This window comes from Paenibacillus sp. 203, assembly GCF_037027525.1.
Taxonomy (GTDB): domain Bacteria; phylum Bacillota; class Bacilli; order Paenibacillales; family Paenibacillaceae; genus Paenibacillus; species Paenibacillus polymyxa_B.
Window position 1 is genome coordinate 1 of the sequence record NZ_JAXCHD010000004.1, and the last position, 57671, is coordinate 57671.

General features: G+C 49.6%; 42 protein-coding genes, 14 tRNA genes, 1 rRNA gene and 2 pseudogenes (1 of these 59 running past the window's edge). 50 read left to right on the top strand and 9 right to left on the bottom strand.

Going from position 1 to position 57671, the window contains the following annotated elements; translation table 11 throughout:
* Nucleotides 1-10 precede the first annotated feature (10 nt).
* The 16 genes from rrf to WA407_RS09405 all read left to right on the top strand — a co-directional run bounded on the left by rrf (nucleotide 11) and on the right by WA407_RS09405 (nucleotide 2409).
* Nucleotides 11-127: ribosomal RNA gene (gene rrf / locus WA407_RS09330) — 5S ribosomal RNA — on the top strand.
* A gap of 70 nt (nucleotides 128-197) precedes the next feature.
* Nucleotides 198-273, top strand: a tRNA-Ala gene (locus WA407_RS09335).
* A 4-nt stretch (nucleotides 274-277) separates the two neighbouring features.
* Nucleotides 278-353, top strand: a tRNA-Asn gene (locus WA407_RS09340).
* A 3-nt stretch (nucleotides 354-356) separates the two neighbouring features.
* Nucleotides 357-448: transfer RNA gene (locus tag WA407_RS09345), tRNA-Ser, on the top strand.
* 20 nt (nucleotides 449-468) lie between these two features.
* A tRNA-Glu gene (locus tag WA407_RS09350) sits at nucleotides 469-540 on the top strand.
* A gap of 9 nt (nucleotides 541-549) precedes the next feature.
* A tRNA-Val gene (locus WA407_RS09355) sits at nucleotides 550-625 on the top strand.
* A 26-nt stretch (nucleotides 626-651) separates the two neighbouring features.
* Nucleotides 652-725: transfer RNA gene (locus tag WA407_RS09360), tRNA-Met, on the top strand.
* A 27-nt stretch (nucleotides 726-752) separates the two neighbouring features.
* Nucleotides 753-829: transfer RNA gene (locus tag WA407_RS09365), tRNA-Asp, on the top strand.
* Between the two features lie 13 nt (nucleotides 830-842).
* Nucleotides 843-918, top strand: a tRNA-Thr gene (locus WA407_RS09370).
* A 4-nt stretch (nucleotides 919-922) separates the two neighbouring features.
* Nucleotides 923-1008, top strand: a tRNA-Tyr gene (locus WA407_RS09375).
* A gap of 7 nt (nucleotides 1009-1015) precedes the next feature.
* Nucleotides 1016-1091 (top strand) — tRNA-Lys (locus WA407_RS09380).
* 11 nt (nucleotides 1092-1102) lie between these two features.
* A tRNA-Leu gene (locus WA407_RS09385) sits at nucleotides 1103-1183 on the top strand.
* Between the two features lie 11 nt (nucleotides 1184-1194).
* Nucleotides 1195-1269: transfer RNA gene (locus WA407_RS09390), tRNA-Gly, on the top strand.
* A 7-nt stretch (nucleotides 1270-1276) separates the two neighbouring features.
* Nucleotides 1277-1353 (top strand) — tRNA-Arg (locus tag WA407_RS09395).
* A gap of 12 nt (nucleotides 1354-1365) precedes the next feature.
* A tRNA-Leu gene (locus WA407_RS09400) sits at nucleotides 1366-1445 on the top strand.
* A 757-nt stretch (nucleotides 1446-2202) separates the two neighbouring features.
* Nucleotides 2203-2409, top strand: a complete 207-nt coding sequence (locus tag WA407_RS09405; protein WP_336077222.1) for a hypothetical protein — start codon at nucleotides 2203-2205, stop codon at nucleotides 2407-2409.
* 252 nt (nucleotides 2410-2661) lie between these two features.
* On the opposite strand, the gene WA407_RS09410 is transcribed toward WA407_RS09405, so the two are convergent.
* The 3 genes and pseudogenes from WA407_RS09410 to WA407_RS09420 all read right to left on the bottom strand — a co-directional run bounded on the left by WA407_RS09410 (nucleotide 2662) and on the right by WA407_RS09420 (nucleotide 3857).
* Nucleotides 2662-2838, bottom strand: coding sequence for a hypothetical protein (locus WA407_RS09410; RefSeq protein ID WP_196765492.1), 177 nt, complete (start codon nucleotides 2836-2838; stop codon nucleotides 2662-2664).
* Between the two features lie 290 nt (nucleotides 2839-3128).
* Nucleotides 3129-3360, bottom strand: a pseudogene (locus WA407_RS09415) (IS110 family transposase); the annotation flags it as partial.
* Between the two features lie 38 nt (nucleotides 3361-3398).
* On the bottom strand, nucleotides 3399-3857 hold the full coding sequence (locus WA407_RS09420) for a hypothetical protein (protein ID WP_336077223.1): 459 nt from the start codon (nucleotides 3855-3857) through the stop codon (nucleotides 3399-3401).
* 433 nt (nucleotides 3858-4290) lie between these two features.
* Here WA407_RS09420 and WA407_RS09425 point away from each other — a divergent pair, with 433 nt between their 5' ends.
* Nucleotides 4291-4755 carry a hypothetical protein gene (locus WA407_RS09425; RefSeq protein ID WP_061832045.1) on the top strand — a complete coding sequence of 155 codons (465 nt, stop codon included), beginning with the start codon at nucleotides 4291-4293 and terminating at the stop codon, nucleotides 4753-4755.
* A gap of 455 nt (nucleotides 4756-5210) precedes the next feature.
* On the opposite strand, the gene WA407_RS09430 is transcribed toward WA407_RS09425, so the two are convergent.
* Complete coding sequence (locus WA407_RS09430) at nucleotides 5211-6041, bottom strand: SDR family oxidoreductase (RefSeq protein ID WP_336077224.1); 831 nt, start codon at nucleotides 6039-6041, stop codon at nucleotides 5211-5213.
* Nucleotides 6042-6087: 46 nt separating this feature from the next.
* Complete coding sequence (locus tag WA407_RS09435; protein ID WP_336077225.1) at nucleotides 6088-6873, bottom strand: SDR family oxidoreductase; 786 nt, start codon at nucleotides 6871-6873, stop codon at nucleotides 6088-6090.
* Nucleotides 6874-7007: 134 nt separating this feature from the next.
* Here WA407_RS09435 and WA407_RS09440 point away from each other — a divergent pair, with 134 nt between their 5' ends.
* Entirely contained in the window at nucleotides 7008-7664 is a 657-nt protein-coding gene (locus WA407_RS09440; protein ID WP_061832052.1) for a TetR/AcrR family transcriptional regulator, read from the top strand.
* Nucleotides 7665-7808: 144 nt separating this feature from the next.
* Here WA407_RS09440 and WA407_RS09445 read toward each other — a convergent pair whose 3' ends face one another.
* Nucleotides 7809-8660, bottom strand: coding sequence for an aldo/keto reductase (locus WA407_RS09445; protein ID WP_336077226.1), 852 nt, complete (start codon nucleotides 8658-8660; stop codon nucleotides 7809-7811).
* 720 nt (nucleotides 8661-9380) lie between these two features.
* Between WA407_RS09445 and WA407_RS09450 the strand changes: the two genes are divergently transcribed.
* The 20 genes from WA407_RS09450 to WA407_RS09545 all read left to right on the top strand — a co-directional run bounded on the left by WA407_RS09450 (nucleotide 9381) and on the right by WA407_RS09545 (nucleotide 41009).
* Nucleotides 9381-13409 carry a DUF5695 domain-containing protein gene (locus WA407_RS09450; protein WP_336077227.1) on the top strand — a complete coding sequence of 1343 codons (4029 nt, stop codon included), beginning with the start codon at nucleotides 9381-9383 and terminating at the stop codon, nucleotides 13407-13409.
* 135 nt (nucleotides 13410-13544) lie between these two features.
* The gene (locus tag WA407_RS09455) at nucleotides 13545-14843 is read left to right on the top strand and encodes an alpha-glucosidase/alpha-galactosidase (protein WP_336077228.1); all 1299 of its coding nucleotides are present in this window, start codon (nucleotides 13545-13547) and stop codon (nucleotides 14841-14843) included.
* A gap of 13 nt (nucleotides 14844-14856) precedes the next feature.
* A complete protein-coding gene (locus WA407_RS09460; protein WP_336077229.1) occupies nucleotides 14857-16683 on the top strand; it encodes a cache domain-containing sensor histidine kinase in 1827 nt (608 codons plus the stop codon).
* A 15-nt stretch (nucleotides 16684-16698) separates the two neighbouring features.
* Nucleotides 16699-18291 (top strand): response regulator, encoded by a 1593-nt coding sequence (locus WA407_RS09465; RefSeq protein WP_336077230.1) that lies wholly within the window; start codon nucleotides 16699-16701, stop codon nucleotides 18289-18291.
* Nucleotides 18292-18414: 123 nt separating this feature from the next.
* Entirely contained in the window at nucleotides 18415-19770 is a 1356-nt protein-coding gene (locus WA407_RS09470; protein ID WP_336077231.1) for an ABC transporter substrate-binding protein, read from the top strand.
* Between the two features lie 33 nt (nucleotides 19771-19803).
* Nucleotides 19804-20709, top strand: a complete 906-nt coding sequence (locus WA407_RS09475) for a carbohydrate ABC transporter permease (RefSeq protein WP_235307454.1) — start codon at nucleotides 19804-19806, stop codon at nucleotides 20707-20709.
* Nucleotides 20706-21632 (top strand): carbohydrate ABC transporter permease, encoded by a 927-nt coding sequence (locus WA407_RS09480; RefSeq protein WP_336077232.1) that lies wholly within the window; start codon nucleotides 20706-20708, stop codon nucleotides 21630-21632. The genes WA407_RS09475 and WA407_RS09480 overlap by 4 nt, the downstream gene beginning before the upstream one ends.
* A 167-nt stretch (nucleotides 21633-21799) precedes the next feature.
* Entirely contained in the window at nucleotides 21800-22909 is a 1110-nt protein-coding gene (locus WA407_RS09485; RefSeq protein ID WP_442952029.1) for a M24 family metallopeptidase, read from the top strand.
* A gap of 68 nt (nucleotides 22910-22977) precedes the next feature.
* The gene (locus tag WA407_RS09490; RefSeq protein WP_336077233.1) at nucleotides 22978-24504 is read left to right on the top strand and encodes an Ig domain-containing protein; all 1527 of its coding nucleotides are present in this window, start codon (nucleotides 22978-22980) and stop codon (nucleotides 24502-24504) included.
* 47 nt (nucleotides 24505-24551) lie between these two features.
* Complete coding sequence (locus WA407_RS09495) at nucleotides 24552-25760, top strand: NAD(P)/FAD-dependent oxidoreductase (protein ID WP_336077234.1); 1209 nt, start codon at nucleotides 24552-24554, stop codon at nucleotides 25758-25760.
* Nucleotides 25757-26758, top strand: coding sequence for a proline racemase family protein (locus WA407_RS09500; RefSeq protein WP_336077235.1), 1002 nt, complete (start codon nucleotides 25757-25759; stop codon nucleotides 26756-26758). The genes WA407_RS09495 and WA407_RS09500 overlap by 4 nt, the downstream gene beginning before the upstream one ends.
* A 63-nt stretch (nucleotides 26759-26821) precedes the next feature.
* A complete protein-coding gene (locus WA407_RS09505; protein WP_336077236.1) occupies nucleotides 26822-27709 on the top strand; it encodes a dihydrodipicolinate synthase family protein in 888 nt (295 codons plus the stop codon).
* 15 nt (nucleotides 27710-27724) lie between these two features.
* Entirely contained in the window at nucleotides 27725-29161 is a 1437-nt protein-coding gene (locus WA407_RS09510) for an aldehyde dehydrogenase family protein (protein ID WP_336077237.1), read from the top strand.
* On the top strand, nucleotides 29154-29468 hold the full coding sequence (locus WA407_RS09515) for a (2Fe-2S)-binding protein (RefSeq protein WP_336077238.1): 315 nt from the start codon (nucleotides 29154-29156) through the stop codon (nucleotides 29466-29468). The genes WA407_RS09510 and WA407_RS09515 overlap by 8 nt, the downstream gene beginning before the upstream one ends.
* Nucleotides 29465-29800, top strand: coding sequence for a (2Fe-2S)-binding protein (locus WA407_RS09520; protein ID WP_336077239.1), 336 nt, complete (start codon nucleotides 29465-29467; stop codon nucleotides 29798-29800). Before WA407_RS09515 ends, WA407_RS09520 begins: the two co-directional genes overlap by 4 nt.
* Nucleotides 29797-31020, top strand: coding sequence for an NAD(P)/FAD-dependent oxidoreductase (locus tag WA407_RS09525; RefSeq protein ID WP_336077240.1), 1224 nt, complete (start codon nucleotides 29797-29799; stop codon nucleotides 31018-31020). The genes WA407_RS09520 and WA407_RS09525 overlap by 4 nt, the downstream gene beginning before the upstream one ends.
* Nucleotides 31021-31106: 86 nt before the next feature.
* Nucleotides 31107-33407 carry a glycoside hydrolase family 127 protein gene (locus WA407_RS09530; RefSeq protein ID WP_336077462.1) on the top strand — a complete coding sequence of 767 codons (2301 nt, stop codon included), beginning with the start codon at nucleotides 31107-31109 and terminating at the stop codon, nucleotides 33405-33407.
* Between the two features lie 439 nt (nucleotides 33408-33846).
* On the top strand, nucleotides 33847-34791 hold the full coding sequence (locus tag WA407_RS09535) for a copper amine oxidase N-terminal domain-containing protein (protein ID WP_336077241.1): 945 nt from the start codon (nucleotides 33847-33849) through the stop codon (nucleotides 34789-34791).
* 4 nt (nucleotides 34792-34795) lie between these two features.
* A complete protein-coding gene (locus tag WA407_RS09540; RefSeq protein WP_336077242.1) occupies nucleotides 34796-38068 on the top strand; it encodes a DUF5704 domain-containing protein in 3273 nt (1090 codons plus the stop codon).
* A 445-nt stretch (nucleotides 38069-38513) separates the two neighbouring features.
* Nucleotides 38514-41009 carry a rhamnogalacturonan lyase gene (locus tag WA407_RS09545; protein WP_336077243.1) on the top strand — a complete coding sequence of 832 codons (2496 nt, stop codon included), beginning with the start codon at nucleotides 38514-38516 and terminating at the stop codon, nucleotides 41007-41009.
* Between the two features lie 390 nt (nucleotides 41010-41399).
* Here the strand turns inward: WA407_RS09545 and WA407_RS09550 are convergent, their stop codons facing one another.
* The 3 genes from WA407_RS09550 to WA407_RS09560 all read right to left on the bottom strand — a co-directional run bounded on the left by WA407_RS09550 (nucleotide 41400) and on the right by WA407_RS09560 (nucleotide 43030).
* Nucleotides 41400-41930, bottom strand: a complete 531-nt coding sequence (locus WA407_RS09550; RefSeq protein ID WP_336077244.1) for a hypothetical protein — start codon at nucleotides 41928-41930, stop codon at nucleotides 41400-41402.
* Nucleotides 41881-42273, bottom strand: coding sequence for a hypothetical protein (locus WA407_RS09555; RefSeq protein ID WP_336077245.1), 393 nt, complete (start codon nucleotides 42271-42273; stop codon nucleotides 41881-41883). Before WA407_RS09555 ends, WA407_RS09550 begins: the two co-directional genes overlap by 50 nt.
* A 256-nt stretch (nucleotides 42274-42529) precedes the next feature.
* Nucleotides 42530-43030: a hypothetical protein gene (locus WA407_RS09560; protein ID WP_061831006.1), complete on the bottom strand. Its 501-nt coding sequence runs from the start codon at nucleotides 43028-43030 to the stop codon at nucleotides 42530-42532.
* Between the two features lie 667 nt (nucleotides 43031-43697).
* Here WA407_RS09560 and WA407_RS09565 point away from each other — a divergent pair.
* The 12 genes and pseudogenes from WA407_RS09565 to WA407_RS09620 all read left to right on the top strand — a co-directional run.
* Nucleotides 43698-44147: pseudogene (locus WA407_RS09565) on the top strand (GH32 C-terminal domain-containing protein); the annotation flags it as partial.
* A 271-nt stretch (nucleotides 44148-44418) separates the two neighbouring features.
* Nucleotides 44419-45918, top strand: coding sequence for a nitrogenase cofactor biosynthesis protein NifB (nifB, locus tag WA407_RS09570; RefSeq protein WP_336077247.1), 1500 nt, complete (start codon nucleotides 44419-44421; stop codon nucleotides 45916-45918).
* A 6-nt stretch (nucleotides 45919-45924) separates the two neighbouring features.
* Nucleotides 45925-46791: a nitrogenase iron protein gene (gene nifH, locus WA407_RS09575; protein WP_061831012.1), complete on the top strand. Its 867-nt coding sequence runs from the start codon at nucleotides 45925-45927 to the stop codon at nucleotides 46789-46791.
* Nucleotides 46792-46879: 88 nt separating this feature from the next.
* Nucleotides 46880-48328: a nitrogenase molybdenum-iron protein alpha chain gene (gene nifD, locus WA407_RS09580; RefSeq protein WP_254329408.1), complete on the top strand. Its 1449-nt coding sequence runs from the start codon at nucleotides 46880-46882 to the stop codon at nucleotides 48326-48328.
* Nucleotides 48325-49854, top strand: a complete 1530-nt coding sequence (nifK, locus tag WA407_RS09585) for a nitrogenase molybdenum-iron protein subunit beta (protein ID WP_250267580.1) — start codon at nucleotides 48325-48327, stop codon at nucleotides 49852-49854. Before nifD ends, nifK begins: the two co-directional genes overlap by 4 nt.
* A 79-nt stretch (nucleotides 49855-49933) precedes the next feature.
* Nucleotides 49934-51295, top strand: coding sequence for a nitrogenase iron-molybdenum cofactor biosynthesis protein NifE (gene nifE / locus WA407_RS09590; RefSeq protein ID WP_235307478.1), 1362 nt, complete (start codon nucleotides 49934-49936; stop codon nucleotides 51293-51295).
* On the top strand, nucleotides 51285-52592 hold the full coding sequence (nifN, locus tag WA407_RS09595) for a nitrogenase iron-molybdenum cofactor biosynthesis protein NifN (protein WP_336077248.1): 1308 nt from the start codon (nucleotides 51285-51287) through the stop codon (nucleotides 52590-52592). Before nifE ends, nifN begins: the two co-directional genes overlap by 11 nt.
* The gene (locus WA407_RS09600; RefSeq protein ID WP_061831022.1) at nucleotides 52589-52978 is read left to right on the top strand and encodes a NifB/NifX family molybdenum-iron cluster-binding protein; all 390 of its coding nucleotides are present in this window, start codon (nucleotides 52589-52591) and stop codon (nucleotides 52976-52978) included. Before nifN ends, WA407_RS09600 begins: the two co-directional genes overlap by 4 nt.
* Before the next feature lie 103 nt (nucleotides 52979-53081).
* Nucleotides 53082-53846 (top strand): HesA/MoeB/ThiF family protein, encoded by a 765-nt coding sequence (locus WA407_RS09605; RefSeq protein WP_336077249.1) that lies wholly within the window; start codon nucleotides 53082-53084, stop codon nucleotides 53844-53846.
* Nucleotides 53824-54960 carry a homocitrate synthase/isopropylmalate synthase family protein gene (locus WA407_RS09610; RefSeq protein WP_336077250.1) on the top strand — a complete coding sequence of 379 codons (1137 nt, stop codon included), beginning with the start codon at nucleotides 53824-53826 and terminating at the stop codon, nucleotides 54958-54960. Before WA407_RS09605 ends, WA407_RS09610 begins: the two co-directional genes overlap by 23 nt.
* A 241-nt stretch (nucleotides 54961-55201) precedes the next feature.
* Nucleotides 55202-56926 carry an ABC transporter ATP-binding protein gene (locus WA407_RS09615; protein ID WP_336077463.1) on the top strand — a complete coding sequence of 575 codons (1725 nt, stop codon included), beginning with the start codon at nucleotides 55202-55204 and terminating at the stop codon, nucleotides 56924-56926.
* On the top strand, nucleotides 56919-57671 hold the beginning of the coding sequence (locus WA407_RS09620; RefSeq protein WP_336077252.1) for an ABC transporter ATP-binding protein. It continues 1086 nt past the right edge of the window; 753 of the gene's 1839 nt are visible here — the first part of the coding sequence; it begins with the start codon at nucleotides 56919-56921; its stop codon lies off the right edge, out of view. The genes WA407_RS09615 and WA407_RS09620 overlap by 8 nt, the downstream gene beginning before the upstream one ends.

Consider the following 57671-nt stretch of genomic DNA (forward strand, 5'->3'; position numbering starts at 1 on the left):
CAAATTCATGTTTGGTGGCGATAGCGGAGGGGTTCCACACGTACCCATCCCGAACACGACCGTTAAGCCCTCCAGCGCCGATGGTACTTGGACCGCAGGGTCCTGGGAGAGTAGGACGTCGCCAAGCAACCCCATAATGGGGATTTTTTTTCGCCTATCATGCTATTGATTATACATACAAAATTGATTTTTTAGATGGGGCTATAGCTCAGCTGGGAGAGCGCCTGCCTTGCACGCAGGAGGTCAGGGGTTCGATCCCCCTTGGCTCCACCAATATTCCCTGATAGCTCAGTTGGTAGAGCACTCGACTGTTAATCGAGTTGTCACAGGTTCGAGTCCTGTTCGGGGAGCCATGTGGAGAGGTGTCCGAGTTGGCCGAAGGAGCACGATTGGAAATCGTGTAGGCGCCAAAAGCGTCTCGAGGGTTCGAATCCCTCTCTCTCCGCCAGCTCTTAATAATAGATATATGGCCCGTTGGTCAAGGGGTTAAGACACCTCCCTTTCACGGAGGTAACAGGGGTTCGAATCCCCTACGGGTCATAGTAATTCGGAGGCTTAGCTCAGCTGGGAGAGCATCTGCCTTACAAGCAGAGGGTCGGGGGTTCGAGCCCCTCAGCCTCCACCACTTGAAAAATAAACATTTATTACTGTCGCGGGGTGGAGCAGTTCGGTAGCTCGTCGGGCTCATAACCCGAAGGTCGCAGGTTCAAATCCTGCCTCCGCAATTACTTTCAACTAAGAGAGTTGTCTCTGGAACCGTGGTGTAGAGGCCCAACATGCCTGCCTGTCACGCAGGAGATCGCGGGTTCGAATCCCGTCGGTTCCGCCATTTAACTTAATATGCCGGTGTAGCTCAACTGGTAGAGCAACTGACTTGTAATCAGTAGGTTGGGGGTTCAAGTCCTCTCGCCGGCACCATTTTGGAGGATTAGCGAAGTGGCCAAACGCATCAGACTGTAAATCTGCTCCCTTACGGGTTCGGTGGTTCGAATCCATCATCCTCCACCAGTTTTACGAGCCATTAGCTCAGTTGGTAGAGCACCTGACTTTTAATCAGGGTGTCGAAGGTTCGAGTCCTTCATGGCTCACCATTGTATTACATGCGCGTGTGGCGGAATTGGCAGACGCACTAGACTTAGGATCTAGCGTCTTTGACGTGGGGGTTCAAGTCCCTCCACGCGCATCTTGTTTTTTGCGGACGTGGCTCAGCGGTAGAGCATCGCCTTGCCAAGGCGAGGGTCGCGGGTTCGATTCCCGTCGTCCGCTCCATTTATTAGTCCCCTTAGCTCAGCTGGATAGAGCGTTTGACTACGAATCAAAAGGTCGGGAGTTCGAATCTCTCAGGGGACGCCATTAACTTCATAAGCCGGTGTGGCGGAATTGGCAGACGCGCGCGACTCAAAATCGTGAGGGAAACCGTGGAGGTTCGAGTCCTCTCACCGGCATCTATTTCGGATGTAGCTCAATGGTAAAACTCAGCCTTCCAAGCTGGTAGCGTGGGTCCGATTCCCATTACCCGCTTTATATAAATGAAAAAGGAGAGATGGCTTATTTTTATGCCATCTCTCCTTTTTTACTTTTAAACAATTCCTATCGACATGACAATCAGTAGAAACCTCAAGGCAATCTCCTCCGTTCCTTTGCGTTATTAACATACACAGGCAACTTCCAGAATTTTTATTTTCTGATCTTCTTCATATACTTAAGTTTCAGCTCGTAGTTCAGTTCTTGAAGGCAATATCAGCATGCAGACAGAAAATCTCATCAGAAATTGCCCCGCAACCTAACTCTGGTATCGGCGAGAGAAGCAACCGCTCCAGATCCAGAGTTTCAATCTGCTTAACTATCGGTTAATGGGCTTTGAGCGAAGCACTGACCGGAGTCATCTTTGTCTGAGAAGCAACTGGACCTGGTGACCATGGATATCACGATGCCAGATATGACAGGTACACACGAGGCTTTCTATGGATAGGGCGTAAAACTAACGAGGAACGATAGTTAAATAACACACAATGTTGAGCAGGCGCTTCAAGTCTGCTCTTTTTATTAAACTAACGGCCAGGATAGTTATAAATATGTTAAAATAAGGGAGAATAAAATCAGAGGTGAGCTAATGTTCAATCCGAAGATCTTCTTCTATTAGTTGTGTCTAAGGTCATGGCTTCAAATGCCAAAATCTAACCCGGCACAACGGGGATGAAGATGTTTACACGGGAAGAGATTCAATTCTGGGAAGATGAGAAACAGCAAAGTCTGGAGATCAATAATAAGCCCAAAGATCCAAGAAAAGAGAAGCTTAAGGATTTCCGTAAAGGAATCAAGAGTGTTCATTACAACAAAGAATGTAAAATAGCAAGAAAAGATGATTATCGTCTGTATAAGAACAAAAATGAAACGACTGATGCGTAGTGAAGAATACGAGCTCCTACACAGTTACAAACGAACGAGTGGTTGGATTACTTGGTAAATGAGGTAGCCTTTGAATGAACTCATCCTATTGTTGAAGTGAGTAGCAGTAGGGCAGTTCATGAGGGGCTGCTTTTTTTCATTGAGCTAACGGGCAGTTTAGTTGAACAAGATAAGTGGAGGTTTTATGTCGCATTTGACGCAAACTGTGAAGGAGGAAGCTGGGAAAATGATAGCTAAGTGTAAAGTGTTGAGTTAACTATCCAGCTTGTTTGTTGATGTCTTTAATGTTTGTGCAGCCTCATCGAGATAGATATCTAAATAAGTACCATCAGTAAATTTAATAACCACAGCATTAGTAGTGATGGCGACATCTTCAATCGTCCTACCTTTAAGTTTTTCAGGTATAACTTTGAAATTAGTCGATTCCACATTCATCAAATCCTTTCATTGATTACACATCTTAGTAATCGGTAATAAGTATATAAAACCTATATTAGTCTAACACTTCTCATTATAAAAGTAAAAGATGAATGATAGAAATACTGAACAGTACGAAGATATTGTGTAATAAAAGAAAGCGTGCTTATTCAACTAACGAGGAACGTTAGTTAAATAAAGAACAGCGGTAGTCTAGGACTTTCTCCTTTTTTAGTCCAAGGCTGCCGCTATTACTATATTCAATTCAGTCTAATACTATATTTTTATCAGACACCGGCTTTCAGAACGGCATCAGAGGTGGGGAACTCCAATAAGGTTTTCAACGACACCGCAGAATGAAGATCCCCGATAAACACCCTTGTATTCAGGAGACATCTGATCCAATGCGGTTTGGACTGCAGCTTAATTTGAATATATAGACCGGTAAACGCGTCATGCTGTCGCGTTAAGTTTCGGAGATTCAAGCAACTGAACGCCCCTTGTTTTATAATGATCAAAGTCTTCTTTGTAGAAATAGAATCATCTTCGGTTGATTACTCCTCGGGTAAAAGTTATGAACGGTTGACCTTGGCTTCAAAACGCTTTTCCAACACGTCCCAGTTGGGTGTAGGGACCCGGGACCGTTCCTTCCAAAGGTGAAACACGCGGCTCAAAGCTACGATTTCCCCTACGAATCCGTCAACCAGCCGGCGGATCGGCATCCTATGATAAATTTTTATAAAAAGGCGCATCAACGCCGGTCGTTTGCGGATTAGTGAAGCTTGCGCGGCCGGCGTTAGTGGATACCCTAAGGCCTCTAACACGCGAAAGCCTTCGTCCATAGCCGCGATCATCTGCCGCAACAACTTGTCGTCGCCGGCGTTTTTTTTCATTTGACGCTCGTGTATAACCGTTACAAAGTTTAGCGCAATTACAGGCACGATATAATTCTTGAACCGTGCCTCTATATTTTCATGATAGATAGGTATCGTACTTATTTGGTTTACATATGCGGGTACGCCCCCTTCCATGCAGAGGGTCTTTCCCAAACAAACATGGCCTAACGGCCACCATCATGAATGAAAATGTCTTGGCTTGTGAATCTGAACCTCCTTAATGGAGTAGAGGGCACAGGCCGAGAGTTTTTTGTTAGGACATACTCTGAGTCCTTAATTTCCCGACCTAGAGGAACTATAGGCAGCATCGTATTATCTCGCTGGTCGAATATTTAAAGCGGTGTTTGTGAATACCAGTCTATGTGAACACTATTTAACAAACTAACAAATTCGCCATTGAAAATCTTCTCTTGAACCAATTTTGGTATACTATGTGGTAGATAAGAGAATTGAGAATTATTTTGAAGTCTGGCTATAAGTGTGTTTCTACAACAACTTGAAAAATAAAATCGATTTTGGTGAAATGCGGAAGCTGTTAGGGCGTAAAGAGAGAAGAGGAGGAATGGAAATGTCGTATCTCGTTGATTTTAAAGATGTATCTACGGTTGGTTTAGAGTCTTCACCTGTAGCAGAAGCGCTTGCTGGTTTACGTGCCAATGAAGCCCGTTATTTTATGAACAAATACAAGCATGAGTTTACGGTTGTACCAGCTAGCGAAAGCCAGGAGAGCCTTGATTATGTGAACCGAATTTTGAGAGAAGAACGTGATATTGCGTTTGCGGCTAAACCTTTAGAAACGTCGCGTTTTCAAGTGGAAAATATCCAATTTACCTACGTTTTTTATGAGGATGGTCTTGCAATCAATGTCATGTATACGGTGGATGACCCTAAGAAGCGGGCCGTTGGTTTTAAGCTTTCTGAGGGGATGGAGGTACCAAAGGAGCTAGAAGGGAAGTTTAAGTTTGCTAGGCAGAAGTCTAAACTAGCTGGAACAATTCGGGGTTCGTTTTTTGTAATTAAAGGACAATATTAAAGTAAGCAAAAGCGCAAATGGAGGAATCCAGCCCCTTATTCTCTTTGCAAAAAAATGTGAAATTAAAGCAAGGGCTATCCCGCAAAAGGATGGCCCTTTTTGAAAGAATGATGAAAAGCTACCGCTTATCGTATGATTACAAACAGGAAGATGGTGGGTAGTCTCTGATAAGGAGACTATTTTTTTGAAAACTTGCCCCTTCAGCCAACGCGGTGAACCATACCATAAGTGAAGATGAAAAATTTCCTTGTGGGAAGTGAGCTAACAATACGATTAGCCAGAATAGTTTGCTGCGAATGAAGATAACAACATTTAGTGTGGTATGCACTCGTGTTGATCTCGTTTTAATATCCAAACTTTTATTTCATACATGTTGTTGTTAGTCCATGTCTTGCTTCGCTTTTCTCAAGTGCTTTATTAAGCGGCCCATGATCGATTCTCGGTCTCGCCTCCAATCAGTTGTTGAAGTAGTGAGACTGTTCGAGGTCGTGGATCAGTGCAGGTTGCACAGGCCGCCATCCCAGAAGTTCCTGAGTTGCAACGCTTGATCTCGGGATATCGAGCGCTGCAAGTGTGCTGAGGAAGCCGAAGTGGGTGTCTGCTTCTTCACGTGAAATGCTGACTACAGGCACGTTCAGGTGTTTACCGATAACACTTGCGATGTCGCGAAATGGCACGCCTTCATCTGCGACCCCATTTAGTCGTGAACCAGCGGGTGCCTTTTCTAATGCAAGGCGGTATAGATGTGCGGCGTCAAGGCGGTGCACAGCCGGCCAGCGGTTACTCCCCTCTTCCACATAGGCTGAGAAGCCCTTCGTTTTGGCAATGTTGATCAGTCTCGGCACAAATCCTGTGTCACCCTCACCGTGTACCGAAGGGCAAAGCTCTACGATCGATGTCCGCACTCCGCGCTCAGCCAGCAATAACATTACGTTTTCTGCTGCCACTCCATTGGCGTGCGTGGTGACCACGAACGGCTTCCCGGACCCTTCCAGCGCCGCCCCCATCGCTTCGACGGCGTGCAGATCTGCTGTGAGTGCCCTGGCGAAGTTCGAGAAGTCGTGATTGAATGCCAGATGAATAATACCATCCGCAGCAGCCGCACCACTACGAAGGCTGTCGAGATCGTCGATGTCACCGCGGTGCACTTCGGCTCCAGCCTCTTTTAGTTTCGCAGCGCTATTGTCTGAGCGCACAAGACCGACGACCTGATGACCCGCATCAATGAGTTCACGGACGACAGCGGAACCGATGTAACCTGTTGCTCCTGTTACGAAAACACGCATCATGAAATCCCCCTTAAGCTACTAACCATTATTGTATAAATTATAATTACCACGCGATGGGTCCATCCTCATCTGAGAACGTTCCTGTTGGACCGTCCGCACCAATCATCGCAAGCCGGACTGCTTCACGCGCCCCTTGTTCAACACTACGAGTGCCAGCAAAATTATTGAGCGCAGTCGATGTAAAACCTGGACAGGCCGCATTGACCTTGATGTTTGTCGATTCAAGCGCAAAAGCAAAGGCAAGTGTCACCGCATGAACAGCCGATTTTGATGCCGAATAGGCCCCAAACATCGCACGATGTGAGTTTTCCGGAATGGAATTCCAGCTAAGGGAGCCGCCGGTGCTGCCCATGTTGACGATGCGTGCTGCCGGAGCCTCACGTAAAAGTGACAACATGGCCTGAGTGACTGCAATGACACCAAAAACATTAGTTTCATAAACCGAACGAATGTCTTCGAGCGAAGCAACGGTCAAAAGACCGCTCGTCGCTCCACTGCTCGGAAACGGATCGTCCGGTTTACCTGCGTGTGATATGCCCGCATTGTTCACAAGTACATCGAGACGACCAAATTCGTTCCGAATACGCTCTGTTGCAGCAACAATGGAGTCCTGATCGGTAACGTCGAGCTGGAGAGCGTGCGCATCCGAACCGATGCTTTTGGAGGCAGTTTCTCCATTCTCGAGGCTGCGTGATCCAACGAGCACGGTGAAGCCCTGTTCCGCTAGGTCCTTCGCAATCTGTAAACCTATTCCTTTATTGGCACCGGTGATCAAGGCTACGGGTTTGTCTTGCATGATCGTAATCTCCTTTTTGGTATGGGGCACCATCTATATATTTCCCGTTGGATGTGGGATAATGATATTAAATCACACAAAAACGAAACTGTAAAGTTCCGGAACTGATGAGTTTCTGAATATATATTTTAAAAGGAGCTAAGTTTATGAGTAAAATAAAAAAGGAAATGTCTGAGAGGGGCGAATTAACTGAGGTCGTGGCAGAAAAGCCTGCGAAAATATTGGGACGTAAGAGAGATCACACGCGGGATGATAAAATCCTTGAGGCGGCAATCGCCATCCTCGCCGATACGAGTTTCGATGGTATGACAATGGACATGGTCGCGGCTCGAGCAAAGGCTGGGAAGGCGACGGTTTACCGCCGCTGGTCTTCCAAGGCGGAGTTAGTCCGAGACGCCTTGGCATGGATGAATCGAAATCATCTTGAGCTCGAAAGCTTGCCTGATACAGGAACCTTGCGCGAAGATCTCCTCGTGCTTTTGAAGCCGCAATCGATCGCGGAAGAAGAACGCAAATTTCGAGTCCTAGCGGGCCTAGGCTCCTTTTTGCAGCATCCGGAATTTGCCGAAGCAGGAACAGCCGGGATTTTCGAGCCATGGGTTGTTGTAAACCGCGAGCTTATGAACCGAGCCGTCGTCCGCGGTGAAATTCCTGCTCACGCGGACATTGAGATGGCTTGCCAGGTCATTACTTCAATGGCTTCTTTTCGCGGACTCATCCAGCGCAAACCGTTCGACAAGCCTTTCTTTACAGCGCTAATCGATGGTATTCTACTGCCTGCACTCAAAAACCCTCGAACAGCTCCAAATATCATGGACCGATGATGACCAGGCGCTTACCAAAAGAATAATCCATTGATGCCGCAAACGAAAAAGAGGAGTAGATATCCTTAGGGCATCTACTCTATACTTTTAATTGTTGGTTCTTTTGGCGTAATCAAAACCTACGGGCGATCTTTTAAAAGATGGTTAGATATCGAGTTTACGGGTAGCGATCCATTTCACCATGTCAGGATCGCGATGTGAAAAGAACAGGCTCTGTTTCGTATCTAACGTAGTAATCGACCCCATATCCTCTTGGCTTAACTCAAAGTCAAAGATATTGAAGTTTTGGGTAATTCTTTCTTTACGAACAGACTTTGGAATCACAACAACTTCTCTTTGTGTTAACCAGCGTAAAACCACCTGAGCAACGGATTTATTATACTTTTCAGCTATGGATATCAATATTTCATTCTGGAACAAGTTATTTTTCCCTTCAGCAAAAGGCGCCCAGGATTCGATCTGAACATTATTTTCTTTCATGAATTTTGCATTTTCGATTTGCTGGTTGAATGGGTGCGTTTCAACCTGATTCACGGCAGGAACTACTTCATTATGAATAATCAAATCGATCAGGCGATCCTCATGGAAGTTACTAACGCCGATTGCACGGACCTTTCCTTCACGGTACAATTCCTCCATAGCGCGCCAAGAACCAAACACATCTCCATATGGCTGGTGAATTAAATACAAATCCAAATAATCCAATTGCAATCTATCCAGTGATTTTACAAATGCCTTTTTTGTACGCTCATAACCCGTATCCTGAACCCAAAGTTTCGTAGTGATAAATAACTCCTCTCTTGTCACGCCACTACGTTTGATCGCTCTGCCAACTGCTTCTTCATTTAAATAAGAGGCAGCGGTATCTATCAGCCGATAGCCTGCCATAATAGCGTCATAAACGCTTTGTTCACATTCATTTGCATCTTGGATCTGATAAACACCAAAACCGAGTATAGGCATCTCAACCCCATTGTTCAAAGTTACTTTTTGCATATAAAATCCTCCAGTATTTTTAATTATTATGTGTAATTCAACTACAATTCATATTCATAACAGACACCCACTTCACATCTTTATTATGCACCAGATGACAAAGCGATCGTTATCCCGTTCGTGCCAAATGTTTGCCTAATCCTCTCACTACCACCTATTTAACAGATAAATATGGACTATAATCGAACTTTAAAGAATGACGGCACGGGGAGGATCAAATGTCTGAAATAATCACTAAGCAGCAAATACCCCATACCCTATCCCAGAAATTCTTTACATACGCAGACTCCAAATTCTACCTTAGGAGCGAATCTATTAAATAAATACCTTCGCATCTGGAAAACCCAACGTAACGATTCCCCACTACAGCAACTCAAAATAAATTCTCGATTTTAAGTGTCCGTTTGTATAATCTGATCACACCCCGATATATCTAAAAATGCCTCCTTGCTCCCTATCTAAATTTCTTTCTCTCCATCCTCTGTAATCTTAATTCAGATAAATCTGTCGTAGCTTGGTCGATTGCCGATCTAACAGTATCCCTCTATTAGGTTGAAATCCTATATAAATCGGTTGAAAATGTTGATTTTACCAATGGACAAGGATTTGTACAATAGAGTTGTAGCGCTTACATTTCCAAGGAGGTTGCGGCGAAATGAAGAGAATTCAGCTGATTGGCAAACAAATCAGGACCCCGAGATCCAAAAGGAGGCCGTGTTGATGAAATTTAAGGGAATATTGGCGGCATTTTTGTTTTTAACCACAGCGTCTGTGTTGTTTGGGACGCATACGGCAGAGGCCCATGAACTATCCAATGACAAGCTGACGATTCAGACAGGCGAGCATGGCGAAATTTCATCCATACGTATCAAGGGAGATGCTTTCCCGACAGAGTATGTCATGAACGCAACGGTAACACCTGAACAGAACACCGCAGATCATCAGTGGCTAGGGGAGCTGATGTTCACATACCGATTGGATGGAGGCAGCTGGACGAAGGCATGGACGAACAAGTCGGCAGACGCACGTAAGATCACGACCAGTGGTAACCGTGTCACTGTCACGTACGAGAATTCTACTCATGCAGAAGGGATACGCAATTTTAAAGTCATCGAAACGTATTCGGCAGAGTCGAATGGTTCGGTGTTGTGGAATATACAGGTGCAGAATACAAGTGGGAAAAAATTGGAGATTGGTGATTTTGGTTTGCCTCTGCCTTTCAATGAGCAGTGGACCAACGGTGATGCGATCTACGAAACTAGAGTGGTGACGCATTCCTTTGTCGGCAATAACAGCTCCTACATCACAGCTGGGCGTCCCAGCGGCATTAGTTCTTCCCTGCTGCTGATTCCTGATTCCACAACGGGTGCGGGCTTTGAGTATCAGGATCACTGGCGGGATGAGGAGCATCCGGGCAGTAAATGGGCGTGGAACCCGGCTAACGAAGGCAAATGGCTGGAAGGACTCAATGTATTTTATATTCATTCCAATGTCATCAAGTCCACCAACCGGGGGTATTTGCCCAATACAAGCCTAATCCTGAATCCCGGTCAAAGCAAAAACTATGGTTTCAAGTTTCTGGCGGTGAAGGACGAGCATGATGTAAAAGATACGTTGTACCAAGAAAACTTGGTGGATACAACAGTCGTACCGGGTATGATCGTGCCTACGAATCAAAAGGCGAAGGTGGACCTGCGCTCCAAGCAGGCGATCAGCAAAGTAACCTATCCAGACGGAACCGTTATTCCGCAGACGGATAGCAAGCCCGGAGGACATCACATTTATGAACTGAAATTTACTAAGCTGGGTCCAAACTTCATAACGGTAGAATACGGCAACGGTAATAAAACGGTGTTACAATTCTATGCCATCGAGCCGATTGATCAAGCGCTGCAACGGCATGCTACATTTATGGTCGACAAAACCCAATGGAATGTACCGGGTGATCTGCGCGACAAGGTATTTGACGATTGGATGATGCATACCAAATCCAAACGCAACATTTTCAACGGCTACTGGGGCTGGGGGGATGATTGGGGTCTGACCCACGGACAGTTCCTGGCTGAGAAAAACACACTGTCTCCAGTCGCCAAAGAGGTGCGGGCAGTAGACGATTATTTGGAGACGGCGATCTGGACGAATCTGATGAACGGACATCATGAGGATTATTTAATTCATGATTTCTTGATGCCGGAACCGAACGATACACCAACCTATCGAGGGTATGCTTATCCGCACGTATACAACACGTATTTCAGCATGTACAAGATTGCCAAGGAATACCCGGATCTTGTCACTTACAAGCATCCAAAGGAAACCTATTTGCTGCGGGCGTATAACATTTTCAAAGCATTGTATGAAGGGCCAGTCGCGTACAACTGGGAAACAGGTTTGATGGGCGAACTGACCACACCGGATATTATTCAGGCACTTCATGATGAAGGCTATGATGATGAAGCGAATGATCTCAAGGAAAAAATGGATCGTAAATATAACAATTTTAAAAATACAAAGTATCCTTACGGTTCTGAATATAGCTACGACAATACAGGGGAAGAGGCTGTATATACATTAGCCAAGCAGAATATAGATACAGAGGGCGAGCAAACTAAAGCCCTGGAAATGATGAGTAAAATTAATGCCAAAACCCGTGCGGCACGCGGTCATATGCCCGTATGGTACTACTACACCGATCCGGTGACGATTACCGGTGAGAACTGGTTTAACTTCCAGTACACGACTTCGCTTGCTGGATATGCGATGGATGACTGGATTCGCCACCACGAGGACAATCACCGTGAGGAACAACAACGGTTGTCCTATGCAGCTAAAATTGCCAATGTGGGAGCGATTAACTCCGGGCAAATCAGCTCGGACCCTGAGAACATCGGGGCGGTCGCATGGACGTATCAAGCGGAAAAAGGCAATAACGGCACGAACGGCACTGGCGGCGGTAAAAATGTTCCGCTCTTTAACGGCTGGCGCGGCATGAGCGGTGAGGCTGATCTCGGATTGTTCGGTGCGCTCAAAACGTTAAGTGCTGATATCGCGATTGATCCTATTTTCGGATTGACGGGCTACGGTGCAGAGGTGAGCAAAAACGGCAACATGTATACGATCAAGCCGCTGGACGGCCTGTTCAAGCGCATCAATCTGATCACGGAAAAGCTGTATATCGAGCTGGAAAAGGACCAATATACAGAAGCCAAGCTGGCAACATCCAAGGATTACGTATGGCTCCAACTGAAAAATCAAACACCGGGTCAAGCCCATTCCACGTACGTTACATTTGACGGTTTGAAAAAAGGAACGTATATGGTTAAAGTAGGCGGTCAATCACAAGGGAAGTTTAATGCGTATGCGCCTTCCAACAAGCTTAAATTGGAGATTGGTACAGCATCCTCTTACACGGTAGAGCTGACATCGACCACACCTGATCCGAACAAAGCACCTGTCGTGGATGCCGGCAAAGATTCGAAGGTAAAGCTGCCGGATCAGATCATTCTGAAAGGCACGGATACGGATGATGGGCTTCCGCAAGGAAAGGTGACAAACGAGTGGAGTCTGGTTGAAGGACCACAGGACGCGAAGGTCACATTCAGTAACAAAACATCGCTGCGCACGAAGGTGGACGTTTCCGAGCCGGGAACGTATGTGTTCAAGCTGACAGCCAGCGATTCTCAGTTGTCAGCGGAGGCTAAAGTAACGGTGGTAGCTGAACCGGCGGCTCCGTTACTTGAACAGCTTGTAGTTTACAAGTTTGATGAAACAAGCGGTTCTGTAGTTGCGGATTCATCAGACAGCGGCAATGATGCTGCCGTGAAGGGGACGGCTGCATGGGCTGCGGGTAAAACAGGCAATGCTGTCAGTCTGAACGGCAAGGACAGCTATGTGCAGCTTCCGGCAGGTATTGTCAGTCGGGCACAGCAATTGACCGTATCCGGCTGGGTTAAAGCGAACACCCTGAGCGATTATGTGCGGATTTTTGACTTTGGCTCCGGGACGAATGAATATATGTTCCTGACGCCTAAAGCAGGAAATACCATGCTGTTTGCCATTACCAACCAAGGCAACGGGCAGGGACAGGAGCAGACGATTGAAGGCCCTGTACTGCCGACGGGCGTATGGAAGCATGTTGCAGTCACGCTTTCGGGTTCCACAGGTATTTTGTACGTGGATGGAAAAGAAGTGGGACGCAATACCAACTTGACCTTAAATCCTATCAGTCTGGGTCAGACCAAAAATAATTTTATCGGCAAATCTCAGTACCCTGATCCGTATTTCAATGGTCTGGTGGATGAATTCCGTATCTACAGCCGTGCTTTGAATGCAACCGAGGTGGCAGGTCTGGCCTCCGGTACAGCACAGAATCTGGCGGTAACTGAGAAAATTACCGCGTTAAAAGAAGTAAATGTAACGACACATGTCGGTGAAAAACCGGAACTGCCAAGCGTAGTGGAAGCTACGTATGGAGAAGGCTCCACTAAATGGGTGGCTGTGGAATGGGAGGATATAGCCCCTGTACAATATGGTGCTCCAGGTTCGTTTGAGTTGAAGGGCAAAGTAGAAGGGACAGAGTTAAAGGCAATTGCGAAGGTAACCGTGATTGAGGCAGGAGGAGCTGCGGCTCCATCGGTAACACCGGTTAGCCCGGAGACTTTAGTAACCCCGCCAATTACGACACCCTCGGTAACATCTGCCTTACCGCCTCGGCCTATCAGCTCCGCTAAATCAGCGGGGGGATCCTGAATGGGAGGCAACAACGCATAGTTATGAGTAACCTTTCCCATCGTCACTTTCCTCCTGTAAAGGGGAGAGTGGCGGTGGGTATCCTTGCATTTGGAGTGCAAAGCTGCGAACAAAAATGTGAATGGGGGAAAAAGTATGAGCAAGATTACATTTCTGGGTGCAGGTAGTACGGTATTTGCTAAAAATGTGCTTGGCGATTGTATGTTGACGCCTGCATTGCAGGGCTTTGAACTGGCGTTGTTTGATATTGATCCCATAAGGCTGAAAGATTCGGAAAATATTTTATCCAATTTGAAAAAAACAACAGGGAGCACCTGTGTGATTCGCTCCTACACTGACCGCAAGGAAGCACTGCGTGGGGCGAACTATGTGGTAAACGCCATCCAGGTAGGCGGCTATGATCCGTGTACAATTACGGATTTTGAAATTCCCAAAAAATACGGCCTGCGCCAAACGATTGCCGATACGGTCGGCATTGGCGGTATTTTCCGCAATTTACGTACAATTCCGGTGATGCTCGATTTTGCGGCAGATGTGCGCGAGGTATGCCCGAATGCATGGTTTCTTAACTACACGAATCCGATGGCCGTGCTGACGAATGTGATGAATGTTCATGGAGGTGTCCGTACGGTAGGGCTGTGTCATAGTGTGCAGGCGTGTATACCGGAGCTGTTTAAAAGTCTCGGGCTGGAGCAGGAAGGTGTAAAGGCAAAAATTGCAGGCATCAATCATATGGCGTGGTTGCTCGAAGTGAGCAAGGATGGTGTGGATTTATATCCTGAGATTAAAAAACGAGCCGCCGCTAAGCAGCAGGAAAAGCATCAGGATATGGTGCGCTTTGAAATGATGCTAAAATTCGGCTATTACATTACGGAATCGTCCGAGCATAATGCGGAGTATCATCCGTATTTTATCAAACGGGCATACCCTGAGCTGATCGAGCGCTTCAATATTCCTTTGGATGAATACCCGCGCCGCTGTGTGAGCCAGATTGCACGATGGGAAACGATGCGTGAGGAGCTTTTGAGCAATCAGGATCTGCGGCATGAACGGTCAAACGAGTATGCCTCTTATATATTTGAGGCGATTGAAACGAATCAACCTTTTGCCATTGGCGGCAATGTGATGAACACAGGCTTAATTACCAATCTGCCGAAGGAAGCCTGTGTGGAGGTACCTTGTCTGGTGAATCGTAACGGGGTTACGCCAACCTTTGTCGGGGATTTGCCACCCCAATGCGCTGCGCTGAACCGGACGAATATTAATACCCATCTGTTAACAATTGAAGCTGCAATCACCAGGAAAAAGGAGCACATTTATCACGCCGCGATGCTGGACCCGCACACGTCCGCAGAGCTGTCCATGGATGATATTGTTTCTCTGTGTGATGACCTGATTGCAGCCCACGGGACATGGCTCCCAGCCTATGTCTAAGAGAGGCAGATGAATGGGAGGCCGGGGTCGTCAAAAGTTCGCCGGGATTCCTACAATCCGTGGGAAATTTATTGTACTGACGCTGGTACTCACCGTCATTCCGATGGTGGTACTGACCTTTACCTTTTACCAGATCGCGGCCCATTCCCTTGGTGAGAAGTCGGAGGCACTGGCTATGCAGTCCCGGCAAATGAGTGAAAATTACGTCAATGCGACGCTCTCCGATTTGAATGATCTGACCAATTCCATTCTCAGCAATCCTGATGTGCAGTCTACGCTGGAGACCAAGCCGAAAGATGATTATGAATATTTACGGAACGATGAAACACTCAGTATGGTGGTCCGTACGCAAACCCAGACCAAGCCGTATATCACGTCCTCACTCATATATGCCGCCAATGGCGGGCTCAAGCATTCTCTCTATCAAGGGAATGTTTCGGTCCGTTTTGGCGGCCTTCCTACATTAGAGGAAGCACGTGTGTACTATCGCCGCCTACTCGCCGAGCGGCCCATGATGTGGATGGCTCATTCGCCGTTTGAATCCGGACGCGGGATGGCGGAGGATCGCATCTATGTGGGGAAGCTGCTTCGAAAAACGACTGGAGATTATGCGCCCCTCGGATTTTTGCTGCTGGAAATCGACAAGGCCAGTCTGTTTCGGGGGCTTGCTTTTCATGAAACAGACGGCAATACCCAGATGTGGGTGCTGGATCAGGAGGGCGAGTCTGTATACCGATTGCCGGAGCAGGGTGTTGCGGACCAAGCGCTATTGCGGCAGATTGCCAAATCGGCTGTGGATAGGCCTGTGCTTACGAAGGACTGGAGAACATGGAACGGCCGCCAGACGATGATCTCTTATGGCCCGTTAAATGAAGGACAATGGACGCTGCTGCAAAAAGTCGATCAGTCCGTGCTGTTCGAGGATGCGCGGAAAATCGGCGCCTGGACCATCTGGATTTTTTTGATTGCATTGATGCTGGGCTGGATGCTGTCTTATCGGCTAAGTGACACGATTCGTCGCCCCCTGCTTCAATTGAGCCGATTGATGGCGGTCGATGGGAGTGTGAGCGCTACAGGCTCAGCCCAAGCTTTCGAAGCTCCTACTTCCGTTGTTTTTAATCCTAAGGATGAGGTAGGGCAGATCGGGGAGCGTTTTCTTCATATGATGCAAAAAAATCATGAACTGTACGGTCAGGTCTACGAAGCATTGCTGTCGCGTAAGCAGGCTGAGTTTCGCGCGCTTCAGGCGCAGATTAATCCGCATTTTTTGTACAACACGCTAGAATCACTGAAGGGAATGGCATTGGCGAATGGGCAACGGGATATGGCAGAGGTGATCGGGGCCTTTGGTAAATGTTTTCGCATTTCGCTAAGTTATGGCCGAGAGCAAATCAGTTTGGGACAGGAAGTCGAGCATGTAAGCGCCTATGTGAAGGTGCAGCAGTTCAGGTTTAGGAATTCGTTCGAGTGGATTTGCGAGGTCGAGGAGGATATTTGCGGATTTTATGTACCCAAACTGATCCTCCAGCCACTCGTCGAAAATGCTATTTACCACGGCTTAAAAGGGCGCACCGACCGTGGCTATATCATGTTATCCGGTACAAGGGAAGGGGACATGTTGCGTTTGACGGTCAGTGATGATGGGGGCGGTATTGGAGCCGAGCGTCTGAACGATATCCGGAAGTCGCTGGATGCGGAACGGGGGAATGCTATTGGCTTTGGGTTGCGCAATGTGCATGAACGTCTTCGGCATTATGGTCCGCAATATGGACTGTCCGTGACAAGCGAACCGGGTCAGTATACCTCGGTTACTTTACTGGCACCCATTCGAACCGAATAAGAAAGGGAGGATGGCATGTACCGGCTGCTGATTGTGGACGACGAATATCATATTCGGGAAGGACTGAAGCTGATGGTGGCGGAAAGTGGCCTGTCAGTGGAAGTCAGTGATGTGGCGGAGGACGGAGCAACGGCATTACGTTTGTATACGGAGCAGCGACCGGACATGATTTTACTGGATATTAATTTACCGGATATGAGTGGACTGGACGTAGCAAAAACCATTCGGGAAAAGGATCAGCAGACCCCGTTATTATTCCTGACAGGGTATGAATCTATGACATATATTCGTCAGGCAGTTTCGCTTCAAGCGGTCGATTATTTGCTCAAGCCGGTGACCAGCGGGGATTTCGAAGCGGCTTTGAGCCGGGCTGAGGATCGCATTGCGCAATGGCGAAGAAGCGAGGAGGAAGCCATTCACCGCCATCGTTCATTGGAGCCATTGTACAGGGAGCATCTACTGCTGGATTTGCTCCAGCAGCGGCGTCCTGCAGCCGAGGTCATTCGAGAGATGGACGGGCTGGGATTTTTCGGCGAGACGAGTGGACCGCCTTATACCGTACTGTGCTGCGAGCTGGAGGAGTCGTCGCAGCAGGAGGCAACCGTCACTAGCAAGCCACACGGTTCCATGCATAAAAGCAGCCATGTATTCGCCGGACTGGCGGGGGAGGCTGCGGCAGCAGCCGGGGCGAAGGCGCATAGTGCGGCGGTTTCCCGCGATCGGCGTGTTGTGCTGCTGGCGACGGCATCTTGCAGGGCGGCGGAGCGGATGGCACAGCAGATTCGTCAGGCCGTGCAGGAACGATTGAGCCAGGGCCTGTCCATCGGGATTAGCCGTCCCGTACAACGGATGGAGCAACTTCCCGAAGCGTATGAGGAAGCTGTGCAAGCGGCGGAGCATCGGGGGTGGGTGGGCTATAGCCAGATCATTCCCTATGAGAGCATTCAGGCGGCCGAGCTGAACAGCAATCAATTACTGGAGAAGGAACTGCTGATGATTACGGAAATTCGAGCGGGCAATGATGCTGCCGTACATGCGATTTTACAGGAATGGTCAGGACAATTGGCGGGCTTGCCTGTCAAGCAGGTGAAAATGATTGTCACTCAGCTCGTTTTGTTCGTCATGCGCATCGTCCAGAGTGATGCATCTGTAGGACAAACGTCCATGCAGGAACAGGACCCGTTGTTGGAGCTGTCCCGATTGCGGCATGGGCCCGAGATGATTGATTATGTATCGCGCTATTTTGTCCGAGTGGGCCGCCATGTCCGAGAATCACGCGAGAAGGTCATTCCACGCAAATTCCAACGGGCCAAGGAATGGATTCGGGAGCATCTTCAGGAGGATGGCGGGCTGAACCGTCTGGCAGAGTACATGAATATGAGCCCCAAGTATTTGAGTGCCCGTTTCAAGCAGGTTACAGGTGAAAGCTTCGCAGACTACCAGACGCGTGTTCGCTTTGAGCGAGCCCGAGAACTGCTGCTGGACCCGAATCGCAAGGTGGCGGAGGTAGCGGAGGTAGTGGGATTCACAGATACGAACTATTTTAGTATTGCCTTTAAAAAGTATACCGGACTGACCCCGACGGAGTTTCGTAAAACATTTTTGTAAACGCGCTGTTAAAAAAATCATACCAAAACAAAGAGAGTCTGGAGTCGTTGGGTGGTCGGCTCTGGGCTCTCGGCGCATAATAGGCTTGTAAGGAGAAACCAGTTCAGGAAGGGGCCGGTTGATTTGCTGAAACGAAGGTTACGGACATGGATGGCTCTCGTGATGACGGCGATGTTGACAGGGCTGACGGCTTGCGGTGGTAACGCTGGTGAACCGGCTAATCCCAATGCGGTTGAACTCAAGTTCATGTACTGGGGAAGCAATGACGAGAAGCAGGCGGTGGAAAAAATGATTCAAAGCTTTAATGCATCGCATCCGAACATCCGGGTGAAGGGCGAGCATGTCCCTGGTGACTACACGACGAAAATTAACACGTTAATGGCTGCCAATCAGCTTCCTGATATCGCCTACCTGGGCGATTCCCTCACGATGAAATGGGCAAGTGAAGGCAGACTCCTGGATTTATCCTCTTATTATGACGAATATCCCGAATTAAAAAACAAGCTCAAATCCTCCTATCTCTACAGCGAACCCGGCAAGTCTATCGGAAATTACACCGCATTGGAAGTGATGCAGTTATTTTACAACAAGGAGTTGTTTACAGAAGCAGGGGTACCCGTCCCTCCGGCTGATCCTCAAAAAGCGTGGGCATGGGATGAATTTCTGGAAATTGCCAAAAAGCTGACCAAGGATCAGAACGGCAAGCATCCGGGAGACAGTGGATTTGATCCGAAAAATATTGTGCAATACGGCTTTGCCTTCGGCAATGACCGCAGCTCCTGGGGGCCGCTTTTAGCGAGCAACGGTGGAGGTTTGACTGACAAAACAGGCAAGAAGTACACCCTGAACAGTCCTGAGTCGGTGGAGGTTTTTCAGAAGCTGCAGGATCTGGTTTTCAAGGAGTATGTTTCTCCTGATTTGATCCAGCAGCAGGACATGCCGTCCAATACGATTCGGCTTCAGACAAGAAAGGTCGCCATGGTGGTGGACGGGACATGGTCCCTGCTCGATTTTTCGAACAACAAGCAACTGCAATGGAGTATCGGCGTTCTGCCGAAGCTAAAAGAGCCCAAAACGATGATCGTTGCGGGAGCCACGGTCATTTTCCAGAGCACCAAGCACCCGAAGGAAGCGCTCGAATTTTACTTGTACCATAACAATCCCGAAAAGGTGGATCTGTTCAAGTCCGGTCTGTGGATGCCTATCGAGGAAAAATATTATACCGATGAGCAGGCCATCCAGTCATGGACCAATAATGCCGCACATCCACCGGAATTTCAAAAGGCTGGCATTGAGTATGCCAGAGATTATGCGATCAAGCCGTCCACTTCGACTCTTCGCAACTGGCCTGATATTGGTTCCAAGCTGACCCCAGGGCTGGATCTGATCTGGACGAACAAGAAGACTCCGCAGCAGGCGCTGGATGAACTGGAGCCTATCATTCAGCCATTGCTTCAAGGGGTATACCCGGATGAATAATGCGGCGGGACAGCTGCGAAAGGAGAACAGCCCATGAAGCGACCAAAATCAGGAATGATGCGCATGGAGCGAAACTGGGGTCTGCTATTCGCGCTTCCTGCCATTCTCGGATTAATGATATTTACAATTGGACCGATCGCAGCCTCGTTCGTATTCAGCTTAACCGATTGGACGATTGGTGGACAGATGACCTTTATCGGATTGGACAATTATCGAACCATTTTGACCGAGGATGCTACCTTTTCCCAATCCATGTTCGTGACTACGTATTATGCACTGGGCAGCGTACCTCTAGGCTTGGCGGCAGCTTTTATCATTGCGCTGTTATTAAATCAAAAGGTGAAGGGTTTGTCGGTGTTCCGTACGATTTATTATTTACCTACCATTGTGCCGAGTATTGCCAACACGATGCTGTGGCTATGGATGTTCAACCCGGATTTTGGTCTGTTAAATTCGCTGCTGGAGGGCGTTGGACTGCCAGGGAGCAAATGGATTTATGACGAGAGCACTGCAATACCCTCGCTGATTATGATGAGCACCTGGGGGATCGGGAACACGGTCATTATCTTTTTGGCGGGACTTCAGTCGGTTCCCACCCATCTGTATGAAGCAGCTGAGGTAGACGGCGGCAATAGGTGGCATAAATTTTTTCACATTACCATTCCTTCGATGACACCAACCATCTTTTTCAATCTGGTCATGTCTTTAATCAGCACCTTTCAGGCCTTCAATCAGGCGTATGTTATGACCAACGGGGGACCTAACAATTCAACCCTGTTCTATGTGTTCTACTTGTGGCGTACAGCCTTTACGGAGACTAAAATCGGCTACGCCTCAGCGCTGGCCTGGATCTTATTTTTCGTCATCATGGTGCTAACGGTTCTGATTTTCTCCACATCCAAAAAGTGGGTTCACTATGAAGGAGGGGAACGTTCATGAATCAGGTCACTTCTTCTGTCAATCCTTCAGAAACACCACAACATCCGTTGCCACAGCCTGAACGCTCCCGAAGTCCTGCTACCGCCACCCGTTCCAAACCATTCCCAATCAGCCGTGTTGTACTGTATGTCGTTTTAATTATAGGTAGTGTTTTAATGCTGTTGCCATTCGTATGGCTCATTCGCAGCTCCCTGATGGGGACATCCCAAATTTTCGTGTTCCCGCCAGAGTGGATACCCTCTCCTTTTCAATGGAGCAATTACCCGGAAGCGCTGACTTCGGTACCGTTCGGCAGGTATTTTATGAATACGTTCATGATTGAGGTATGTGTGCTGGCAGGAGTGATGTTGACCTCAATTGTATCGGCATTTACCTTTGCCCGTCTGCGCTGGCCTGGACGCAATCTGATTTTTTCCCTGCTGATCGGGTCGATGATGCTGCCTTACGCGGTGACACTGATTCCCACTTTCGTGATGTGGCGTGAGTTGGGCGGGCTGAATACATTTCTGCCGCTGATTGTTCCTGCATGGTTTGGTGGAGGGGCGTTTAACATCTTCTTGATGCGACAATTCATGCTGACGATTCCACGCGATTTGGACGAAGCGGCTTATATGGACGGAGGTACGCCTCTGACTGTTCTATGGCGCGTCATTATTCCTTTATCTTCGCCTGCATTGATCGTGATCGGAATATTTACATTTATTGATGTGTGGAATGATTTTTTGGGCCCGATTATTTACTTAAGTGACGAAAAGCATTTTACGCTAGCGCTGGGGCTAGCGACTTTTCGGGGATTGAACAATACCAACTGGCCTTACCTGATGGCGGCTTCCAGCACGATTTTGGCTCCCATCGTCCTGATATTTTTTATCGGACAACGCTATTTTATCGAAGGCATCACATTGACAGGGATTAAAGGCTAAAAGGAAGCTCAGACGCGCTGGTGTGCTGGAAAAAGAGACGAAGGAGTGGGCGCAGGACTTACGGGAAAGCGGCAGCGAGAAGAGCATAAATTGTGTTCAAAAGCAAGTGGAGAGTGTGTTCTAAGGTATATGCCCTGAAAAGAGATGTGGAATAAGGAGGCGTACGAGTGAAAGAGGAAGAGAGTCAAAAGACAAAACCGTTACAGGGTGTTCCTGGCAGACTGGCCCGGTTACGCTCGGAATTCCCGGCTCTAGGGATAGATGCACTGCTTATTACACATGGGCCTAATCGAAGATATATGACCGGGTTTACAGGCTCCGCTGGAATTGCGCTTGTTACGCAGGAAGAGGCTTTTTTAGTGACGGATTTCCGCTATATGATGCAGGCAACAGATCAGGCAGTGGAATATTCAGTGATTCGGCATGAGGCGCAAATCTTCCAACCCGTGGCTGATCTCACAAGTAAATTGGGTGTCCACAGACTGGGTTTGGAGAGCCGACATGTCTCACTTCAACAGTCGGGACAGCTTCAAGCCGCGCTGGGCTCGTTGGAGTACGTGCAAACGGAGGATGTCATTGAACGGCTGCGCGATGTGAAGGACGAAGAAGAGATTCGCACCATTAGCGAAGCTGCGCGTATTACCGATGCTGCCTTCACGGAAGTGCTGAATTATATTCAGCCTGGGGTTACAGAGCGACGGATTGCGGCGGAACTGGAATATCAGCTTCGGCTCGCAGGCGCGGAATCAGGCGGTTTTGCGTTCATTGTCGCTTCAGGCGAGCGTTCGGCGCTGCCGCACGGACTGGCCAGTGACAAGGAAATTGGTCAGAACGAGTTCGTCACAATGGATTTTGGCGCAAATGTGCGTGGTTATCTATCCGATATCACGCGTACCGTATTCGTAGGCCAGCCCTCGGAACAACATGAGAAATTGTATTCCATTGTGCTGGAGGCAAATATGAAGACGATTGCAGGGCTTCGTCCCGGCTTAAGCGGTCGGGAGGGAGACAGTCTGGGGCGGGATGTGATTGCCTCTTACGGCTATGGGGAGCAGTTTGGTCACGGTCTGGGCCACGGCTTTGGTCTGGAAATTCACGAGCAGGTACGTCTGTCCCGCGAAAGTAAGTCGGTGCTCGTACCAGGTCATGTCCTTACTGTGGAACCGGGCATTTATATTCCAGGCTTCGGCGGGGTTCGGATTGAGGACGATGTGCTGATCACAGATGACGGTGTCAAGGTTCTGACCTCCTCACCCAAGGAGCTGCTTTTGTTATAAAACGCAGTGGCGCTATAGGTAACTATCCATAGTTTGTAAGTCATCCAAAAACGAGATGGAGGGATTGAATGAACACGTATAAAAGATGCACCAAAATATGGATGACTGCGCTGGCAGCTTCTCTCATAGTGGCTTTGACACCAGCTATTCCTGGGCAACAGACGGCTTATGCCGAAGCGGAGTCGGATGTAAAAGTCATCGACATCTTTAGTCGGACGGTGAACGATTATGGTATAGATCTGGTTGATTGGCAAGGGTATCTGGCCAACCCGTATGTGAAGCTAAAAGTGATGCCGCCAGCGGATGCTGCTTTTCCGTTAACGGTTACGTTAAATGCGCAGGGCACGTCCCGGCTGATGATGGATCTGCCAAGTACGTTGTCGGCGCAAGGTGCAAGCAAAACGCTGACTTTTGCCAATGCACAGGAGGAAAAAGATTTTCGGCTAGCCATCCATCCTGACCGGATTGGAGGAAACGGTGAAATAGAGAACTATACGCTGTCTATGTCCGTTGCCGGAAATGATGGTCACACGACTACTCAGTCCATTCCGATTCGCGTGCTGGATCAGGACGATAATAAAGAGCCCACCGTCCCCCTCCATTTTGACTACAGATTCGATACGATCAGGCCTTATTTCAATGATGATGATACCAAAAAGGCCGCAGAGCTGGCGGTAAAGGACTGGTTCTATTTCTTTGATCTGGCGCCGTTCGATGAGGTTCCTGCCAACGCGGAGGTAAACCATCTGCCAGGGGACGATTGGCAAAATGAAATACAGGTGACGAATGACAAACCCTATAAAGGCATGTGGGTATTCATGAGAGGGCTGAACGGGCCTTATTCTACGGGCTTTCCAGCCACGAACGGCAATTATCATACACGTAACGGTGTGACCGTCCCGGGGAATCTGAACCGTTCCTATAGTTTGATTCTGGATTTCTATGATGATGCGATTCCATTCACATCCGTGGACGATGAAGAATGGTATCAATCCGATCTGTCCAAAGTGACGGATGTGCATGGGCTGATCATGCATGAATTCGGTCATGCGATTGTATTCAGCGACATATTCCCGGGTGTCAAAGCGCTGAAGGAAGTGGCGGGCAATGACCCGGATATTATGGCTTATCAGCACAGACCAGCCGCGCTGGACGACAGCTATCATTTCTCTGGAGAGCTTGCAGAAGTCGACAGATTGAGCGGTCAAAATGGAGGCTGGCGCCATCTGTTCCCGACTCGGCGCTGGATGAACACGAAGCTTTCGCTGCTGGTAGCAGAAAAGGCAGGCTGGCCGCTGCGTAGGGACCTGACTCCTTTCCTCGCGCCAGAAATCATGACAAAGGAATTGCCTGCACCCGTCAAAGGCAAAACGTACACGGCCAAGCTGGAGGCCAAGGGAGGCGTACCGTTTTACGATTGGACGGTGACAGGCGGTCAACTGCCCGCAGGCTTCACACTGGACCGCTTTACAGGAACGATTAGCGGAACAGCAGACAGCGGAGCAGGCAACAAGACGTATACGTTTACCGTACAGCTGCGGGATTATGATGAGCTGAGCAAGCCTGTGACACAAAGCTTTACGCTTAAGCTGTAAAGAATACCTCACAAACAGATTAAAACGGTCGAAGGGAGGGGAAGCGAATGAAACAGGATGCCGCGGATCTGGTCATTGTAGGCGGTGGAATCATCGGTACAGCCATCGCTTATTATGCGGCTAATTCCGGCATGAAGGTCGTGCTGGCTGAGCGAGGGGAGATTGCTGGAGGCACTTCGTCCCGTTGTGATGGAAATATATTGGCAATCGATAAAGAGCCCGGGTTTGACAGTCGAATGTCGTTGGTATCGCAGGAGCTGGTGGCAGAGCTGGCTAGGGAACTGGAAGATGAGTTCGAGTATCGTGCGCCTGGCAGTATTCTGGTCTGTGAAAACGATCGGGAGATGCAGGCGGCTGAGCAATGGGTAACCCGTCAGCAGCAGGAAGGACTCCAGTTTCGCATGCTGGATCAGCAGGATTTGCGAGAGGAATGGCCGCATTTAGCGAAAGATTTGCCGGGCGGACTGGAGTGTGCGACAGATTCCACTGTGAATCCGGTGTTGATGACGTATGCACTGGCCGGGGCCGCGCGTCGGATGGGAGCGAGGCTACTGCCCCGCACACCGATACAATCTGTCCTTAAGGACGAAGGGGGAAACGTCCGCGGGGTAGAGACGCCCAATGGTGTTATCCATGCAGGTGCAGTGGTATTGGCGGCAGGTGTGTGGACACGCAGCATCGGTCATTCACTCGGTTTGGACCTTCCGATCATGCCGCGCAAAGGACATATACTGGTGTCTGCCCGAATGCCTTCCATTGGGAACCGCAAGGTAATGGAGTTCGGCTATCTGATGAGCAAGTTTGGCGGTCAGCGGAGTGTGGATGAGCTTTATGAAAAATACGGTGTAGCGCTGGTGTTCGAGCCAACCGCATCCCAAAATATTCTGATCGGCAGCAGCCGTCAGTTTGTCGGTATGGACACAGGTGTCGATCAGCAAGTGATTCGCTTAATCGCCCGCAGAGCCATTCGTTTTTTTCCTGCTTTAGCCAATATACCGCTGATGCGGGCGTATACCGGCTTGCGTCCATGGACACCTGATCATTTGCCGGTTGTATCGGCAGTGGACGAAGTACCGGGGCTGTATATCGCTTCTGGTCATGAGGGGGATGGCATTAGTCTTGCGGCAGTGACGGGTAAGCTGGTGACCGAAATGGTACGGAGTGAATCCACTTGCATTCCGGTTGAGCCGTTGCGATATGACCGATTTGGTGAGGCTTTTACCAGCCACGAGGTTCACGGGGAGGTAACCGGATGAGTGTACCGAGCAGAATTACTACCATTGATACCCATACGGGAGGCAATCCGACGCGGACGGTCATTCACGGCGCGCCTAAGCTGGTAGGTCACACGATGCTGGAAAAAATGACTTATATGGCAGCACATCATGATGATTTTCGCCGTCTGCTGATGTTCGAGCCGCGAGGGCATAAGGTGATGTCTGGCTGCATTTTAACAGAACCTTGTCATCCAGGTGCAGATATGGGGGTGGTCTTTATAGAGACTGGCGGCTATTTACCGATGTGCGGTCACGATACGATTGGAGTATGTACAGCGCTGATGGAAGGCGGGCTGATTGCTGAGGATAAAAAATCGATATTGCTGGACACTCCGGCAGGCCCGGTTCAAGTGCGGCTGGAGGTGGATGCGGGCAAGGTGCGACAAGTAACGTTCACAAACATCCCTTCTTTTGTGTATCGCCGTGAGGTGAAGGTCCAGGTAGAGGGTATCGGGCAAGTCACGCTGGATATTGCGTATGGAGGCAACTTTTACGGCATTGTAGAGGCGGCTTCCATTGGGCTTGTACTGGAGCAGAGCAATGGGGCCGAAATTGTACGAACAGCGGTACAGATTCGGGAGGCAGTAAATGCTGTTGTTGAGGTAGTACATCCTGAGAATCCGGTTATTCAAGGATTGACACATATTGAATTTTACGGGGAGCCTGTGGCTCCGCAGGCCGATTGCCGCAACGTCGTCGTCATCCCACCGGGAGGGATCGATCGTTCTCCTTGTGGCACAGGAACTTCGGCCAAGGTAGCGGTGCTGCACGCCAAGGGAAAACTGGGCTTACATGAGCCGTTTGTACATGAAAGCATCACAGGCTCCATGTTTCGGGCTGAAATCGTGGGCGAGACGCAGATAGGTCCTTATCCGGCAGTCATTCCACAAATTACAGGTTCGGCTTGGGTGACGGGACATCATCAATTTGTGTTGGACCCCGAGGACCCGCTTAAAGAAGGTTTTTTGCTGATGTGAGCATTTTACATCATTCCCGAATGCTGAATATGAAAATAAAGATGGGAAAGGGTTGGTGAGCATATGGCACGTTTTGAAGGTGTATATGTGGCCTTGGTTACACCGTTCACGGCAGAGCTGGAGGTAGACCATAAGCGTCTGACCGAGCTGTGCGAGCATCTGATTGCAAGCGGCATTAGCGGACTGGTTCCTACGGGATCGCTGGGAGAATATGCGGCTTTGTCCCCGGAGGAACGGTCGCAGGTTGTGCATACTGTAATTGACGCTGCGGCAGGGCGTGTCCCGGTTGTTGTCGGCTCGGCAGCTCCGTCCACCAAACAGGCGGTGCATTGGATTCAGCATGCGAAGGATGCAGGGGCTGCGGGTGTCATGGCACTGCCGCCCATTAATTACAATCCACTGCCTCACGAGGTAACGGCCCATTATGAAGCATTATCGGAGGTGGGCCTGCCGATCATTGCGTATAACAACCCCCATGATTACAAGGTTGACTTGACTCCAGATATTCTTGCGGACTTGTCGCGAATTGAAAATATCGTAGCAGTCAAGGAATTTTCCGGTGATGTACGGCGTATTCACGCAATTTTGAACCAGACAGAGCTGGAGGTCATGGTTGGAGTGGATAATCTGGCGATGGAGGGGGCATTGTTCGGCGCGACAGGCTGGATTTCGGGAGTACCGAATGCATTGCCCAAGGAAGGGGTGAAGCTGTTCCGGCTTGCGCAGGCGGGAAATATGGCGGAAGCGTCCGCGTTGTATCGCAGGCTGCTGCCGCTGTTCCACTATGATGCCAGCCCACAATTGGTACAGTCCATCAAATATATGATGGAGCTGGCTGGATTTCCAGTCGGCCCGACACGTCCGCCCAGACTTGCGCTGCCGCAGTCGGATTATGACCGCATTCGCGAAGCATTTGAGGTGGCGGTTCGTCCAAGCGAAGTATCATCCTGAATGGAGGTGAAGACGATGGAGAGCCGAAATTGGATCGGCGGTGAGTGGCTGAGCCCTTCCGGCGAGGAAATGGTGGTTCACAATCCTTCGGCCTTGAAGGAGGAGGTGGGAGTCGTCCATTTTTCAGAGACGGGCGATATTACACAGGCCGGGGATGCGGCACGGTTGGCTCAGGTGGGCTGGGCCGCTTTAAGTCCCGCAGCGCGGGGAGCTTATCTGTTCAAAGCAGCCGGGTTACTAGAGGCAGCATTACCTGAATTGGCTGAACTGGCTAGCCGAGAGATGGGCAAGCCGATTACCGAGATGCGCGGAGAGGTCATGCGAGGTGTCCATCTGCTCCGGTACTATGCGGCAGAGGGCGTACGTTCTATCGGCACAGTTATCCCTTCGAATGAGCCGGGAGTGCTCCAATACACGAAGCGTATTCCGCTGGGGGTAACGGCTGTCATTACGCCGTGGAATTTTCCGGTAGCTATTCCGCTATGGAAAATCGCCCCTGCACTCTTGTGCGGAAACACGGTCATCTGGAAGCCTGCCGAACATGCTTCATTAACTGCAGTACGGGTCGCCGAGCTATTCGAGGCGGTGCAGCTTCCGCCCGGCGTACTGAACTTAGTCATTGGGCAAGGTAACCGCATCGGCGATGCCTTACTGGAGCATCCGGTACTGGATGCGGTCAGCTTCACGGGTTCTACTGCTACAGGTTTGGGCATTGCGGGACGATGTGCACGCCGTAATATCAAGTACCAGACCGAAATGGGCGGTAAAAATGCCGCTGTGGTGCTGAAGGACGCGGATGTAGCACAGGCGGTGGCGATGATTGCCAGCGGAGCTTTCCGTTCAGCCGGGCAAAAATGCACGGCCACCAGTCGGGTGATTGTGGAACAGTCTGTCTATGAGACGTTCACGGAAGCCTTACGCCAAGCAGTGGAAAAAATTCAGATCGCTCCGGCGCTTGACCCCAGTGCGTATCTTGGACCTGTGGCATCCGCAGGTCAGTATGAGAAGGTCATGTCCTATGTATCACTCGCCCGCCGGGAAGCCGACATTTTGGCTGAAGGCGGAGCCACCGCCGGGACGGAGAACGGGTATTATGTGCGCCCACTGGTGGTGACTGGACTTGATTCGTCCCATCCATTGATTCAGGAGGAGATTTTTGGACCCATGCTGGGTGTGGTGCAGGCAGTCGACTTCGAGGATGCGATTCGATTGTGCAATGATTCTATTTACGGGCTAAGCGCCTCTCTATTCACCCGCGATTTGCGGCTGGCTCATCGCTTTCTGAATGAGGCGAACGCTGGTATGGTCCGGGTTAATCAGGAGACGGCTGGTGTTGAATACCAGGCTCCGTTCGGCGGTCTGAAGCAATCCAGCTCACATACTCGGGAGCAGGGCCAGGCGGCGCTGGACTTTTATTCAGCGATTAAAACCTGCGCAATTAGCTATGAGTAAACGGGCGACGGGACGAAGTGAGACGATTGGGAGTGCATCAGGTCATTTGCTCGTATGTCGCTGCGAAGAAGTGAGTATCGCACAGATGGAGCAGGCCTGCCGCATGGGCGCGGACACCGTGCGCCAGCTTAAAATGACTACACGAGTGACGATGGGGGCATGTCAGGGTAGGGTATGCCGACAAATGGTGGAGTCATGGTTTTACAATCAGGTTCCTGCCGCCCGCCGGGAGGCGGAGCTGTTATCCCAAAGGCCTCCGGTGCGTCCCGTAACGTTTGGGCAGCTGGCAGAGGGAGATTCTTTATGAGCCATATGCGTATTGTAAATCATCCTATTTTGGGACCAAAGCCGGAGCGGCGGCAGGTATCTTTTATTTTTGACGGTCGTCCCATGCAGGGATTGGCTGGAGAGCCATTGGCAGCAGCACTGCTGGCCAGCGGCGTCCGTTTGCTGAGAAGGCATGAGGAATCCGGTACGGGCAGAGGTGTATACTGTGCCATTGGGCATTGTAACGAATGCCGCCTGACGGTTCATCCGTTCGGTACCGTCCGTTCCTGCCTGACCAAGCTGGAGGAAGGTATGGTGGTGGAAACCGGACGGCAGCTTTCGAATGAAATCACAGGGAGAATTGTGACATGAATGAAATGGCGCATCTCATCGTCATTGGGGCGGGTCCCGCCGGATTGTCCGCAGCGGTATCGGCTGCTGAGCAAGGATTGCCAGTCACGGTACTGGATGAGTTTACAGAGCCGGGTGGACGTATGCCCGGGCAATATCATGAGGAAGGCAGTCAAGGCTGGTGGGTTGGAAAACACGTTTCGGATGAGTTGATTACCCGTTGCAGGGAACTTAGGGTAGACATTCGCTGCGGCGTTTCCGTACATGGTATGGAATATACAACGACGTGGGAAATTTCCACTTCCTGTGGATTGTTCACTGCGGATTACGTATTGCTGGCGACTGGAGCTGCCGAAATTCCCGTTCCGCTGGATGGTTGGACATTGCCCGGCGTAATGTCCATCGGGGCTGCGCAGGTGATGACCAATGTTCATTACGTCAAGCCGGGAGAACGCGGCATCATAGTAGGCATGAACGTATTGTCGATGGCGATTGCCCGCGAGCTGTCCGTCGCCGGAGTGAAGGTGGCGGCGATTACACTGCCGTGTGCTAATCCGCTGGCTGGTGCGGCGGCAGATCCGACAGCCTCCGCCAAGCTACTGCTTCAGCTGTCGGGGCTGGCCCCGGCCGCCTGGATGCGCGCCGGCGGCAAGCTGGCAGCTGCGATGCGGATGGAGAAACTCATCGCGTGCTGCTATCCCCACAGAGGCTTCCGTCTGTGGGATATCCCGATCCGGTTGCGGACGGCGGTGCTGTCCGTCAACGGACAGGACCGGGTCGAATCCGTGACCCTGGTCCACGTTAAACCGGACGGCTCGCCTATTCCCGGCAGCGAGCGCGTCGAACCCGCCGACTTCGTGGCGCTGAGCGGCGGCTTGTACCCGCTCGCTGAGCTGGCGGCGGTAGCCGGGTGCAAATTCGTGTACAGCCCTGAGCTAGGCGGGCATGTTCCACTACATGGTGAGCGAATGGAAACCCCGCTCAAAGGGTTGTATGTTGCCGGCAATATTACCGGCATCGAAAGCGGGCTGGTCGCGATGGCCCAAGGTCGATTAGCCGCCGCTTCTATGCTCCATGCCGCTGGACTCGGCGGAACAGGCGGAGAACAGCGGGTGCAGGAGGCGATCCGTGAGGTCCATTTTGCACGGAAGCATGCGCTGATTCAGTTTCATCCCGGCATTACAGAGGCGAGAACGCAGCTGTACCAGCAGTGGGGGCAAACCTCTGGCAGCGGCGCGTAACGGCTCGTTGTGTTTGATATGCGTTTTTTTATCCCAAATTCGCCTTAAAGGAGGAACGGAAAGTGACTCTTAAAGCAAAAGCCCATATGAAAGCAAGGCCGTTCGCACTGAACGAGTTGGTATTGGCTGAAGGTCCCTTCAAACAAGCGATGGAGCTGAACCGATCTTATCTGTTGGAACTTCAACCAGACCGCCTGCTGGCGCGTTTTCGGGAATATGCCGGACTTGCGCCCAAAGCGCCTCAATATGAAGGCTGGGAAGCGATGACTATTTCCGGTCATACACTGGGACATTATTTGTCCGCTTGCTCCATGATGTATGCTTCAACAGACGATGAGCGTTTTAAGGAAATCGCACATTACATTACGGATGAACTAGACGTTTGTCAGGCGGCGCATGGTGACGGATATGTATCCGGTATTCCAGGGGGAAAGGAACTTTTTGAAGAGGTGTCTGCTGGAAATATTCGCTCGAAGGGTTTTGACCTGAACGGTGCATGGGCCCCCTTGTATACACTACACAAGTTATTCGCTGGCCTGCGTGATGCGTATCATTTGACAGGCTGTGATAAGGCATTAGGTGTAGAACGCAAGCTGGCGGACTGGCTCGAAGGAATTTTGAAGCCGATGAGCGATGAGCAGATGCAGCAGATGATGTTTTGCGAATATGGAGGCATGAATGAGGTATTGGCCGATTTGTATGCGGATACCGGGGAAGAGCGCTACTTGCGGCTGGCTGAGTGCTTCTGGCACAAGCAGGTGCTGGACCCGCTTAGCTCGCAGGAGGACTGCTTGCAGGGCATTCACGCCAATACACAAATTCCGAAGCTGATCGGGCTTGCCAAGGAATATGAGCTCACGAATGATACGAAACGCCGGGCAACGGTGGAGTTTTTTTGGGAGCGGGTGGTGGATCATCATTCGTATGTCATTGGCGGGAATAGCTTTGGAGAATATTTTGGAGCGCCAGATGGCTTGAATGATCGCATCGGGCCTCATACGACGGAGACGTGCAATACCTATAACATGCTTAAGCTGACCAATCATCTGTTTCAATGGAATGCTTCCGCCAAGGAAGCGGACTTTTATGAGCGAGGTCTATTCAATCATATTTTGGCTTCGCAGGACCCGGTTCACGGGGGCGTAACGTATTTTCTGTCGCTGGCGATGGGCGGACACAAGCATTTTGAAAGCAAATTTGATGATTTTACGTGCTGTGTCGGCACAGGGATGGAAAACCATGCGAGCTACGGCAGCGGCATTTATTTTCACGATCACGATAAGCTGTATGTCAATCAGTTCATTGCCTCCACGCTAGAATGGAAGGACAGAGGCGTTACGCTAAAACAAAACACTTCCTACCCAGATACGGATCATACGACGCTGGAGATTCAATGCGATCAACCAGCTCCATTTACGCTACTCATCCGCTATCCATATTGGGCTGAACAAGGAATTACCATTCGTGTAAATGGCAAGGAACAATCGGTCGTATCGGAACCGGGCAGCTTCATCTCTATCGCCAGAACGTGGGTTGACGGTGATGTTGTAGAGGTGACGATTCCGATGTCGCTGAGGCTGGAGCAGATGCCGGATAACCCGGGTCGGGCGGCTGTCATGTATGGACCGCTGGTGCTGGCAGGCGACTTGGGACCCTTAGAAGATCCTAAAGCCAAGGATTTCCTGTACACACCCGTATTCATTCCTCTAACGGAGGAGCTAGATGCCTGGATACAGCCCGTGGAAGGCAAGACGAATACGTTTCGTACCTTGAATGCAGGGCATCCCCGGGATGTGGAATTGTCTCCTCTGTATAAAATGCATGACCATACGTATTCCGTATACTGGGACATTTTTACGAAGGAAGCTTGGCAGGAGGCGGAACAGGAATACACAGCGGCACGTGAAAAGCTGGCGATTCTGGATCAGTGCACGATTGATTTTGCTCAACCCGGAGAAATGCAGCCAGAGCGGGATCATAACTTCCAGGGAGATGCTTCGACTCGCACCGGATATGTGAATAACCGACCTTACCGGAATGCGGGAATTGATGGCTGGTTTTCTTTTGATTTAAATACAGATCCATCTGCTCTGATGCTGTTGGTCATTACCTACACAGCTACGCTGGAAATGCCTAACTGCGGTTTTGATATTTTGATTAACGGTCATCTGCTTGAGCATTTTAGTGAAGGTTTTGATGAGGCCGATAAGTTTTACAACGTTAATGCCGCTATTCCGGCTGCATATCTGGAGGGGAAGGATCAAGCGACGGTGACCTTCAAGGCCAAGCCGGGACAGCGTATTCGCAGATTGTTTGGGCTGAGGATGGTCAACAAGGACGTGTATGAGCAACTCTATCAAGCTGGAAGTTCAGGTATACATGAATGATCTTTGAAATGTTTCGTGAGAGAAAAGTAACGTTTGATTTTTAGTCCGGTATGATTTATGATGTAAGAAATATTGGATGATGCTGGAATAATCCATATGGTGGTATGAACTGATATATTCATAGTTTTGTTGCGCGTGAAGCACACGGGCTGTTTCTTCCTTCATAGGGGAGAGGCAGCCCTTTTTTGTTGAGATTTTGCGGAAATATAAAACTTTTTAAAGAGTCAGTTCTATGATTTAGGGGGGAGGGGGTGCTCAATAGAGTCTATTTGTTTGGAATGCTGTGTATTAGAAGCTTTTCTTATAGATTTTGTAATAGGGAAACCCTATAATATATAAGTTGTATCCAGTATTTTCCGAAAGTGGGGATGCGATAAGTTTATGAGATTAGAGATGTTATACATAGTTTAAAGTTTAAGCTGACAAAGGGGATAGAGAGATGAGTATGAAAAAATGGATGTTGAGTTTGACCGCAGTCACGTTGCTATGGGGGGCGACAAGTACGATTCCAACGACGGAGGCAGCAAGCAGCACCAAACCCATTGAAGTTTTGTTAAACGCGAAAAAAATACAGTTTCCAGATGCTAAACCTTTTCAGGATAGTAACGATTATGTGATGGTTCCGATTCGTTTTGTATCTGAAGCGCTAGGGGCTAAGGTAGGCTGGGAGAAAACAGGCGGCCAATTGGCTGTGTCGATTAAAAATGATGCACATGCCGTTAACATGACAGTGGGTCAAAATACCGCTACCGTGGATGGACAGACCAAAACGTATGAGACAAAGATTATTTTGAAGCAAAACCGTACTTTTGTGCCGCTGCGGTTGGTAAGTGAGGGTCTGGGGCAAACGGTAGAGTGGGATAAGGTCAGCCGCTGGGTCTGGATTGGGAAGAAGGAAATTGCTGCGCTGGAGGATACAGGGCATCAGGCAGTGAGTATTGAGCCGTATAAGAAGGCGATTAGTACAACACCTGGGCTTTTAAAAAATGTTATTGGTCAGCCATACAATAAAGTGATAATTTTTAAACAATATGATTTGCCTGTTAAGATGCTGCGTGATATTTATTCAATTGAGCCTTATACAACCTCTAAGGGTGTATCCTACCTACAGATGAGAGTGAAAACGAATTCTACTGCAGGGGGGATTTTTTACCTGACAAGGAATAAAGACGCACGTCTTCGTCCTGCACTAGAACAAATGACGCAAGACAACGGGGATGGTACGAAAATGGTTTATTATCCGATCTATTCATCTGCTGATGAGCTTTACCTAGGCACTAAAAACTATAAATCTTTTAAGTTGCAAGATATTGACTACATTGGTTTTGACCTCGCATCGAGGGACTATATCCCGATGATGGTTAATCCGTGGAAAGGAAATTAACCATATGAGCAACACCAAACGCATTTTGGCCGTATTGCTGGTGGGAGTACTGCTATTGTTGCAGCTCCCACCTTTTTATTTCTCCGCTGACAAGGCGGCAGCCGATACGGAAATCACACCTTTGTCTTATTATGCGGATAAAAATGATCGCTATTTTGTCGGCATGATGTATTTCGACATGTGGAAGAACACAGCCGGGGAATGGGTAACCCAAAAGAAGCAGCCTGGAAAAGGAATGCAGGGTGAAGCAACCTTCACTTACAAGTTTCAGTTTCCGGGCCGTAAAATCAAGAACGTTACCGCTCGCTTATATACGATAGCCGATTATATGAATTATGGTGATTATTTTATAAAATCTCGGTCAGACAATTATGAGGAATATGCAAGACATATGAGTAAGGGCACAAAAGATTTAGATATCCGTCCGTTTCAAAAACAAGGAATTGGTTCAGACACTACTATCATCCCAATCACCGTAAACATGAAACTTGATCCAGTAGATCAGGCTCGAAACATCAAAGAAGAGAGTTGCCCCACCTGCGCAAAGGAAGTAGAAGCCTGGCGTATCTATCAGCCCATTTTATTCAAAATCGAACTAGAGAGTGGTCTAATCGTCAAGCATTTTACCACTGATGGAAAATCTCTTAACAACGTATTTACACCAATAGAAGATGAACTAAAAGCTGATCAACTGTATGATTTTACCCCGCCAACCAACCCGAAATATGAGTATGTGGGTTATAAGAAAAGCACGACAGGTAAACCGCCAAGCGGAGATATTTTACCGGGAATTGTACCCGGATTTACCTATGACGGTTCTTTTAAACAGTTTACCGCTTACTTGTATTACAAAGAAGCTCGGGGCTGTCCTAAGCCTGGAGAAAGCCAAGAGGGAGCTCCCTCAGATTGCCAAGATCATGAACAGCCAACGAAAGGTGTTGTCTGCTCCCGCCCCGTTCCAGGTCTGCGCTTGGAAACTGCCGAATTGGACCCGACAGTATCTGCCGTTATTAAAGCCGATCAGCGAGGCGCGTCACGTTTTGATGTAGCCAAGGGTATTCCAACTTCTGAAAGCCTGTACGGAAACGTGCTGGCCCGGAATTACCTGTTTCAATACACCTACCAACAGCTCAAAGGCGAGTGCACCTACAACGTCAAGCTGAAGCGCACGTATGATCTGGAATGGGAAGATATCAACGATACCCGGCACATGAAGGTCGTGGAGTATTACAAATACGAAATTGTGAAACCGTACTCCTACTGGGTGATCGACAACCTTGAGGTGTACGGTATTAAGAACGCGCAGCTACGCAACTATGCACTGCCGGGAGGTAGTATTACGATTCCACCACGGAATTACACGCCGCCGTCTGTAGAATCAGCGACCAACGGAAAATACTATCCGGCTCCTTCTCCGGGCATCATCGATGGGGGTTCACTTTATATTTATGGCGGCAAGAGTATGCCGAAGGTGCCCAATGAACAAAGATCACTGGAGCCTGTGGCCCAGAAGGCTACACCAGACGTAGAAGTCGAAAACGATACTGTGAAATTCAACGGTCAAACGATCATGGATCACCAGCGTGTCAAGGAAAAGGGGCCGACTCCTGGCAAAATCCCTGAACCCGTAAAAATCGGGTCGGATACCCTGTACAGCCCGGGCCATATGATTGAAAAGCACAAGATCAATAAGTCCAATACGCCCAGCAGCGGTGACATCACTTACGCTATTCTCAAGGGAAATATCAATGGAGGTGCGGATAAAACGTTCCCGATACAGGGAATTAATACGGTGACTGTCCACACTCCCGTAGTGAATCTGTCTAGTGTGTCGGACGATGCTGCTCATAATCAGAAAACCCAACCTACGAAGGGACGATCCGCGCTTATTTTGGAGCGCCCTTTCCGGGTGACGATCTCGACAGCAGGTCCGCATTTGAACATTCCTGGCTATGGTGATCGGGAGTATGCCAAATATGTACGAACCAAGCAGGTGAGATTTCCGTTCGATGTGTACGACAAAGGAAAGACAATATTTTATCCACGAGGTACCTGGATCGACATTCCGGTGCTGCAGCTCGACACAGACTTTTATTTGCCCGTATGGGTGGATGAAGGCAACTATACAGTAGAGTTCCGTACCATTGCCGAAAATGCACCGGACGGGTTCACCGAACAGCGCCATGCCAACATGGATATAGCCCATCATGTTGCCAATGATGTGGTGAATATTGAGGTCATCGGACGGATGTACGATTTTCATATCACGGATATTGCCGATTACCATTGGGAGCGGGTATTTCGGCAGCGAAAAGGAAGTCCAACGCATAGCGGTCTGTCCTATTGGACGGGGCTTGGCAATATTGACGGGTTGCCTAGAGGGAACCCGGAGCCATTCACCTTGCCCGTTCGCCCTGGCAGTCACCCATATGAAGGTTATACAAATGTGGCGGTCAAGACAGGCTATCATTTCAAGTTTGACCTCAAGACCAAAGGCAATATGTTTAGCGCCAAGGATGGTATTCGCATCACGCCATCGTTCTATTGGGTGAGCAAAGATGGGCGACAGCGGGAAGAGGTAGATCTGTATACACATTCCGGCAGTCGAAAATTTATCCGTTTGGGATCGGCGGAGGACCGGGAAAAGCGCTATGTTATTTTGAATGAACGGCTGCGCAATGTGCCGATGGAGGAAATGCAGGACACGGCAGCCTACCAATACAAGCATGAGCTGAGTGAAGCACAACAAAGCCAGTTGACACTGGAACGCTATGTTTCTCTGTATGCCCAGCGTATTGCACGCAGCAGGACCTGGGTTGGACGCTACGACTGGCTGGTGCTGCCTGCGGCTGTGCGTACCTTGATTGGTCCGAAGACAGACCTGCCGAATGGGGTCAACGTGGATCGCGCTAATGCGTCGATTCAGCGCTGGTATGGCGAATATAGCCTGCCTGCTGATGTGTACGCAGTCACCAAAGGCACGAATTTGCGCGAGGTCAGTCGCCGTCAGGAGCTAAACGAGCATACAGATATATTCAAGAAAACGGGCTTTATCGTCGTCCGCTTTAATGTGGAGTCACTGCGTCAGGGGGACGCTGAGCATCCACATTTACAGTATATAAATGGCCCGCTGTTGAACCAGTGGCAACTGGAGGGTTACCGCAGAGAGATAAAAGACCCGTACGGGCATATCTTTCATTTACAGGACGGGGATGTAGTATTTTATCATGCGGATCAGTCAAGCAGGGACGATTTCAGTTCATTTGTCCCTCACTAGCTTGTAGTAACCAGGACGAATCCTAATCCATAGCTAGCGCGAACATACGAAAACGGACAATGGGAACAATCCACTGTCCGTTTTTTATATTTCCTTTTGAGTTTATGCGAATATGATTTTGCCTACTTTGGCCGTTACTGGCCACCTGGTTCGTACTGGGTGCAGTATTCGTGGTTGTAGCTCAAATTATTGGATATCACTAGAGTATAAAAGCCGAGATTAGACATATATTCAGCCCTTAACATGCCGTTTTCATGCAGGCTTGGTGAGGGCTGTTTTATTTGGAATGAGTAAACAACACGGATTTGTGTAGAGAAATCCTCGGATATTTAAACGCGTTTGGGGGAACGGCAAAACTATAATAGTAAGGAAATTTAATTTATGTAAGCGCAATCATTTCAGGTATTAGCTTGTCATCACAATACAATTGAGGAGGACGACCTGAATGGCTCGAGGGAAAGGCGTGTGGCGAAAGGGAAGCTTGACCGCCGCGTTGGCAGCGATGCTGGCGATGACGGGGACGACTGGAGGAGTGGCTGCGGAAGACTTATCCGAACCCACACTGCAGGCGGAATCAGCAATTGCAGTAGAACAGAACCGTAGCGGCAGCATTCAGCTGGAAAAGCTGGATCGCGGATTGGTAGCTGCGGTGACGCAGGAGGGGATATTTTTAAGCTGGCGGTTATTGGCTCAAGAAGTGAACGGTTACGGTCCAACGGGGCTGACAGGAGCGGACTTTAACGTATACCGTGACGGTAAGAAGATCGCGACGGTGACTGACAGCACCAACTATGTGGATAAGGAAGGAACCGGAAATGCGGTGTACAGAGTAGCTTCAGTCGTAAAAGGTAAGGAAAAGGATCGTAGCGCTAAAGTGAAGCCATGGCAGCAGGGTTACTATGAACTTCCTCTCCAAAAGCCTGCCGATGGTGTAACACCCGCAGGTGAATCCTATACTTATTCGGCCAACGATATGAGTGTGGGGGATGTGGACGGAGACGGGCAATATGAATTTTTTGTAAAATGGGACCCGTCGAACTCCAAGGATGTATCTCAGAAGGGGTATACCGGAAATACGTATGTCGATGCGTATACGGCCGAAGGCAAGCTGTTGTATCGGATCGACTTGGGCGTGAATATTCGATCAGGTGCACATTATACACAGATAATGGTGTACGATTTTGACGGCGATGGTAAAGCCGAGCTGATGTTCAAAACGGCTCCAGGGACCAAAACGATTTCATTTGATAAGAAGGGCAAGCCGAAAAAAGAAAAGTATATTACTCTGCCACGTGAGGATCGCAAAGCAGGGATTACACATGAGGACGATTACCGTTTGAGTCGCTCGGATTATTATGAGCATGTGGTGAACATGTTCATGAACTGGACGAAGCATGAAGAAGTGGTCAAGGGACAATGGCCTGCTACGCTGGAGGAATGCTTTGGCATCGCTCCGAAGTACAGTTATCCGTTATCCCGAAAGGATGCGGAAAGCCTGACAGACTACTTTATGGATGTATATGCACCTTCACGGAGCGACAAAAACAAGCTGAGAGAGTTCGAGGGCTTTATTGTAGACGGACCGGAGTATTTGACGATTTTCAAGGGGAAAACGGGAGCTGAGCTGGATACCATCCGCTATGAGCCGGAGCGTCATGACGATGGCCTCATGTGGGGTGACTATGCTATGGCCCGGATTGAACCCGCCAACCGTGTAGACCGCTTCCTGGCCGGTGTGGCTTACCTGGACGGGCGCAAGCCGTACGCTGTATTTGCACGCGGCTATTATACGCGTTCCACCTTGGCTACCTACACATGGGATGGTCGCCATCTCCAAAAACATTGGATGGTAGACAGTGGCTGGGCACCAATGACCAATCCATTTAACGATAGTTCGCATGGGCGTGATGGAACGGACCCGAAATTTGGCACCTTGACCACACAAGGAGCGCATTCTTTGAGCATGGTGGATGTGGACAGTGACGGCAAGGACGAAATCGTATACGGTTCCGCCACGATTGACCATGATGGCAGCCTGTTGTACAGCTCATTTGATGTCATGCCTCCTGAAAGCGCAACTCCGGGTCAAACCGCCAGATTGGGACATGGCGATGCGCTGCATGTAACCGATATTGACCCGGATCGCCCCGGCAAAGAAATCTTTATGGTACATGAAGGTGGCACTTACGCTCCATATGGCTATTCTTTGCGGGATGCCAAAACAGGTGAAATCATTTACGGCGCATATTCCGGCAAGGATACAGGTCGGGGAATGGTCGGTGACATAGACCCGGATCAGCGAGGTCTGGAGACGTGGGCCATCGGCCTGTGGACCGCAGCGGGCAAACAACTGGATACAAAGATGCCCGGCACCAATATGAGTATCAAATGGGCAGCTGATATGACTACACAAATCGTAAACGGCGCAATTGATGTAACCCCAACCATTGAGGATTGGAAACGAGGTACATTGTTGACCGCCACTGGAACCAAAACGAACAACTATACGAAAGGAACGCCATCGCTGGTAGCCGACATTTTCGGAGATTGGCGGGAGGAAATGCTCGTCCGCACAGCGGATAGCTCAGCAATCCGTATCTATCTGAGCACAGAACCTACGACGCATAAATTGTACACGTTGATGCATGATCCGCAGTATCGCACGGATGTGGCACGTCAAAATACCGGGTATAACCAGCCGTCCTATACGAGCTTTTACTTTGCGTCCGATATGGATTGGGCGAATGTGCCGATTCCCAAGCTCTACACGCCAAAAGCCTTAATAGAGGAAGAGAGCAGTGACGAAGCGGATGAAGTAGAGGCAGCAGAGGTGGATGAGGCAAAGGCAGCAGAGGTAGATGAAAAAGAAGTCGATGGAACGGAAATAGATGGAGAGTCAGCAGTCCCAGTAGTTCCTGTAGTTCCAGCAGAGAATTTATAAACGACTAGCTGAAGCCTAAGATTCTACTTCCGCATATAAATTAGTTAATGGATTTAGAAAGGCAAGCCTCTGAATTTTAGAGGCTTGCCTTTTTGTATTCAAAAGTTTAAGAGTATAGACGACTCTATCCATGTAGGCATTTCTGGTTTTAGACCACCTCTAAAATAGCAGATCTGCTGAAAGCAGCGGAGAGGACGGAACGATTGCGAAAAAGCGTCAGTGGTCGCATATGACCCCAAATATTAAAGAACCATCAATGTCAGGAGGACTTCCCCAACACTGATGGTTCTCATTACAGAAAATCACATTTAGTTCCAACCGTGATTTTCTGGTGAAAAAGTTGTAAAAGATCCTGTGTTGCTGCTGGTAAAGCCACTTAGAGGGACAATACTAACGAGAGCGAATATCACCATCACAGATACTAACGCCTTCTTCATGCTTCAACAGCTCCTTACAAAGATTTTGATACTGCTCTGTTTGCTTATTTGAAGCATACTGCCGATAAACCTCAAATAGTACAACAAACTTTTTAAAGTCCGCATCATTAATCATATTATAAGATGTTAAAAACAGTAAAATAAGCTGTACAGAATCTTGATACCTTTGATGTTTAGCATAGTAAATAGCCCGATGATACAAGAATCTAAAATAGTGAGTTCTATTTGTAGCATCTTCGAGATTTCCAAAATCCTTTATTTTTTCTGAGAATTTTTCAAGTAGATCATCTATATTAATCGAATGAAGCGAAGCTGTCTCCATGATCGTGACGAGTCCGGGCAATAACTCTTCCGGATTATCTTCTAAAAATTGAACATACTCAGGTAGCACGCTCAATTTTCCAGACAGCAAATCATTCGTATACAGATTTGCTTTAGCAAAAAATTTGAATCGATCGACTTCTTCCCAGCCGATTTTGTCCAACCCCGAAAACCAGCCTAATTCCGAATACTTCAAAATATACTCTCTGGCCTGATCGTACAAACCGAGTTTTTGAAGAGCCGTTCCCTTGGCCAGATAGCTGAACCCGTAATAGAAATACCAAAGGCCGTTCTGCCTTAAAGAGATAAGGCAATTTTTGCAAGCTTGCTTCTTGCGCTTCGTTATACATTTTCTCAGCAAGGCTGTGCAAATGATCGGCTATGGCCAATATATCTTCCCAGGCATGTTGAGAGAACCGCAAATGAAGTAATTCAATACATTTATCCAATCTATGATGATCCGTTAATAAATAAGTAGCGTCTTTCCCTTCCAAAACTTCTTCCATCCAACTTCCTCCCATAGTTTTTTTCGTAATATGGAGTATGTACACCAAGATGTGAGTTCCAGAAATTATAACAATCTAATACAAATATAGTCATTTTCTGTCCAGTGGTCAATTTTTTCTTACATAAATGCTAATTTTTTGTATTGTCTGATATGCTAAAAGATTTATTCAAACTACGATATGACCTAAAAAAATAAAACAAAGAAGCTCCAGACCGACGACGAAGGTCTGAAGCTCTCTTTGTTTTGATCAGCTATTATTTTGCGTCCGAAGGCAATGAACCGGCTACGCCCCATACTTCCACATTAACTTTGTTTGAACCACCACGGAACTGAATTGTATATCGTCCGGAACGCATAGCATCAGCACTTCTCCAAACAGTTTCACTGTTTTTGCTGATTGTCTGGCCGTCAACATACGCTTTACCAGAATCATTGTGTTCTACAGTAAAATCAACTGGGGCATTTGCATAGTTTCTAATGCGCAATTTAACATACCCGAAACCCTTAGGAACCTCAAAGCTGCCTGGTGCAGTTGCACTTCCCCCTACAGTAAAGTTAAAGGAATTTCCCACGCTTTGAGGAGTTATAACATGGTCGCTAGTAGTTGTTGTACCAGCATCTTGGGGTGCAGTAGTGGATGTATTTGCAGAATCAGTTACAGCATCTGAATCCGCAAAGATCGCACTGGGCACGGCAATAGCTCCTCCTAGTAAACCTAAAGATAAGGCTGACGCAATTAAATGTTTTTTCTTCACTGATTATTCCTCCCTATATTTGTATAAAACTACCACCTTATTACACTAAAAGATTCCACTTATTGTAGTGTTTCGACAAAAAAATAGTAATATAGTATTAAATATATTATTTATTTCCATATTAATCCTGAATTTAATTGTTCGTATTTACTCAAAAATCTGTTTGGATTTCCTGGACTCATTTGGCTCGTTTTACTCCGAAAATCCGAACAATTTCCCAGACAGTTTATTGGGATGAATAAAAAAATGGAACAATGCCTTCATATTATCAGAGCATCGCAAGAGCATTAATGAGTTTTATTACCCAAAACGATGTTCTCCAACCTGTATTAAGCTCTGATCAATTAGAAGAACTAAATTATGCCGTACTTCAATATTTTGATTGTTCGTTGTGTTGTAGAAATTACCTATTATCGGCAGAAAGCTATTCATCGCATCACTGGTACTTTGATAAAGTGTGATCTTATCAGCCTTAGCTCTACAGTATCATGCCAGTCATCCTAATTCAGATTTTGATGTTTGCGTTACAATAGTTGCAGCTGGAGCTAGAGCTACAAGTGGTCTTTGGTTGCTGCAGCGGGTGCGGCACTAGAGACAGGTGACGGAGTACCTCAGCACGGGTGGCTTGTAGAAGGTTAACGGGATCTGTTCAAGGCGTGATGTAATTTGGGTCTCCAACAATCCTGAGATTGTCAAGATCACTGCGTCCGAGGACGTTAGCGTGCTAATGGAGGCGGTTGCCCCGGGAGAAGCTGTTGTTACGGCTTCCGATTCGGAAGGAAGTGCGGGCTCCATGATTTTTCGCGCCAATGCTGACGGAACGAGTGGCTATTACCTGAATTTGGACCTCAATATGAAATCGATTCGTCTGTTCTATAAAAAAGACGGCCGTTTCGAGGATCAGCAGGTGCTTGCCAAGGTTCCAAGATTCGTTCTGCCGGAAATGTTTCATCATATTAAAATCGTGGCAGAGGGCCTGCGCATTCGCATTCGCATTGACGTAGACGGTGAGCATGTCATCGACCTGGAAGAGGGTACGTTTACCGAGGGACATGTGGGTGTGAATGTATTTGGAGGGCAGGCGTTTTACCAATATGTAAGGATCGAGCCAATTTGAATTTCTTGTCTCAAAAGGAGAGCCGTATTTACGGACTCTCTTTTTTTACGTCTTGATGTTATTGAGAATATGAAATGTAACCGCGCACATGTAAAGTGTACGATATATTACTTGACGTAAAATTTGACACATATGTGAAATGAGGATAAATATCAGGGATTTCATGGAGAAGCGAATTGACTGTATTTGTCTCTGTCTCTAAGATGTAATTATATTCCAGACAAAAACAGAGAATTGTGTAAGGGAATATAACGTAGAGAGGAGGGAATGAATGGACTCTTTAGCTGATCTCTCGGAAACCCCCTTAGCCTTGGAAACCCTCAGACGACATCCCTGTTATAACGAAGAGGCACATCGCTATTTTGCGCGCATTCATCTTCCAGTAGCCCCGGCATGCAATATTCAGTGCCATTATTGCAACCGCAAATTCGATTGCGTCAATGAAAGCCGTCCCGGCGTTGTTAGTGAACTGCTCACGCCGGAGCAGGCGGTGAGCAAGACCTATGGCGTAGCGGCACAGCTGATGCAACTGTCCGTTGTCGGCATTGCGGGACCTGGAGATCCGCTGGCCAATGCGGAGGCAACCTTCGATACCTTCCGCCGGGTCCGTGAGACAGTTAAGGATGTCATATTCTGTCTCAGCACGAATGGCCTTACCTTGATCAGGCATATCGACAGGATTGTAGAGTTGGGTATTTCGCATGTCACGATCACGATCAATGCTGTAGATCCAGTGGTGGGGAGCCGCATTTATGGATGGGTCTACGATGAAGGAAAACGCTATGCAGGAGAGGAGGCCGCGCGGCTGTTGATTGATCGCCAACTGGCAGGCTTGAAGATGCTGGCTTCGAGAGGCGTATTGTGCAAGGTGAACTCGGTGCTGATTCCCGAAGTCAATGATGCCCATCTGCCAGAGGTAGCCAGGGTGGTCAAGGAGCACGGCGCGGTACTGCACAACATTATGCCGCTCATCATCGCACCCGGCAGTCGGTATGAGCAGGAAGGGATGCGGGCCCCCCGTCCCCGTCTGGTCCGGCTGCTGCAGGAGCAATGTGCTGAGGCGGGAGCTGTCATTATGCGCCATTGCCGTCAGTGCAGGGCGGATGCGATTGGACTGCTGGGCGAGGATCGCAATCAGGATTTTACATGGGAGAACATTGCGGCTGCTCCTCCCATGGATGAAGAGGCAAGGGCACAATTTCAGAAAGAACTGGATGAGAAGGTGAGAGTGAGAATGGAACGCAAGGAGGGACAATCGCACCACAAAAAAACGTCAACCGGGGTTGGATGTAGCTGCCCGTTATCGGAGGATAAGCCTGAAGCAAGCTTTACCTCAAAGCCAGTCCTAATCGCTGTGGCCAGTCGTGGCGGAGGGAAGGTGAATCAGCATTTCGGTCGTGCCAAGGAATTCATGATCTATGAAAGCGACGGGACTATCGTAAATTTCATAGGCATTCGTAAGGTGCAATCCTACTGCCATGGGAAAGCCGATTGCAATGGAGACAAGGTCGAGACGATGAAGGAGATCCTTTCCATGGTGCATGACTGTGCATTGCTGCTGTCGTCCGGCATAGGCGAAGCCCCCAAAGAGGCATTGCAGGAAGCTGGCGTGCTGCCTATTGTATGCGGCGGGGATATTGAGGAATCCGTTCTGGAATATGTAAAATTTCTGCGTTATATGTATCCTGTGCAGAGCAATAAGGGAAGTAAGCGCAATAAGGGAGTTAAGGGCAATCATTCGGATTTACCCATTGAACATTTTGGAGGCTGAGAAAATATGAGACAAATTGCGTTTTACGGTAAAGGCGGTATCGGCAAATCGACAACCTCGCAGAATACACTGGCTCAGCTCGCGACCAAATTCAAACAAAAAATTATGATCGTAGGCTGTGATCCCAAGGCAGACTCCACCCGTCTTATTCTGAATACGAAGGCCCAACAGACCGTACTGCATCTGGCTGCTGAAAGGGGCACGGTAGAGGATTTGGAGCTGGAGGATGTTGTCCAGAAGGGCTTCGGTGACATTCTGAACGTGGAATGCGGCGGGCCAGAGCCTGGTGTCGGCTGTGCAGGACGCGGCATCATCACAGCCATTAATTTTCTGGAGGAAGAGGGGGCCTACGAAGGGCTGGATTTTGTATCCTACGATGTACTGGGGGACGTCGTGTGCGGGGGCTTCGCCATGCCGATCCGGGAGAAGAAGGCGCAGGAAATCTACATTGTATGCTCAGGCGAGATGATGGCTATGTACGCTGCCAACAATATTGCGCGCGGGATATTGAAGTATGCCAACAGCGGCGGGGTGCGTTTGGGCGGCTTAATCTGCAACAGCCGGAATACGGACCTGGAAGCGGAATTGATTACAGAGCTTGCAAGAAGACTGAACACGCAGATGATCCACTTTTTGCCGCGTGACAATGTTGTGCAGCATGCTGAGCTGCGCCGTATGACTGTTACCCAATATAACCCGGAACATAAGCAGGCTGCGGAGTATGAAGAGCTGGCAGGTAAGATTTTGAATAACGATATGCTGACGGTTCCTACTCCTATTTCCATGGAAGAGCTAGAGGAGCTATTGATGGAATTCGGCATTATTGAGGATGAAGAAACCGCAATTAACAAAGCTGAGGCGTCTGGGCAGTAGGCTGTAGCCAGAAGGCTTAATGACGGAATCATCGTGTGATGGTGGGGGGAGCTGAACGCACAGCTCGCAGGAGGGAGGAATAGGCCAAATGAGCAGTATTGTGGATAAGGGAAAGCAGATCGTAGAGGAGATACTGGAGATATATCCCGAGAAGGCCAAGAAGGATCGGACCAAGCATTTTGAGATCGCGGATGAGGAGCTTGTGAACTGCGGAACCTGTTCCATCAAGTCCAACATGAAATCACGGCCCGGCGTTATGACAGCAAGGGGCTGTGCTTTTGCAGGCTCCAAGGGTGTGGTATGGGGCCCGATTAAAGACATGGTGCACATTAGCCATGGTCCCATCGGCTGCGGGCAATACAGTTGGGGTACCCGACGCAATTATGCGAATGGGGTATTGGGCATTGATAATTTTACCGCCATGCAGATTACCAGCAATTTTCAGGAAAAGGATATCGTGTTCGGCGGAGATAAGAAGCTGGAGGTGATCTGCAGGGAAATTAAGGAGATGTTCCCGCTGGCCAAAGGCATCTCCGTACAATCTGAATGTCCGGTCGGACTGATTGGTGATGATATCGGGGCTGTGGCCAAAAAGATGACAGAGGAGCTGGGCATTCCGGTCATTCCTGTACGCTGTGAGGGTTTTCGCGGGGTGAGTCAGTCTCTGGGTCATCACATTGCCAATGATGCTATCCGCGATTTTCTAATGGGGCGCCGGGAGCTGAAGGAGTGCGGGCCTTATGATGTCTCCATTATCGGGGACTACAATATCGGCGGTGATGCTTGGGCCTCACGCATTTTGCTGGAGGAAATGGGACTGCGGGTCATAGCGCAGTGGTCGGGTGACGGCACGATCAATGAGCTGGGAATTGCCCATAAATCCAAGCTCAATCTGATCCATTGTCATCGTTCCATGAATTATATGTGCACAACGATGGAGCAGGAATACGGAATTCCCTGGATGGAATATAACTTCTTTGGCCCGACCAAGACGATGGAGAGCCTCAGAGCGATTGCTGCCCGCTTTGACGAGACGATTCAGGAAAAATGTGAGCAGGTCATCGCCCAATATATGCCGCAGATGGAGGCGGTCATCCGTAAATACCGCCCACGTCTGGAAGGCAAAAAGGTGATGCTTCTGATTGGCGGACTGCGGGCAAGGCATACCATCGGTGCCTATGAGGATCTGGGTATGGAAATTGTGGCTACAGGCTATGAATTTGCCCATAAGGATGATTACGAAAAGACGTTTCCCGATGTAAAGGAAGGCACTGTTTTGTACGATGATCCAACGGCATATGAACTGGAAGAATTGGCCCAGCGGCTGAATATTGACTTAATGGGCGCCGGAGTCAAGGAGAAATACGTGTATCACAAAATGGGCATTCCCTTCCGTCAAATGCACTCTTGGGATTACAGCGGGCCTTATCATGGTTTTGACGGCTTTAAGATTTTTGCGCGTGATATGGATATGACCATCAATAGTCCAGTATGGAGCCTGCTGCCATCACGGCAGACTGCGGAGGTGTCGGTATGAGCGAGCGTCTGAACATTGTCGATCACAATCAGTTGTTTCGGCAGGATAAATATGTGCGCCAGCGTGAGGAGAAACGGGCTTTTGAGGCCCCTTGCTCGCCAGAGGAGGTTACCGCCACCCTCGAGTATACCAAGACCAAGGAATACAAGGATAAGAATTTCGCTCGTACAGCCGTAGTTGTGAACCCGGCCAAGGCTTGTCAGCCGCTGGGAGCGGTCATGGCTGCGCTGGGCTTCGAAAAAACGCTCCCGTTCATTCATGGCTCACAGGGCTGTACAGCTTATTTCCGCAGCCATCTTGCCCGCCACTTCAAAGAGCCTGTTCCTGCCGTCTCCACCTCGATGACCGAGGATGCCGCCGTATTCGGCGGCATGCGCAACCTCATTGACGGTATAGAGAACTGCATTGCCTTGTATCAGCCGGAGATGATTGCGGTATGCACGACCTGTATGGCAGAGGTGATCGGCGATGATTTGTCTGCCTTCCTGGCCAATGCCCGTCAGGAGGGAGCCCTTCCTGAGGATATGCCGGTTCCTTTTGCCAATACCCCCAGCTTCTCCGGTTCACATATTACAGGCTATGACGCCATGCTGCGCTCTGTGCTGGAGACGTTGTATAACAAGTCAGGCCGGACGCCGCAGCCTGGTCATGAATTGAAGCTGAATGTACTGCTCGGGTTTGACGGGTATACAGGCAATTTTGCGGAAATGCGGCGCATGCTGGGGATGTTCGGCGCTACGTATACCATTCTGGGTGACCACAGCAGTAATTTTGATTCAGGGGCTACTGGAGAGTACAGCTACTATTACGGGGGAACGCCGCTTGAGGATGTGCCCAAGGCCGCAGATGCTGCAGGCACGTTGGCGATCCAGCAGTACTCTCTTCGTAAAACATTAGGTTATATGAAGCAAACCTGGGGGCAGCAGGTGTCCTCCATCTCCACACCGCTGGGCATCCGGGCTACAGATCGGTTGCTTGAGGAGATTAGCCGCTTGTCTGGAAGAGAAATTCCCGAGGCATTGAAGCAGGAGCGCGCCCGAATTGTGGATGCCATGATGGATTCGCATGCTTATCTGCACGGCAAACGAGTAGCTATGGCGGGAGACCCGGATATGCTCATCGGCCTGATTGGCTTTTGTCTGGAGCTGGGCATGGAGCCGGTGCATATTGTTTGCTCCAATGGGGACCGGAAATTTGAGAAGGAAGCAGAGCTTCTGTTGAAGTCCAGCCCTTACGGTGCAGAAGCCACGGTTCATTCCGGTCAGGATTTGTGGCATATGCGTTCGCTGCTGTTCCAGGACCCAGTAGACCTGGCTATTGGTAGCTCCCACCTGAAGTTCGCGGCGAAAGAAGCGAAAATTCCATTGCTCCGTGTGGGCTTTCCGATCTTCGACAGGCATCATCTGCATCGTTATCCGATTATCGGCTACCAGGGTGCGCTAAATCTGCTTACCCAATTCGTGAATACCGTACTGGATGTCATGGAGGAGCAGGCTCCGGATCATAGCTTTGATCTAGTGCGCTAACTGCTGTATCGCGTAGATGGAAGTTGACAGCTTGCTTGTGATTTCAATGGATTCTATCTGAAATAAGGGGGTTGTGCGGATGGAGCCGGCTGTGTCTAACGGAAGGCTGGAGGTATCCTGCGGCAAAAAAATTCCCAAAAGCACGCCCTGTCCCCGGCCTGTGCCGGGGGAGGCTTCGGGTGGCTGCTCCTTTGACGGGGCCCAGATTACACTGATCCCCATTGCAGATGCGGCTCATCTGGTGCACGGGCCGATTGCGTGTCTCGGCAATAGCTGGGAGAGCAGAGGCAGCCTGTCCAGCGGCCCGGAGCTGTCGGCGTATGGCTTCACTACTGATCTTGGAGAACAGGACATCATTTTTGGTAGTGAACAAAAGCTGCATGAATCGATCCGCTACATTGTCAGCCGCTTTGCTCCTCCCGCTGTATTCGTCTATACCACATGCGTCACAGCCCTCACGGGTGAAGATATCGAGGGAGTTTGCAAGGCTGAATCAGAGCAGCTGGGAACGCCGATCATTCCGGTGAACAGCCCGGGATTTGTGGGCAGCAAGAATCTCGGGACCCGGCTGGCCGGAGACGTGCTGTTCCAGCATATTATCGGCAGCACCGAGCCGGAACAGACAACCTCCCATGATATCAATCTCATTGGGGAATACAATATCGCCGGCGAGATGTGGCATATCGAGCGGCTGATGCAGCAGGCGGGAATGAGTATCCTGTCCCGAATTACCGGAGACGGTCGGTTCCGTGAGGTGGGATGGGCGCATCGTGCCAAGGCCAATATGGTCGTATGCAGCCGGGCTTTGCTGGGTCTGGCAGTCCAAATGGAGCGTAAATACGGCATTCCTTATTTTGAAGGTTCATTTTATGGAGCAAAGGAGACGAGTTATTCCTTGCGACAGATGGCTTACCTGACCGGAGATCGTGATGTGGAGCGACGGGTGGATAAGCTGACCGCACGGGAGGAAATGAGGCTATCGCTGGAGCTGGAGCCCTACCGCAAGCAACTGAAAGGAAAGCGGGCAGTGCTCTATACCGGGGGTGTAAAGAGCTGGTCTGTCATTACGGCTTTGCAGGAGCTGGGCATTAAGGTGGTTGGTGTAGGCACGAACAAAAGCACTGCCGAGGATGTATCCCGGATTGCTGACCGTATCGGAGATGATGCGGAATACATCCCGGAAGGCGGCGCCCGGCAGATTCTCAAGACCGTACGGAGCCGCAAGGCAGACATGGTCATTGCCGGGGGCCGGAACATGTATATGGCGCTGAAGGAACAAATTCCTTTTGTGGACATCAATCAAGAACGGCACAAAGCCTATGCGGGCTATGACGGGCTGTTATCTCTGGCGAAACAGCTTGTGCATACGCTACAGCATCCGGTATGGGAACTGACCGCCAAATTGGCTCCATGGGAGGAGGAGACGGAATTTGCCGATTAAATCCGCCACGAAGCCTGTCAGTGTCAACCCGCTCAAGGTAGGACAGCCTTTGGGCGGCGTGCTGGCTCTGCAGGGGATGTATCGCTCAATGCCTTTGCTGCACGGCGCTCAGGGCTGCTCGGCCTTCTCCAAGGCACTGCTGACTCGCCATTTTCGAGAGCCGATTGCCGTTCAGACCTCTGCGTTGCAAGAGATGGACGTTATATTTGATGCAGACCGGAATCTGGAGGAGGCGCTGGATCATATCTGGTCCAAACACCATCCAGATGTCATCGGCGTTATCAGCACGGCCCTCACCGAGGTGGCAGGCGTTGATTTTCAGTCTAGGGTAAAGGCGTTCAAGCGAGAACGGGCATTGAAGGATAGTCTGCTGTTTTCTGTATCGCTGCCTGATTTTCACGGCTCTTTGGAGACGGGCTACAGCAGTACAGTAGAGTCGCTAATGGATGCCGTACTCGGGTTGGCCGGAGGCAAGTCCCCCAAAAAACAGCGCCGGACGCAGGTCAATCTGCTGCCGGCTTCTTATCTGACTGCCGGAGATGTCATGGAAATCAAGGATATTATCGCTTCCTTCGGCCTGGAGGTTATCACACTCCCCGATATCTCCACTTCCTTGTCCGGCCACCTGCTGACAGGTTTTTCCCCTTTGACGAGAGGGGGGACTCCGCTGGATTCAGCCTGCCAGATGCTGGAGTCTTCCTGCACCATTGCCATTGGCGCGAGCATGGAGCGTCCGGCGCGCAGGCTGACTCATGCCGCAGGTATTCCCTACCACTTGTTCACGGGTCTGTCTGGCTTGGCCGCGAGCGATGCGTTCATACATTTTCTGCAGAAAATCAGCCGCGAGCCAGCCCCTGTTCGCTTCCGCTGGCAGCGTGAAAATCTGTTGGACAGCATGCTGGATGCCCATTTCTATTATTCCGGCGCTTCCGCTGTAGTGGCGCTAGAACCGGATCATATGCTGTCGACCGCAGCCTGGCTGGAGGAGATGGGAGTGGAACTGAAACGGCTAATTACACCCTGCAGCACGCCCGCACTGCAAAAGACAGAACGGGAAGTCTGGATCGGTGATCTGGATGATGCAGAGGAGAGCGCGCAGGGCGTTGATTTGTGGATCAGCAATTCGCATGGAAGAAAGGGAGCGGCACGGGCTGGCGCCTCATTCGTGCCGGCAGGCTTGCCGGTGTATGACGAGCTGGGCGCCCACACATCCGTAAGCGTCGGATACCGTGGAACCATGGAGTGGGTGAACAAAGTAGGCAATGTATTGCTTACCGAGAGGGGGAGGGGAGGATGAAGGTTGCATTTGCGACGGAAGACGGTGTGCTTGTGAATGCTCATTTTGGACAGAGTCCCATGTTCACTGTATTCGAAATCCGGCACTCAGGCGTCCAGTTCCTGGAGCATCGGCGGATAGCCCTGGGGAGCGATGAGAACGAGGCGGGCAAGATCGCCAGCCGAATTGGCCTGATCGAGGATTGTACATTGATCTTTCTGGTACAGATTGGCGCTTCGGCCGCCGCACAGGTTACCAAGCGGACCATTATGCCTGTGAAGGTGGCCTTCGGCAGCACCATTGAGGAGCAGGTCCAGCGTCTCCAGAATATGCTGGCTCGCAATCCGCCCATGTGGCTTGCCAAAATCCTGCATGCTGAGGAGGGCAGCGGCAAAGCCGGATCATGAGTCTTCAGTAAGGAAGAATAACCGAAGAGCAACCAGATATGGTGTCAAGATCCTGCGGACCGAATATCTTAAAGGCGGGAGCCGCACATGGAGGGGTGGACGAATGGTACAGCTGCTGGAAGACAGTAGATACGGACGCCAGTTGAAGCTGTTGGGAACGGAAGGTCAGAACAGGCTAAAGCAAGCTACTGTTATGGTCGCAGGCATCGGAGGATTGGGAGGAACAGCGGCCATGTACCTAGCCGCTGCCGGAGTGGGGAAGCTGATATTGGCCCATGAGGGCTTAATCCATCTACCTGATATGAACCGGCAGGTGCTGATGGACAGCGGACGAATCGGGGAGGAACGGATGGAGACGGCATTGCAGCATTTGCATCGTATTAACCCAGAGACCCAACTTGAGGGCTACGCCCACAGAATCACGGAAGAATCCTCTGGACCATGGGTAGAAGCGGCGGATATCGTGATTGATGCACGGTATGACTTTCCGGAAAGATATGCGCTGAACAGACTATGTGTTCGACATGGCAGACCGATGATAGAAGCGGCCATGTACGCCTATGAAGTATCATTGATGACCATTGATCCCGGTAGGACGGCATGCCTGGAATGTCTCTACCCGGAAGGCGGACAGCCTTGGGAGCCTCTGGGATTCCCGGTTCTGGGAGCTACCTCCGGTTTAATTGGCTGTATGGCTGCACTGGAAGCGGTCAAATGGATTACAGATGCGGGCAATTTGTTCACTGACCGTATGTACCGTATGAATGTGCTGGATATGAGTAGCTGCACCATAGCGGTCAAACGCAACCCGCGTTGTCCTTGCTGCGGAACGGGAGGGGATACAGATGAGTCGGTTGCATATTTGTGATACGACACTTCGGGACGGAGAACAGGCTCCGGGCGTTGCCTTTTCAGCCGAGGAAAAAAATGAAATTGCCATCATGCTGGACTCGGCGGGGGTGGAGCAGGCTGAGATCGGAATTCCGGCAATGGGAAAGGCGGAGTGCAGGTCTATTGCCAGGATTGCTGCTCTCGGACTTCAGATGAAGCTAATGACATGGAATCGCGCGGTGTTCACGGATATTGATGCAGCTGAATCGACAGGTGTCGGCTGGGCCCATATTTCGGTTCCCGTGTCGACGGTGCAGATGAAGTCCAAGCTGGGTATGAATCCTGAGCAGGTGACAGAGCTGATCCGCAAGTCTGTCGATTACGGTCAGTGTAAAGGATTGACTGTTTCCGTAGGCTTTGAGGATGCTTCAAGGGCAGATGACTTGTTCCTTGAGCAGTTGGCGAATCAGCTCTATAGGGATGGTATCCGGCGCTTCAGATATGCCGACACGCTGTCCGTTCACCATCCCGCTGCCATAGCTGCCCGTATAGACAGGCTTGTATCGCGCGTGCCGCAGGATGTGGAGCTTGAGATTCACTGTCATAATGATTATGGTCTAGCGCTTGCCAATACCCTGGCAGCTTTGCAGGCGGGAGCTGTCTGGGCCAGTACCACAGTGTCGGGCCTTGGGGAAAGGGCAGGTAATACGGCGCTGGAGGAAGTGGTGATGTCGTGGAGGGACCTATATCAAGGAACCTGCGGCGTCCGTCCCGAACTGCTGAACCCGCTGGCTGCACTGGTGTCCAAAGCCTCCAACCGAATCATTCCCGAAGGCAAGCCAATTGTGGGAGACATGGTATTCGCCCATGAATCTGGCATACATATCAACGGTCTGCTAAAGGAGCGCGCCGCCTATCAGGCCCTTGATCCAACCGAGCTGGGCACTGACCATTCGTTCATACTCGGCAAGCATTCGGGCAGAAGTGCAGTTCAATATATGCTGGAGCAGGAAGGAATCGAGGCAGGCTCCGATGAAATCAAGTTTGTGCTGGAGCGACTTCGCCTAGTCGGTGAAGATCCCAAGCGTGTCATCCATAGCGCGGATTTAAGGCGCTGGCTGCAGTATTATCCGGCAGAGCTACCGAAATAACCGAAAAGGCGTTCCCGTCCGGTAAGTGTGACCGTGACTGGAACGCTTTCTTGTATATCTTTTAATTTCACAACCGGAGTCTCCAATTTGCTGGTTAAACGAAGCCGTTCAGAAGGGTATAATAAAATATAGTGCTGTATAAAGTGCGTATATATGGTTTTACAGCAGGTCTTGATTCATATAACCATGACACGCTGATCTGGAAGGACGGCTATGGGCAATTGGAGGAATGCTTGTGGGAATGATGTTTTCTTTTCTGAAAAAATATCGGGTTCCAGCCATCGCAGCGCTCGTGATGATGTTGCTGGAATTGACGGTAGAGCTATCGCAGCCATATTTGATCTCTAAAATCATTGATGAGGGCATCCGACAGCAGGATTTGTCCGTCGTCTGGTTATGGGGCAGTGTACTGGTGGGGAGTGCCGTTATCGCTTTTATGGCGGGCATATCCAGCTCTTTTTTTGCTTCACATGCAAGTCAGGGCTTCGGCTATGATTTGCGGGAAAAGTTGTACCGTAAAGTGCAATCCTTTTCGTATCCTGTGTTTAAACGTTTTGCCACTTCGTCGCTGATTACGCGCCTGACCGGGGATGTCACGCAAGTACAAGATACGGTGTTTATGAGCCTGCGGTTTATGACACGGGTTCCGCTTGTAGTCATCGGCAGTATTGTGATGGCACTGGTTGTACATTTCAGGCTTGGGCTGCTATTGGCGGTTATGGCCCCGGTGCTGTTCGTGTTTGTGCTGGTGATGATGCGGCGAACGGTCACTTTATTTAAGGGTGTCCAGCGTCGCCTGGATGACGTTAACGGAGTGATTCAGGAGAACCTGACAGGAATTCGGCTCATCCGGGTTTTTGTGCGGATGCGGCATGAAATCGAACGTTTTGCCCATTATGGAGGCGAATTGATGAAAGGGACGGTGTCAGCTTTACGCTGGACAGAAACGACGATGCCGTTCATTTTGTTTACGATGAATGCAGGGATTATTGCAGTACTTTGGTTCGGACGCGGCCAAATTTCCACTGGGGATGCCAGTGTAGGACAGGTGGTCGCAGTCGTCAATTACTCACTGCGTACGATAGGAGCCTTGTCTGCCTTGTCGGGTATCGTTGTTGTATTTTCCCGAGCTACTGCATCTACCGGGCGGATTCGAGAGGTCTTGGAAACATCTAATGAAGATGGGTCAGAGCTGGAGTCTGTTTCAACACATCATACAAGGATTAAGGGACAGGTGGAAATGGACCGGGTGAGCTTTCATTATCCGGGCAGTGATTTGGCTGTACTAAAGGATATCTCTTTTAGGGCGCGAGCGGGCGAGCGGATAGCTATTATGGGGGCCACTGGCTCGGGAAAATCCTCACTTGTGCAGTTGATTACACGTCTGTATGAAGAAGATGAAGGTCATGTGCGCTTTGACGGAAAGGACGCTCGTGAACTGGATGCGTCCATATTACGAGAGGCGATTGGCTATGTTCCTCAAGAGGTACTGCTATTCACCGGCTCGATTCGGGATAATATTGCTTGGGGGCTGGAGAATGCCAGCCTGGAGCAAATTAAGGAGGCCGCACGCATGGCGCAAATCCATAATATGATTGAACGCTTGCCGCAAGGCTATGACACGATGCTCGGGCAGCGTGGCGTCAATCTGTCTGGCGGACAGAAACAGCGGCTTTCGATTGCCCGCGCACTGGTACGTCAGCCGGCAGTGTTGATTTTGGACGACAGCACAAGTGCGCTGGATGTAGGGACAGAAGCAGCACTACTGAATGCACTCGATGGTCTGTCCTGCACGACATTTCTCATTACGCAGAAGATCAGCTCGACCGCATCGGCAGATCAGATTTTACTGCTGGATGAGGGTCGCCTGATGGCAAGTGGAAGCCATGAGCATCTCATGGATAGTTCGGATCTGTATCGGCGTATCTATGAATCACAATATGGAAAGGAGGAGTCGCATGTTTAAGGAACTCATTGAACCGTTCCGTCAGCCTACACCGCCGTCTGGTGTGCTGCGAAATCCGGCGGGAGCTGAAGGACGCCACAAGGCCAAAGCGAAGAACTGGTCTGGCACCTTAGGACGGATATGGGCTTATCTGGCTCGCCGTAAGGCCAAACTGATGCTGGTACTGTTCATGGTCCTGCTCAGCTCCGGGCTAGCTCTGCTGGGTCCATATCTGGTCGGCGTAGCGGTGGATGATTTTCTCGAAGGTCCGGGTGGGCGCACGTGGATTTATTTTCTCATCGGATTAGGAGCTGTATATCTGCTCAACTCGCTGACCTCCTGGCTGCAAAATATCTGGATGATCGAGATTGCCCAAGAGACGGTGTACCGCATGCGTTTCGATCTGTTTTCACATTTGCATCGACTACCGATTCCTTTCTACGGCAAACGTCAGCAGGGAGAGATCATGAGCCGTTTGACCAATGATATCGAAAATGTCAGTTCTACGCTGAACAGCTCCGCCATTCAGATTTTTTCGAGCATATTGACGCTAATCGGTACACTCACGGTGATGCTGTGGTTAAGCCCGCTGATGACCCTGCTGACTTTTATCGTGGTGCCGTTAATGGCTGCCGGGATGCGCTGGATCACACGTCGTACCGGGCCCTTATATAAGGAACGCCAGAAGAATGTGGGCGAACTGAACGGATACATCGAAGAAACGCTGTCCGGGCAGCAGATTATTAAAGCATTTTCGCAGGAAAAG

Excerpts from the sequence above, each read along its gene's own strand:
- nifH (WP_061831012.1), top strand. The coding sequence starts at position 45,925 with ATGAGACAAATTGCGTTTTACGGTAAAGGCGGTATCGGCAAATCGACA.
- WA407_RS09435 (WP_336077225.1), bottom strand. The coding sequence starts at position 6,873 with ATGGTGCCCCATACCAAAAAGGAGATTACGATCATGCAAGACAAACCC.
- WA407_RS09600 (WP_061831022.1), top strand. The coding sequence starts at position 52,589 with ATGAAGGTTGCATTTGCGACGGAAGACGGTGTGCTTGTGAATGCTCAT.
- WA407_RS09530 (WP_336077462.1), top strand. The coding sequence starts at position 31,107 with ATGAAAGCAAGGCCGTTCGCACTGAACGAGTTGGTATTGGCTGAAGGT.
- WA407_RS09495 (WP_336077234.1), top strand. The coding sequence starts at position 24,552 with ATGAAACAGGATGCCGCGGATCTGGTCATTGTAGGCGGTGGAATCATC.
- WA407_RS09430 (WP_336077224.1), bottom strand. The coding sequence starts at position 6,041 with ATGCGTGTTTTCGTAACAGGAGCAACAGGTTACATCGGTTCCGCTGTC.
- WA407_RS09465 (WP_336077230.1), top strand. The coding sequence starts at position 16,699 with ATGTACCGGCTGCTGATTGTGGACGACGAATATCATATTCGGGAAGGA.
- WA407_RS09480 (WP_336077232.1), top strand. The coding sequence starts at position 20,706 with ATGAATCAGGTCACTTCTTCTGTCAATCCTTCAGAAACACCACAACAT.
- WA407_RS09520 (WP_336077239.1), top strand. The coding sequence starts at position 29,465 with ATGAGCCATATGCGTATTGTAAATCATCCTATTTTGGGACCAAAGCCG.
- WA407_RS09490 (WP_336077233.1), top strand. The coding sequence starts at position 22,978 with ATGAACACGTATAAAAGATGCACCAAAATATGGATGACTGCGCTGGCA.
- WA407_RS09545 (WP_336077243.1), top strand. The coding sequence starts at position 38,514 with ATGGCTCGAGGGAAAGGCGTGTGGCGAAAGGGAAGCTTGACCGCCGCG.
- nifK (WP_250267580.1), top strand. The coding sequence starts at position 48,325 with ATGAGCGAGCGTCTGAACATTGTCGATCACAATCAGTTGTTTCGGCAG.
- nifE (WP_235307478.1), top strand. The coding sequence starts at position 49,934 with ATGGAGCCGGCTGTGTCTAACGGAAGGCTGGAGGTATCCTGCGGCAAA.
- nifD (WP_254329408.1), top strand. The coding sequence starts at position 46,880 with ATGAGCAGTATTGTGGATAAGGGAAAGCAGATCGTAGAGGAGATACTG.
- WA407_RS09515 (WP_336077238.1), top strand. The coding sequence starts at position 29,154 with ATGAGTAAACGGGCGACGGGACGAAGTGAGACGATTGGGAGTGCATCA.
- WA407_RS09510 (WP_336077237.1), top strand. The coding sequence starts at position 27,725 with ATGGAGAGCCGAAATTGGATCGGCGGTGAGTGGCTGAGCCCTTCCGGC.
- WA407_RS09500 (WP_336077235.1), top strand. The coding sequence starts at position 25,757 with ATGAGTGTACCGAGCAGAATTACTACCATTGATACCCATACGGGAGGC.
- WA407_RS09440 (WP_061832052.1), top strand. The coding sequence starts at position 7,008 with ATGTCTGAGAGGGGCGAATTAACTGAGGTCGTGGCAGAAAAGCCTGCG.
- WA407_RS09605 (WP_336077249.1), top strand. The coding sequence starts at position 53,082 with ATGGTACAGCTGCTGGAAGACAGTAGATACGGACGCCAGTTGAAGCTG.
- WA407_RS09420 (WP_336077223.1), bottom strand. The coding sequence starts at position 3,857 with ATGGAAGGGGGCGTACCCGCATATGTAAACCAAATAAGTACGATACCT.
- WA407_RS09610 (WP_336077250.1), top strand. The coding sequence starts at position 53,824 with ATGAGTCGGTTGCATATTTGTGATACGACACTTCGGGACGGAGAACAG.
- WA407_RS09535 (WP_336077241.1), top strand. The coding sequence starts at position 33,847 with ATGAGTATGAAAAAATGGATGTTGAGTTTGACCGCAGTCACGTTGCTA.
- WA407_RS09505 (WP_336077236.1), top strand. The coding sequence starts at position 26,822 with ATGGCACGTTTTGAAGGTGTATATGTGGCCTTGGTTACACCGTTCACG.
- nifB (WP_336077247.1), top strand. The coding sequence starts at position 44,419 with ATGGACTCTTTAGCTGATCTCTCGGAAACCCCCTTAGCCTTGGAAACC.
- WA407_RS09525 (WP_336077240.1), top strand. The coding sequence starts at position 29,797 with ATGAATGAAATGGCGCATCTCATCGTCATTGGGGCGGGTCCCGCCGGA.
- WA407_RS09475 (WP_235307454.1), top strand. The coding sequence starts at position 19,804 with ATGAAGCGACCAAAATCAGGAATGATGCGCATGGAGCGAAACTGGGGT.
- WA407_RS09540 (WP_336077242.1), top strand. The coding sequence starts at position 34,796 with ATGAGCAACACCAAACGCATTTTGGCCGTATTGCTGGTGGGAGTACTG.
- WA407_RS09450 (WP_336077227.1), top strand. The coding sequence starts at position 9,381 with ATGAAATTTAAGGGAATATTGGCGGCATTTTTGTTTTTAACCACAGCG.
- WA407_RS09445 (WP_336077226.1), bottom strand. The coding sequence starts at position 8,660 with ATGCAAAAAGTAACTTTGAACAATGGGGTTGAGATGCCTATACTCGGT.
- WA407_RS09405 (WP_336077222.1), top strand. The coding sequence starts at position 2,203 with ATGTTTACACGGGAAGAGATTCAATTCTGGGAAGATGAGAAACAGCAA.
- WA407_RS09455 (WP_336077228.1), top strand. The coding sequence starts at position 13,545 with ATGAGCAAGATTACATTTCTGGGTGCAGGTAGTACGGTATTTGCTAAA.
- WA407_RS09425 (WP_061832045.1), top strand. The coding sequence starts at position 4,291 with ATGTCGTATCTCGTTGATTTTAAAGATGTATCTACGGTTGGTTTAGAG.
- WA407_RS09555 (WP_336077245.1), bottom strand. The coding sequence starts at position 42,273 with ATGGAAGAAGTTTTGGAAGGGAAAGACGCTACTTATTTATTAACGGAT.
- WA407_RS09615 (WP_336077463.1), top strand. The coding sequence starts at position 55,202 with ATGATGTTTTCTTTTCTGAAAAAATATCGGGTTCCAGCCATCGCAGCG.
- WA407_RS09460 (WP_336077229.1), top strand. The coding sequence starts at position 14,857 with ATGGGAGGCCGGGGTCGTCAAAAGTTCGCCGGGATTCCTACAATCCGT.